Below are 49,502 nucleotides of genomic sequence, written 5' to 3' on the forward strand. Positions count from 1 at the left end.
CGACACGCGGGTTCCCGTTCTCCTCCATCGAAGCCCGCCCCCCTCCGGTCGACCGGAACCGGCCGACCTCCGTCATCAGTGACGGAGGTCGGCCCTTTGGCGCTGAGACGGACGGGACGCGGCGCGCGTCCCTCCCGTCTCATGTTCCTCTGGGGGGACTCCTTGACCACGACACCGTCCCGCGGCCGCCACAGACGCCGGATACGCATCGCCCTGCCCCTCGCCGCCGCCGGCGTCGCCGCGGCCGTCGCCGCCGCGGTGATGACCTCCTCCGCCGGCGCGGCCACCGCCGCGTCGGCCCCGACGGCCGAGCCGGCCATCGGCTCGCCCTCGCTCGCCACCCTGGAGAAGCGCATCGCGGGTGCCCTCGCCGCCGAGGACACCGCGGGCCGGAAGCCCGAGAAGTCGTCGCCGAGCTCCCCTTCGGACACGCCGAGCGTCGAACCGATGGTCATCGGTGGCAGCGATACCACCATCAGCACGGCCCCGTGGATGGCCCAGCTCTGGTACCACAACGACCGGGGCACCCCCGAGACCAGCGACGACGTGAACCTCTTCTGCGGCGGCGCGGTCGTGGCGCCGACGAAGATCCTCACCGCCGCACGCTGCCTCAGGAACGACAACCGGGACTACGACTGGCGGACCTACGGCGCCGTCGTCACGGGTACCGACCAGCTGCCCACCACCGACTCCACCGGCGCCACGGACCTGCACGGCGGGCAGGCCACGGCCGTGCAGCGCCAGTGGTGGCAGCCGGGATACGACCCGGTGGACAGGGAGGCGGGGAAGAACCAGGACGACCTCGGCCTGCTCACCCTGACCGTCCCGGTCAAGGCCACGCCGATCCGCATGGTCACCTCCGGCGACACCGCCTCGTACGCCGCCGGCACCCAGGCCAAGGTCTACGGCTGGGGCCGAACCAGCTCCACCAGCCAGGACGCCTCCCAGACGTTGCAGGCGGCCACGCTGACCGTGCAGTCCGACAGCACCTGCTCCAGCACCTACGACACGAGCTTCGTCGCGGGGCGCATGGTCTGCGCGGGCACCCAGACCGGGAGCGACACCGGCACCAGCGCGATCTGCGACGGCGACTGGGGCGGCCCGCTCGTGGTGGGCGGCAGGATCGCCGGCGTGGCCTCCTGGGGCTACTACACCGACTGCGCGAAGCAGGACAAGTACAGCGTCTTCACCAAGACCAGCTTCTACGTCGGCTCCGCATACCGCCAGATCGACGACACGAACCTGAGCACCTTCAACAACAAGATCGACGGCAAGGCCGACATCTTCGTCCGGGAGTCCTCCACGAAGACCGGCTACGAGAAGGACTCCAGCGGCAGCTCCTTCGGCGCCCGGGCCTCCTGGGGCAACTGGGGCGGCGTCAACCTGGTCCTCCAGACGGACCTCAACCGGGACGGCTTCCAGGACCTGGTCTACCGGGTCAGCTCCACCGGTGACGTGTACTGGAAGCACTTCGTGCTCAACAGCGCCCGTACGGGCGGCTCATGGGCCGACACGAAGATCTTCACCGGCTGGACGACCCGCACCCGGATCATCACGCCGGGCGACGTCACCGGCGACTACCTTCCCGACATCCTGTCGGTGGACTCCGGCGGGACCCTGTGGATCTACCCGGGCAAGGGCAACGGCACCTTCGGCTCCCGCTTCTCGGTCCGCACGGGCTGGAACCAGTACAACTCCGTGCGCGGCCACGGCGACTTCACCGGTGACGGCAGGGCCGACCTGCTCGCCCGCCAGTCCAGCACCGGCGACCTGTACCTGTACAAGGGCACCGGCAAGGCCGGCTCCGAGGCCTTCTCCTCCCGGATCAAGGTGCGCAGCGCCTGGACCGGCTACAACGCCTTCGACGCGGTCGGCGACATCAGCGGTGACGGCAATGCCGACTTCCTGGCCCGCACCTCCGGCGGCACGCTCTACCTCTACAAGGGCACCGGGAAGGCGACCACCGAGATCTTCGCGACACGCGTCTCGGTCGGCACGGGTTTCCAGCAGTACGACATCTGGGGCTGAAACCGCAGGTGAGCGAGGTTCACCCGCGGTTAGCGGTCACGCACGGTGCCCACGTCGCATGCGGTGGGCACCGTGCGCTGTGCAAGCCTTGGGCGAATTCGGCGTAGGCGCACTCGCGCTCGCCCAGGCGGAAACGGCTCAGAACCCTCGGGCCGCGGCGAGCCGGGCCGCGTGGGTCGGGGCGTCCGGCACGTGGTCCGGGCGGCCCTCGGCGAACTCCTTGCGCAGCACCGGTACGACCTCCTCGCCCAGCAGGTCGATCTGCTCCAGCACGGTCTTCAGCGGCAGCCCGGCGTGGTCGACCAGGAACAGCTGGCGCTGGTAGTCGTCGGCGTAGTCACGGAAGGCCAGCGTCTTCTCGATCACCTGCTGCGGGGAGCCGACGGTCAGCGGCGTCTGCGCCATGAAGTCCTCCAGCGACGGCCCGTGCCCGTACACCGGCGCGACGTCGAAGTACGGCCGGAACTCGCGGACGGCGTCCTGCGAGTTCCGCCGCATGAACACGTGCCCGCCGAGCCCGACGATCGCCTGCTCGGGCGTGCCGTGCCCGTGGTGCGCGTACCGCGTCCGGTACAGCTCGACCATGCGCCGGGTGTGCTCGGCCGGCCAGAAGATGTTGTTGTGGAAGAAGCCGTCGCCGTAGTACGCGGCCTGCTCGGCGATCTCCGGCGAGCGGATCGACCCGTGCCAGACGAACGGCGGTACGCCGTCCAGCGGGCGGGGCGTGGCGGTGAAGCCCTGCAACGGCGTACGGAACTTCCCCTCCCAGTCGACGGCCTCCTCGCGCCAGAGCCGGTGGAGGAGGGCGTAGTTCTCGATCGCGAGCGGGATGCCCTGCCGGATGTCCTGGCCGAACCAGGGGTAGACGGGGGCGGTGTTGCCGCGGCCCAGCATCAGATCCACCCGGCCGTCGGCCAGGTGCTGGAGCATCGCGAAGTCCTCGGCGATCTTCACCGGGTCGTTGGTGGTGATGAGGGTGGTGGCCGTGGAGAGGATCAGCCGCTCCGTGCGGGCGGCGATGTGGCCGAGCAGGGTGGTCGGGGACGACGGCACGAACGGCGGGTTGTGGTGCTCGCCGGTGGCGAAGACGTCGAGCCCGGCCTCCTCGGCCTTCAGTGCGATGGCGACCATGGCCTTGATGCGCTCGCGTTCGGTCGGCGTCCGGCCGGTGGTCGGGTCGGGCGTGACGTCGCCGACGCTGAAGATCCCGAACTGCATGGTCGCTCACCCTCCAGGTTGTTTACCCTTCAACCGTACCGTCGGCCCCGCACTCCCCCCATCCCGCCCGCTCCTCACACCGCCGGAACAACCACCACCGGGGCCCCCATGAATCCCACGCGGAGCCCCCCCCAGGCGCCCTCCAACAGGTGACACCTCAGCTCAGGAACCCCACCCCGCATGCAGATCGTGCGTTCCGCCGCCCTCTTCGTCCTCGCCGCCCTGCTGGAGATCGGCGGCGCGTGGCTGGTCTGGCAGGGCGTGCGCGAGAGCAGGGGCTGGCTGTGGGCGGCCGGCGGCGTCCTCGCGCTCGGCGCGTACGGCTTCGTCGCGACGTTCCAGCCCGACGCCCACTTCGGCCGCGTCCTCGCCGCGTACGGCGGGATCTTCGTCGCCGGTTCGATCCTGTGGGGCGTGGTCGCGGACGGCTACCGCCCGGACCGCTGGGACATCACGGGCGCACTCGTCTGCCTCGCCGGCATGGCAGTGATCATGTACGCCCCGCGAGGAAACTGACCGGTCCCGGGAAACCGACCGGTCCTGGGAAACCGACCGGCCGGAGACTCAGAACGGCTCGTCGGGCAGCAGCCCCAGCTGCCCCAGGAAGTCCATCTCGTCGAAGTACAGGCGGTAGTCGACGATCCGGCCGTCCTTCACCGTGGCGATGTCCACCCCGCGGATCCTGATCTCCTTCTGCGTCGGGGGCAGCGTCTCCCCGTTGGGCAGCTCCAGCGGCCCGGTGTTCCGCCCGCTGAAGATCCCCTCGTCGATGGCCGTGTCACCGACCTCGTAGGAGTGCAGCGACTGGAACGTCGCCTCGGGGACCGCCTCCGTCATCGCCCGCCAGTACTCGACGATGCTGTCGCGCCCGCGCAGCTCACCCTCGTCGGGCGTGAAGGCGACCGCGTCCTCGGCGTACAGCTCGCTGATGACCTTCAGATCGGCGTGCGTGGTGACCGCGTCGGTCAGCCGGTCCATGACCTCACGTGCCTCGCCCATGATCCACCTCCGGAAAGAGTCAGGGGATCACCCGCCCTCATTCTCCCACCGCGGGGTCCGCCTATCCTGGCCGGAAGCCTCAGGCCGACGCCGGGCCCGACACCGCACACCACGTCCGAGGAGCTCCCATGGCCACCGCCGCCCCGTCCGCAGCCTCCCGCATCGCCGTCGTCACCGGTGCGAGCAGCGGAATCGGCGCCGCCACGGCCAGGCAGCTCGCCGCCGCGGGGTACCGCGTCGTCCTCACCGCCCGCCGCAAGGACCGCATCGAGGCGCTGGCGGAGGAGATCACCAAGGCGGGCCACCAGGCCACGGCGTACGCCCTCGACGTCACCGACCGCGCCGCGGTCGACGAGTTCGCCACGGCCTTCAAGACGATCGGCGTGCTGGTCAACAACGCGGGCGGCGCGCTCGGCGCCGACCCGGTCGCGACCGGCGACCCGGCCGACTGGTGCCAGATGTACGAGACGAACGTCATCGGCACGCTCAACCTCACCCAGGCCCTGCTGCCCAAGCTGATCGCGAGCGGCGACGGCACGGTCGTGGTCGTCTCCTCCACCGCGGGCCACGGCACCTACGAGGGCGGCGCGGGCTACGTCGCCGCCAAGCACGGCGCGCACGTCCTCGCCGAGACGCTGCGCCTGGAGATCGTGGGCCAGCCGGTCCGCGTCATCGAGATCGCCCCCGGCATGGTCAAGACGGACGAGTTCGCCCTGACCCGCTTCGGCGGCGACGAGGACAAGGCGGCCAAGGTCTACGAGGGCGTCGCCGAGCCCCTCACGGCCGACGACGTCGCCGACACGATCACCTGGGCGGTCACCCGCCCCAGCCACGTCAACGTCGACCTCCTCGTCCTGCGCCCCCGCGCCCAGGCCTCCAACACGAAGGTCCACCGGGACCTGTGATGCCGGATGCCGGAGGAGACCCGGAACAGCAACGGGACCGGGAACAACAGCGCCTCACCCAGGAGACGAAGAACGAACGCCACATGTGGTGGTGGCTCGCCTACTTCCTCTTCGGCATCCACATCGTGGCGTTCGTCATGATCTACGCGGTGCTGCACGCGCCGACATAGGACCGGTCAACCCTTCACACAGACGACCTGCTTCAGCTTCGCCACGACCTCCACCAAGTCCCGCTGCTGGTCGATGACCTGCTCGATCGGCTTGTAGGCGCCCGGGATCTCGTCCACGACGCCGGAGTCCTTGCGGCACTCCACGCCCCGCGTCTGCTCCTCCAGGTCCTTCGTCGAGAACCGGCGCTTGGCCGCGTTGCGGCTCATGCGCCGGCCCGCGCCGTGCGAGGCCGAGTTGAAGGACTTGGCGTTGCCGAGGCCCTTCACGATGTAGGAACCCGTGCCCATGGAGCCGGGGATGATCCCGTACTCGCCGGAGCCGGCCCGGATCGCGCCCTTGCGGGTCACGAGCAGGTCCATCCCGTCGTAGCGCTCCTCGGCCACGTAGTTGTGGTGCGCGCTGATCTCCGGCTCGAAGACCGGCTTCGCCTTCTTGAACTCCTTGCGGATCACGTCCTTCAGGAGCGCCATCATGATCGAGCGGTTGTACTTCGCGTATTCCTGCGCCCAGAACAGATCGTTGCGGTACGCCGCCATCTGCGGGGTGTCCGCGACGAAGACGGCGAGGTCGCGGTCGACCAGGCCCTGGTTGTGCGGGAGTTTCTGGGCCACGCCGATGTGGTGCTCGGCCAGCTCCTTGCCGATGTTGCGGGAACCGGAGTGGAGCATCAACCAGACAGAACCGGTCGTGTCCGTGCAGATCTCGACGAAGTGATTACCCCCGCCGAGCGTTCCCATCTGCTTCGTGGCACGTTCCTGACGGAACTTGACCGCCTCCGCCACCCCGTCGAACCGCCCCCAGAAGTCCTCCCACCCGGCCGTGGCCAGACGGTGGAACCGCCCGGGGTCGACGGGCTCGTCATGCATCCCGCGCCCCACCGGGATCACCTGCTCGACCCGCGACCGCAGCCGCGACAGGTCCCCGGGCAGGTCGTTCGCCGTCAGGGACGTCTTCACCGCCGACATTCCGCAGCCGATGTCGACGCCCACCGCCGCCGGGCACACCGCGCCCTTCATGGCGATGACCGAGCCGACCGTCGCACCCTTGCCGTAGTGCACGTCGGGCATGACGGCCAGGCCCTTGATCCAGGGCAGCGTGGCGACGTTCTGGAGCTGCTGGAGAGCGGAGCCCTCGACCGTGGCCGGGTCGGTCCACATCCGGATCGGTACCTTCGCACCAGGTATCTCTACATACGACATAGCGTCCTCAATCCCCCGTAAAAGAACAGAAGTCCCCAACAGCAAATACCGGAGCCAAGGTCGACGAAAGGGAATCCGGACCGGCGTCCACGGCAGTGCGTGCGATACACATTGTGTTCATCGGCTGCCCCGAGGCGGCAAGCCAATATCCGCGTCGAGAGGAGCCACCACGTGCAACGGAAGGCGTACGCACCCGGTATCGCCGCGCTCCTCGCGGCCCTGCTGGCCGGCTGCACCGGCAGCTCGGGCGACGGCGGCGCGACGGACGACTCCGTCCCGGGCGACACGGGCACGGCCTCGGCCGCCGCCGAGCCGGGCAAGTACCGCACGCTGCCCGAGCCCTGCGGCGCCGTCGGCCAGAGCTCCCTCGACGAACTCCTGCCCGGGATCGGGCAGATCACCGACGAGGAGCAGCGCGAGAAGGCGTACGAGGGCGAGGCGACGGTCACGTACGACACCGACCGCAAGGTCGGCTGCCAGTGGAAGGTCGATGCGCAACAGGCCACCGACCATCTGCTCGTCGACTTCGAACGGGTCGTCTCCTACGACAACGCGGTCAGTGACGACAGCCTGGCCGAGCAGCTCTTCGCGGAGAAGGAGGCGGCGGCCCACCTGCCCGAGCCGACCGCCACCGAGTCGGCGGCCCCGGGCAGCACGCCGGCCGGGGGCGCCACCCCCGCTCCGAGCGGCTCCCCGTCCCCGTCCGGCAGCTCCTCACCCCCGGCATCGGCCTCCGTCGCCCCGACCGAGCTGCAGCCCCGCGTCCTGGAGGAGGTCGGCGAGGAGGCCTTCCTCGACGACGAGCTGAGCAGCTCCGGTTCGACGGCCAAGCAGCGGACGGTGACTGTGGCATTCCGCACGTCGAACGTCATCGTGACCATCGAGTACGCCGAGCAGCCGGCCACCGTCGGCGTCGTCCCGGACAGCAAGGAAATGCAGGACAGGGCCCGGAAACTGGCCTCGCAGCTGGCTGATTCGCTGAGCGACTGAGGCCCCTTCACGCCCCCTTCACGCGTACCCGCAAAGCTCCCGAAGGAAGAACACACCGCTGCCTCACCGCGTACCGTGACCACTCGGACCCGTTCCGACCGCAGGAACCACGAGCGTCATGAGTGAAGGAACCATGCAGCGACGAGCACAGCGAGAGCAGCGAGAACAGCGAGCGAAGCGAGTCAACCGCGTCCTTGTCTGCGCGGCCGCCGTCCCCGTGATGCTGGTCGCCGCCGGCTGCTCCTCGGACTCCGGCTCCGGCGACAGCACGGACAAGGCCGCGAAGGCCGCCGCCTCGGCGTCCGCGAGCCCCTCACCGACCGTGGAGGCGGCGGCGTACGGCAAGCTCCCGGAGCCCTGCAAGACGCTGTCGAAGAAGACGCTGAAGGACCTCGTGCCGGAGGGCAAGTCCGGCAAGGAGGGCAAGTCGGACGACATCTCGACCCGCGCCAACTGCTCCTGGAACAGCCTCGACAACAACGGCGTCAAGGGCTCGCAGTTCCGCTGGCTGAACGTGTCGCTGTTGCGCTTCGAGTCGGACGTCACCCGCGGCCCGGCCGACAAGCTGGCCCAGGAGTACTTCGAGAAGCAGGTCCAGGACGCCCAGGCCGTGGCGGGTGCCAAGAGCACCAAGTCGGAGCCGGTGCCCGGGACCGGCGACGAGGCGACGGCCGTGCGCTACGAGCTGAAGAAGAAGGAAGGCACCTTCAAGCAGCAGACGGTCGTGGCGCGCGTCGAGAACGTCGTCGTCACCCTCGACTACAACGGCGCGGGCCTGGCCGGCGACAAGAGCCCGAGCGCCGATGACCTGATGAAGGACGCCGAGAAGGCCGCCAAGGAGGCCGTGGCGGCGGTGTCCGAGGCGAACGGCGCGGGCGGCGGCAAGGCGAGCGGCGCCCCGTCCAAGACCCCCTCCAAGGCCCCGTCGAGCCCGGCGTCCAAGTCGCCGTCGAAGTCGGCCTCCGAGGGTGCGTCCGAGGAGCCCGCGAAGGACGCCTCGACGTCGCCGTCGAAGAAGCCCGCGGCGAAGAGCTGAGCAGCCCCGACCGGAACCGGCCACCCGTCCTCCGCACACATGTGCCACCCTGTTGCGCGCAACAACACGCAAGGGGAGGGGAGTACGGGTGGCCGCGCCACTACAGCTGACCCGGATGCACCGCGTTCTCATCGGTGTGGTCGTGGCCGGCGCCGTGATCATCGCCGGCATCGGCTTCGCCGGTTCGTACGCGGCCGTCCGCGAGTTGGCCCTGAAAAAGGGCTTCGGGAACTTCTCCTACGTCTTCCCGATCGGTATCGACGCGGGCATCTGCGTCCTGCTGGCCCTGGACCTGCTCCTCACCTGGATCAGGATTCCCTTCCCGCTGCTGCGCCAGACGGCCTGGCTCCTGACAGCGGCGACGATCGCCTTCAACGGCGCGGCGGCCTGGCCGGATCCGCTCGGTGTCGGCATGCACGCGGTGATCCCGATCCTGTTCGTGGTCTCGGTCGAGGCGGCCCGTCACGCGATCGGCCGGATCGCCGACATCACGGCCGACAAGCACATGGAGGGGGTCCGCCTCACCCGCTGGCTGCTCTCCCCCGTCCCGACGTTCCTCCTGTGGCGCCGCATGAAGCTCTGGGAACTCCGCTCCTACGAGCAGGTCATCAAGCTGGAGCAGGAACGTCTCGTCTACCAGGCCCGGCTGCGTTCCCGCTTCGGCCGGGCGTGGCGCAGGAAGGCCCCGGTGGAATCGCTGATGCCGCTGCGCCTGGCCCGCTACGGCGTCCCCCTGGCGGAAACGGCCCCGGCGGGCCTGGCAGCGGCAGGCATAGAGCCCGCCTTGATCCCCCCGCCGCCGCAGCCGGACACAGGCATGGCTGCGGGCGGTCGTGCCGCTGGGGCGGCGCCCGTCCCACAGCGAGCGGCACCTCCCGGCGAGCAGCGCCCGCAACTCGAGAGCAACCAAGACGCCGAGCAACCGGTCAACGCCCCGGAGCCAGACCAGAGCCCCTGGTTCAACACCCCCCGCGCGGTCGAATACCAGGGCGGCTACGACCCCGACTACGATCCGGCGGAGCAGTACGCCCAGTGGATCGCGGAACAACAAGAAGCCGAGCAGTACCAGACCCAGTACGAGCAGGAACCCGCCCCGGAGGACACCGGCAGCTTCCCCATCCCGGTGGGCCCCAACCGCACCCGGGAACTGGGCGACGGCGGCGGCACCCCGCCCGCTCCCGAGCCGGACGAGGAGTCGTACTACCAGGTGTTCCGTCAGTCGATCGACGGCAGCTACCCCACACCCCGTGCCCTCGGCGACAACATCCAGGCGACCTACGGGACGACGCTGAGTCCCAGCGTCCTGAAGACCCTGGTGGAACGCTTCCAGAAGCGCCACACGGCGGAACTGGAAGAGGACCACATCGCATGACGACATGAAGGCATGACGACATGAAGGAAGGGGCCCTGCGAACAGGGCCCCTTCCTTCGACACCGGCGGCTAGTCCCCGAGCAGGGCCCGCACCCGCTCCTGCCCGACCGCCAGCAGCAGCGTCGGCAGCCGCGGCCCCGTGTCCCGCCCGACCAGCAGGTGGTACAGCAGGGCGAAGAAGGACCGCTGCGCGGTCTTGATCTCCGGCGGCAGCTCCTTCGGCGTGGCGTCGGCCGGGAACCCGGCCTGCACCTTCGGCACGCCGTATACGAGGTGCGTCAGGCCGTCGAGCGACCAGTGGTCGGCCAGCCCGTCGAGCAGCAGCCGCAGCGACTCCCGCCCCTGCTCGTCGAGTGACTTCAGCAGCTCCGCGTCCGGCTCGTCGCGCACGATCGTCCGCTGTTCGGCCGGCACGTGCGTGTTGATCCAGGCCTCGGCCTTGTCGTACCGCGGCCGCGCCTCGTCGAGCGAGGTCAGCGGCTGCTCCGGGTCGAGCTCGCTGAGGATCCGCAGCGCCTGGTCCTCGTGCCCGGCGGTGATGTCCGCGACGGACGCCAGCGTCCGGTACGGCAGCGGCCGGGGTGTGCGCGGCAGCTCACCGGCGGCCGTGCGCACCGCACGCGAGTGCGCGGCGACGTCGGCCGGCAGGGCGCTGCCGTCGGCGACCTTGGCGTCGAGCCGGTCCCACTCGTCGTAGAGCCGCTGGATCTCCTGGTCGAAGGCGACCTTGAAGGACTGGTTGGGCCTGCGTCGGGCGTACAGCCAGCGCAGGAGCTGCGGCTCCATGATCTTCAGGGCGTCGGCCGGGGTGGGCACGCCGCCCTTCGAGGAGGACATCTTGGCCATGCCGGAGATGCCGACGAAGGCGTACATCGGGCCGATGGGCTGCTTGCCGCCGAAGATCCCGACGATCTGCCCGCCGACCTGGAAGGAGGACCCCGGGGAGGAGTGGTCGACGCCGGAGGGCTCGAACACGACGCCCTCGTACGCCCACCGCATCGGCCAGTCGACCTTCCAGACCAGCTTGCCGCGGTTGAACTCGTTCAGCCGGACCGTCTCGGAGAAGCCGCACGCGGTGCAGGCGTAGGTCAGCTCGGTGGAGTCGTCGTCGTAGGAGGTGACGGTGGTGAGGTCCTTCTCGCAGTTGCCGCAGTACGGCTTGTACGGGAAGTACCCGGCGGAACCGGAGCTGCCGTCGTCCTCGGCGGCCGCGCCGGAGCCCTCGGCGGCCTCCAGCTCGGCCTCGTCGAGGGGCTTCTGCCCCTGCTGCTTCTTGGCCGGGGCCTTCTTCGTGCGGTACTGGTCGAGGATCGCGTCGATGTCGCCGCGGTGCTTCATGGCGTGCAGGATCTGCTCGCGGTACACGCCGGAGGTGTACTGCGCGGTCTGGCTGATCCCGTCGAACTCCACGCCCAGCTCGGCCAGCGACTCGATCATCGCGGCCTTGAAGTGCTCGGCCCAGTTGGGGTGGGAGGAGCCCTTCGGGGCCGGGACGGACGTCAGCGGCTTGCCGATGTGCTCGGCCCACGACTCGTCGACGCCCGCGATCCCCGCCGGCACCTTGCGGTAGCGGTCGTAGTCGTCCCAGGAGATCAGGTGCCGCACCTGGTACCCCCGGCGGCGGATCTCGTCGGCGACGAGGTGCGGGGTCATGACCTCGCGCAGGTTCCCGAGGTGGATGGGGCCGGACGGCGAGAGGCCGGACGCGACGACGACGGGTTTGCCCGGGGCCCGACGCTCCGACTCCTCGATGACCTCATCCGCGAAACGGGAGACCCAGTCGGTGGTCTCGGTGCTCTGAGCCACGATCGGCACGTCCTTCTTTCTGCATCGGGCAGCCGGTACGGTCGCACGGCTGACCGCACCATTGTCCCAGACCCCTCGCGCCCGGAAAAACGGCTTTACCCCCATGGGATACTGGCCGTGTCTATCGATTCCCTCGAGGAGAACGGCACCCCTTCCTATGGCCTCGGTCACGTCCCTCAGCGACTCCGTCCACCAGCGCCTCGCGGCGGCCCTGTCGGCGGCCGTGCCGCAGGCCGGCTCCGCGGACCCGCTGCTGCGACGAAGCGACCGGGCGGACTTCCAGGCCAACGGGATCCTGGCCCTGGCGAAGAAGGAGAAGGCGAACCCGCGGGAGCTGGCGACGGAGGTCGTCTCCCGGGTCGAGTCGGGTGACGTGATCACGGAGGTCGAGGTCTCCGGCCCCGGCTTCCTGAACATCACGATCACGGACCGGGCGATCACCGAGACCCTCGCCGCGCGCTACGCGGACGACACCGGCCGCCTCGGCGTGCCGTACGCCGAGCAGCCGGGCACCACGGTCATCGACTACGCCCAGCCGAACGTGGCGAAGGAGATGCACGTCGGTCACCTGCGCTCCGCGGTGATCGGCGACTCGGTGGCGCAGCTGCTGGAGTTCACCGGCGAGAGCGTGGTCCGGCGTCACCACATCGGCGACTGGGGCACCCAGTTCGGCATGCTCATCCAGTACCTGGAGGAGCACCCGCACGAGCTGGACCACAAGGCCGGCGAGGTCTCCGGCGAGGAGGCGATGTCGAATCTCGACCGCCTCTACAAGGCCGCCCGCAAGGTCTTCGACGCGGACGAGGAGTTCAAGACGCGGGCCCGCCGCCGGGTGGTCGACCTCCAGGCGGGTGACCCGCAGACGCTGGCCATGTGGCAGAAGTTCGTGGACGAGTCGAAGATCTACTTCTTCTCCGTCTTCGAGAAGCTGGACATGGAGATCCGGGATGCGGACATCGTCGGCGAGTCCGGCTACAACGACATGCTCGCGGAGACCTGCCGCCTGCTGGAGGAGTCGGGCGTCGCGGTCCGCTCCGAGGGCGCGCTGTGTGTCTTCTTCGACGACATCAAGGGCCCGGACGGCAAGCCGGTCCCGCTGATCGTCCAGAAGTCGGACGGCGGCTACGGCTACGCGGCGACCGACCTGTCGGCGATCCGCGACCGCGTGTTCACCCTCAAGGCGGACACGCTGCTGTACGTGGTGGACGCCCGTCAGTCGCTGCACTTCAAGATGGTCTTCGAGACGGCCCGCCGGGCGGGCTGGCTGAACGAGGACGTCAAGGCGGTGCAGCTGGCCTTCGGCACGGTCCTCGGCAAGGACGGCAAGCCGTTCAAGACCCGTGAGGGCGAGACGGTCCGCCTGGTCGACCTGCTGGACGAGGCGATCGACCGTGCCTCGGCGGTGGTGCGGGAGAAGGCGCAGGACCTCTCCGAGGAGGAGATCGCCGAGCGGGGCACGCAGGTGGGCATCGGCGCGGTGAAGTACGCGGACCTGTCGACGTCGGCGAACCGCGACTACAAGTTCGACCTGGACCAGATGGTCTCGCTGAACGGCGACACGTCCGTCTACCTCCAGTACGCCTACGCCCGTATCCAGTCGATCCTGCGCAAGGCCGGCGAGGCCCGCCCGGTCGCGCACCCGGAGCTGGACCTGCACGAGGCGGAGCGCGCGCTGGGTCTGCACGCGGACTCGTTCGCGGCGACGGTGGCGGAGGCGGCGGCGGAGTACGCCCCGCACAAGCTGACGGCGTACCTGTACCAGCTGGCCTCGCTGTACACGACGTTCTACGACAAGTGCCCGGTCCTGAAGGCCGAGTCGCCCGAGCAGATCGAGAACCGCCTGTTCCTCTGCGACATCACGGCCCGCACGCTGCACCGGGGCATGTCCCTGCTGGGCATCCGGACGCCCGAGCGGCTGTGACGCCCGAGCGGTTCTGACCCCGTGGGGTGGCCGACGTCCGCGTCGCCACCCCACACCGGTGACAACTCCCTTTCACCCCAGTACAGTTGTATATTCCTCCAGCACCGCGGGCGGAGGACGCACCGGAGACGGAGCGGGTGATCGGGGGCACGGGGGAGTCATGATCATCTCCGAGGAGTCGCGGGCCGCCGGGGCTGCCGTCCTCGAGCGTGACCTGGCCGTACCGGGGCAGGGCATCGGCCGTTTCCGCCCGGGCGGCAATCCGCACACCGAAAAGCACACGACGGTGCTGCCGGACGCGGCGAAGGCCGCCGCCCTGACGATCGAGCCGCCCGCCCGGCTGGACAACCTGCCCGTGCTGCCGTCGGCGCCCTTCGTCGGCCGCATCGACGACCTGGACCGCTTACGCGCCTCCCTGTTGTCCGGCGGCGGAGTCGTCACGCAGACGGTCGCGACCGCGGTGAGCGGTCTCGGCGGGATCGGCAAGACCGCCCTGGCGCTGCGCTACGCCCACCAGAGCGACGAGTACCGGCTGGTGTGGTGGATCACCGCCGAGAGCGAGGAGCAGATCGCCTCCGGGTTCGGCGAGCTGGCCCTGCGCCTTCACCCGGACTGGGCCCGCGGGGCGACGGCCAAGGAGCGCACGGAGTGGGCGCTGACCTGGCTGGAGGCGCACTCCGGCTGGCTCCTGGTGTACGACAACGTGGAGCGGCCCGAGCATCTCACCCCGTTCCTTGGCCGGCTCCTCGACCGTGGCCACCAGTTGGTCACCAGCCGGTGCCGCACCGGCTGGCCCGAGGGGGCCCGCCTGGTCAGCCTGGACGTGCTGGACCACTGGGAGGCCGTCGACCTGCTGTGCGCGACGGCCGGCCGGGGCGACCGCTCCGCCGCCGAACGGGAGCAGGCCGCGCGGCTCGCCGAGAACCTGGGACATCTGCCCCTGGCGCTCACGCAGGCGGGCGCCTACCTGCGGGAGACCGGCCTCGGATTCGCCGACTACCAGGCGAAACTGGCCCGCGTCCCGGACGCCGTGCTCAACGACGGGGCGGGCCGCTCGGGCCGTACGATCGCCCAGATCTGGCGCACCAGCCTGGAGTCCCTCCGCTCCCGTCGCCCCATGGCCGTGCCGCTGCTTCACACGCTGGCCTGGTACGCCCCGGAGGCGACGCCGCGCGAGGTGCTGCGGCATCTGGGCCTGCCCGAGCGCGAGGTCGAGGAGGCGCTCGACGCGCTCCGGGACTACCACCTGATCACATCCGGACCCGAGGGCCTCACCCTGCACCGCCTCGTTCAGCAGACGCTGCGCCACGCCGAGCCGCCCGAGGTACCCGAGGCACGCGACCTGGCCGAGCGGGCGCTGGCCGCGGAGCTGTCCGGCGCCCCGGCCGAGCGCGTACGGCGGCTGCTGATCCACGTCCAGGCGCTCGCCGAGACGGGACCGGCCGCGGAACCCGCCGCCGAGGCGGTCGAGATGTACCGGCGGGGTGCCGACGAGCTGGTGGCGCGCGAGCAGCACGTCCTGGCGATCCCGCTGATGACACAGGCCGTAGAGGGCAGCGAGGCGCTGCTCGGCGTCGACGACGACGCGACGCTCGACCATCGGGACCGCCTGGCGGAGTTGCACGCGAAGGCCGGGGACCCGGCGCGGGCGGTCCGGCTGTGCCAGAACGTCTATCTCGACCGGCGCCAGCGGTGCGGCCCGGACGCGCAGGAGACCCTGGCCGCCCGGGAGCGGCTGGCGTACGCGCACCGCAAGGCGGGCGATGTGATGCGCGCGGTCGAGGAGCTCACGGCCGTCGTGGCGGACCGCCGCCGGACCCAGGGCGAGCAGCACCCGGACACGCTCGGCAGCCGCAACAACCTGGCCTACGCGCTCCAGACCGCGGGCCGGTACCAGGACGCCGTGGAGGAGTTCGCGGCGGTCGTGGCCGACCGGGAGCGTCTCCTCGGGACGGGGCACCGGGACACGCTCGCCAGCCGCACCAACCTCGCCTACGCCCACCGTGAGGCCGGTGACCACCGCACCGCGCTGGCCCTGTACGAGCAGGCGGTCGAGGACCGGCAGCGCGAGCACGGCCCCGACCATCCCGACACGCTCACCAGCCGCGGCTGGCTGGCCGCCGCGCATTCCGCCGCGGGCGATCCGCGCCGGGCGGTGGCCCTGTACCGGGAGGTGGTCGCCGCCCGGGAGCGCGTGCAGGGCCCGGACCATCCGGACACCCTGCGCAGCCGCAAGGACCTGGCGTACGAGCTGGCCGAGGCCCACGGACCGGAGGCGGCGCTGCCCGAGTTCGAGTCGCTGGCGGCGGACAGCGCCCGTATCCAGGGCCCGGACCACCCCTCGACCCTGGACTACCGCGACGACATCGCGCAGACCCACCGGGAGCGGGCCGACTACGCCCGGGCGGTCGCGGGCTACGAGGCGGTGATCGCCGACTACGCGCGGGTGCGGGGCCCGGACCACCCGGACACGCTGCGGGCACGGGAAGCGCTGGCTTTCACCCGGCAGCTCATGGGGGACCACGCCCGCTCGGTGCGAGAGCACCGGGCGCTCGTCGCGGACCGCACCCGCGAACAGGGCGGCGATCACCCGGCGACCCTCACCGCGCGCGCCCATCTGGCCTACGTCCTCCGCGAGGCCTCCGATCTCCCGGCCGCCATCGAGGTGTTCGATGAGCTGCTGCGGGACCGCACCCGGGTCCTCGGCCCGGAGCACCCCGATGTGTTCGCCACACGCGAGTCCCTGGCCCGCACCCGCCAGCGGGCGGGCGACCACCCGCGCGCGGTCGCGGAACTGGAGCACCTGCTCCGGGACATGGAACCGCTCCTGGGCCCGGACCATCCGCGCGTCCTCTCGATCCGCCACTCCCTCGCCCAGGTGTTCGCCGAGGAGGAGCGCTACGCGCGGGCGCTGGAGCTGTACGACGAGCTCGTGGAGGTCTACGAGCGGGTCTACGGCCCCGATCACCCCCTGACGCTCGGCATGCGACTGTGGCTGGGCGCTACTTACCACTCGGCCGGCGAGTACGACGGGGCGGGCGAGGTGTTCGACGCGCTCCTGGCCGACCGGACCCGCGTGCAGGGTGCGGACCATCCGGACACGCTGGAGACCAGCAGCTGGCGTGCCTGGGTCTTCCGTTCGGCGGAACAGCATCAGCGCGCGATCTCGGTCTACGAGGAACTGGTCGAGGCCCGGGCCCGGGTTCTGGGCGCGGAGGCGCAGGCGACGCTGAACGCCCGCAACGGCCTGGCGCTGGCCCGGCTGGCCGCCGACGACCACGAGGGCGCGATCGCGGGGTTCACCGAACTGCTCGCCGACCGCCGCCGGCTGCTGGGCGACCATGCCCCGGACACGCTGCTCACGCTGGAGAACCTGGCGGACGCCTGCTCGGCCGCCGAGCGGCATGACCGGGCCATCGCCCTGTACGAGGAAGCCGTCGAGGCGTGGGCCCGCATCTGGGGGGCCGATCATCCGCGCACGCTGCGCGCCCGGCGGGATCTGGGCCTGGTGCAGCAGGCGGCCGGGCGGCACCAGTTGTCGCTCGCCACGCTGGAGTTGGTGCTCGAGGAGCGCAGGCGTCTGCTCGGGGCCGACCACCCGCAGGTGCTCGCTGTCCGCCTCGATCTGGTCAGTGCGTACTGTGCGTCGGGCGACTACTGCCGCGCCGCCCGCCTCGCCGACCAGCTGGTCGCCGACTGTGCTCGGGTGCGAGGCCGTGACCACGTCACGACACTGAGCGCACGCACGTGGCTGGCGTACGCGTGGATGTCGTTCGGGGCGTATCGGCGGGCGATCGTCGCGTTCGAAGGGCTGGTGGAGGACCGGACTCGTTTGCAGGGAGCGGACCACGGCGAGACGCTGACGACCAGGTCCCTGCTGGTGGCCTCCTTCACCGAGCAGGGCGATCACGCACGGGCGGTCGTGCTCGGCCAGGACCTGGTGAACGATCTCGCTCGGTTCCACGGGGCCGACAGCCCGCGGGATTTCGACGACCGCACCATGCTGGCCCGCTGGCGGGAGTACACCGGGGACCGGGCGGGCGCGCTGCGGGACCTGGACGCACTGCTGCGGGACCACGAGCGGTTGCTCGGTCCCGATCATCCCGAGACCCTCGCCCTTCGGCGCTCCATCGCCTGGGTCTGGCTGGGGTCGTCCACCGCCGACCGGGCCGTCGCGACCGCCGCGAGCCTGGTCGCCGATTCCACCCGGGTCGTCGGCCCGGACCACCCGAATACGCTCACCGCCCGCGCCTTTCTCGCCGCCGCGCACAGCGAGGCGGGTGACGTCGCCCACGAGCTGCGGCTGCGGGCATCGCTCGTGGACGACTGCGCCCGAGTACACGGTCCCGACCACAGCGCGGTCCTGGACGCGCGCCGGGACCTGGTCTCGGCACGGCGCCGAGCCGGCCAGCGCGTGCTGAGCGTACGGGACGCCGTGGCGCTGGTCGACGACAGCACCCGCATACGGGGCCCGCAGCACCCCGAGACCCTCGGATGCCGCGATCTCCTGGGACGCGCCTGCTGGGAGGCGGGCGATCCGCATCGCGCGGCCGCGGTCTTCGAGGAGCTCCTGAAACAGTGCGAGGAGGTCCTCCCCGAGGAACACGAGACGACGTTCTCGGTGCGCGGCAACCTCGCGTGGCTGACGGCGGACACCGGTCCGGCGGACGATGCGGTGCGGTGGGCGCGGAGTCTGGTCGACGACGCCACCGAGCTGTTCGGTCCGGTCCACCGGCGCACCCTGGACGTGCTGCCGGTGCTGGCGCACGCCCTGGCCCAGGCGGACGAGCCGGAGCAGGCGCTTGAGGTGCTGCGGGACCTGCTGCGCCGCACCGCGCTCTTGCGGGCTCGACTGGACTATCCGGAGGCGGTCGACGACGTCGCCGGTGTCCATCACCAGGCAGCCGCGCGGGAGGGCGAGCCGGCCTCGACCGGCGGACCGGCGGAGGTGGAGGACGACGAGGTCCTCCGCCTGGGCGTGCTCGTCGAGAGGTTCGCCGTCCGGTTCGGCGACTTCCTCCCCACCCTCGCGACACAACTCGCCCACACTCTCTCCGACGCGGGTGATCCCGCTGCCGCGGTGGCCCTGCTGAAGGCCGTGCACGCCGGACGCGCCCGGATGTTCGGCCCGGACCATCCGGACACCCTGGAGAGCCTGGCCGAGCTGGCCTTCGCCTGTCTGGAGGCCGACGACCCGGACGCGGCGCCGTCGTACGAGGAGCTGCTGGCGCGCTGGGAGCGGACGTTCGGCCCGGACCACCCCGACACGGAGGAGCTGCGCTGGCGGTTGCGCACCGCACGGCCGGCCTGGCGGGCCCGGCTGACGCTGCTCACGGACGACGTGACCGCCGGCCGGCCCGTCACGATCGAGGTCGGGCTCGAGCGGGAGGACGGTACGGCGGCGGCCGTGCCGCCCCGGCTGCTGGTGGCCGTCAGCTGTCCCACGGCGACCACGGTCGACCCGGCCACGGCCGAGTACGACCCCGGCGGCGCGCCCACGCGTTTCACCCTGTCCGCCCCCGTGCCGGGCGCCCACGACGTCCGGTTCACGCTGTACGACCACGCCTCGGGGCTGGTGTTGCAGGAGCTGAAGACCGTTGTCCACGTGCAGGGTGCCAGGGAGGACTGACCCGGATGCCGCAGGATCTGGCCGTGGAGGTACTGAGGGACCCCTCCCACGGCTTCACGGGGGTGCCGCCGCAGCCCGGGAGCACACCGCGTCCGCCGGAGGGGGAACCGCCGGCGGAACTGCGGGTGAAGCTGTACCGCTCCAGCGAGAAGGTGCTGACGATCCTCGCCTGCGCCCCGGACGCGTCCCCGGCCCCGGCGTTCCCGCGCTGGCACGAGGCACCGCTGGAGGTCTCCCCCGACGACCTGCTGGAGCGGGCGGACCGCCTGCGCAACCGGTGGCACGACCTGGTGGTGTACTACCGGAGCGAGGGCGACGAGTCCGGGGCGCGGGTCGGCAGCCGGCCCTTCGCGGAGACCGCCGACCTCAGCGAACTCGCCGACCGGGCCGAGTCGGTGACGGCGAAGCTGGCCGACGAGGGGTACGACCTGCTCGACGTGATGCTCCACGGCAGCGGCTACGACCTCGGCCGCTTCCGCGAGTTCCTGCTGACCGCCCTCGCCGGCAAGGAGACGCTGCGGATCAGCTTCGACTCCCAGCTGTATCTGCCGTGGCCCATGCTCGCCGTGGATCCCGCGACGTGTGCCACGCCCTGGGAGGCGTTCCTGGGCCACCGGCACCAGGTCGAGCAGACCACCACCGGCTATCCCTGGGACCACGCCCCGCTCGGCCGGCGCGACCTGGCCACCACCAGCCTCAACAAGGACGACTCCCTGGACCGCGTCGGCCGCGCGCGTGAGGTGCACAAGCTTCTGGAGCAGCGCTCGCGGCTGATCGTGCGCTCCCGTGGCAGCGACCTGTTGCACGCTCTGGCGGGGCCGGTGCTCAACGAGGACGTCATGTACTTCTGGTGCCACGGCCGCATGGTGCAAAGCGGCCCGTCGACCCCGGGCCTGTCCATCCGGCTCTCCGACGACGAGCACATCGACGGGCCGGTGGTGTCGCGGAAACGGCGCCGGTTCCGTCATGACTCCCGGGCCAGGTTCAAGCCGTTCGTCCTGCTCAACGCCTGCGGCACGGCACGGGCGGCGGCTCCCGGCAGGCTGAAGCACCTCGGGCAGGAACTGATCGACATGGGTGCGGACGGCGTCCTGGCCCCGCAGATCGACATGCCCCAGGAGTTCGCGACCGAGTACGCGTACGCTTTCCTCGACCTGTATCTGACCGGCCGTTACACCGCCGGCGAGATAAGCCGGCTGCTGGTGCGGCGCTTCGCCTCGGAGTTCCGCAACCCGCTCGCCCTGGCCTACTCGCTGCACTGCGGCATCGACAGCCGGCTGAGGCTCGCCTCGTGACCGGCCCGCGGACCCGGTTGCCCGCGCCCGTCGAGATCGACCTGGACGACAAGGGCCGGCTGACACCACCGGGCAGCGCGGTGCCCGTGCCGGCCGGCCGCGTCGCCGAGCATCTGGCGCGGAGCCTGGCCGTCCCGCGCTGGGCGACCGACATCCACGTGTACGTGCACGGCTGGCAGACCGCGCCGAGCAGCGCCACCCGGACCGCCCAGCGCCTGCTGCGGCAGTCCCTGGACCTGTACGAGGCGGCGCCGGACCGCTATCCGGGACTGAAGGAGGGCTACCGCCCCTGGTGCGTGGTGGTGCGCTGGCCGTCCTCCAGCCTGCCCACGCTCAGGGGTTACCGCCGCATCCGCGACCGGGCCCACGCGATGAGCGCCGACGGCACCGGGCACGCCCCGTACGTCCTCGGCCACCTGCTCGGCTATCTCGACACCGAACGCACCGATCCGACGGGACCCTCGGTCCTCGCCAACCAGCACGGACAGTTCCTGCATCTCGTCGGGCACTCCTTCGGCGGCCGGTTCCTGTGCGAGGCGGTGCAGCGGGCCGCCGAGAAGCCTCCCGTGCTCGGCTGGAGCACACCGCACGATCCCCGCCGCCCGTTCACCGTGGACAGCGCCCTGGTCTTCCAGATGGCCGCCCCGCGTGACGCCTTCGTCCGGTACTTCGGCACGCTGTTCCCGCGCGACGGGCACCCCGGCGCACCGCTGCGCGGGCCGCTCGTCCTGACGCACTCGCGCTGGGACCGGGCCACGGGCTTCTGGCATCTGCGCGCCGAAAAGGCACCCGGAATCGGCCACTCGGGCGCCGGTGCGGCACCGGTCGCGCAGTTCACGACCAAGCTGCTGCCGACGTCCGAGGTCTACGGGCACACCGACCTGGATCACCGGCTGGTCAACGTGGACGCCGACTGGCTCTACCGCGGCAGCCGCCGTACCCGGCTGCATCCCTCGGGCGCCCACTCCGACTTCCTGCGGCCGGAGTCCGCGCACCTGCTGCTGACCCTGGCGGAACGCTCGCGCTGACGGGTGCGGCCCATGCCCCGCCCCCGCGTACGGGTGCGGCCCGTCCTCTCCCCCGCGGGGAGGACGGGCCGCGGTCCGTTGACGGAACCGGCGGTGCCGGATCAGCAGTTGGGGCAGGCGTTCGCCATGCGCTTGAACGCGGCCCGGGTCCCCGCGCCGGGGTCGCCGTCGATCTTGCCCTTGTACCCCCACTTGGCCTTCAGCCAGCGCTGAAGCGCCTTCACCGTGTTCGGGCCGACCTTCCCGTCGATCTTGTCCTTGTAGGCGTAGTTCTTCTTGAGGAAGCGCTGCAAGGCCTTCCAGCTGTCGGTGCCGAGCTTCCCGTCGATCTTGCCCTTGTACTGCCAGTGCTCCTTCAGGACACGCTGGACCTTCTTGGCCTCCCCGGTCGTCAGGCCGAGGTTGACGACCGCGAGCGGGCTGACCTCGGCGCTCGCCGCCGGCCGCGTCTCCGCCGCGGCACCGGGACCGGCGGTCGCCAGGCCCCCGACGGCGATCCCGATGGCGGTGGTGGCACAGACGAGTGTCTTCGTGAGTGCTCGCATGAATTCCCCTCCGATGGTTGCGAGTGCTCTGGGTGCTGCGTGGCAACGAGACTGCGGCCCGGGGACCCGGAGCCGCCACAGTCGCCGCGGAAGTGACGTCCTGACGGGACGTCCCACGCCCTGACCTGCGGCGACACCGTCCGCCGGGACGACGTGGCGGGACGGTCGCCGCGGGGTGTGGCCGAATCGGTAGGGGGCGGCGGGGAGAGCGGGAACCGATGTATGGGGCACCGCGTGGATGCTGATGCAGAATGCGGCGGTGACGGGACCACTGACCACGGTCCACGAACGCGAGTGGGGGGAACATGTCGCGTTGGAAAGGGCTGCCCGAAGAACTCGACCCGTGCGTACGGCAGTTGGTGGTGCGATTACGCCGGGTGAAGGATCACAGCGGACTGAGCCTGCGCCAGCTCGCGGCCAAGACGGGGTACAGCACGTCGTCCTGGGAGCGCTACCTGGCCGGCAGGTCGCTCCCGCCCAGGGAGGCCGTCGAGGCGATGGCCCGGCTCGGCGGCGACGACCCGACCCGCCTCCTCGCCCTGCATGAGGTCGCCACCGAGGCGTGGGGCAAGGGGACGGACCCGGCAGAGCGGGGGGACGAGGCCGACCGGGCGGGCCTGGCCGGCAGACAGGGCGAGACAGCCGGAACCGAGCCGGGAACCGAGCCCGGAACAGAACCCGCAGCCGGCGCACCCGGCCCCCACGGCCGGGCGCTGCGCATCACGCTCACCGCCGGATCGGTGGCCCTGGTGCTGGCCGTGGTCGCCTCGGTCCTGCTGGCCGTACGGCTCACGGACGGCGAGGACAGAGCGGCGACGGCCGGCCTCACCGCCTCCGCCACGACGGCACCGGGGTCGCCCGAGGAGTCGGACCGGCCCCGGTACACCTGCCGGGCGGAGCGGATCGAGGGCCGCTGGTACGCGGGCAACAGCCGCACCATGAAGGCCGTCCTGGCCGAGGGCCACGCCGGACCGGAGGTGGCCGAGGCACAGTGCCTGCTGCGCGAGGCGGGCCTCTCGCCGGGCGCCGTGGACGGCATCTTCGGCCCGCACACGAAAGGCGCGGTCAGGGACCTGCAGAAGCGGGCGCACCTGGTCGTGGACGGCATCATCGGCCCGCACACCTGGAAGGCCCTGCGGGAATGACGCGGACACCGCCCGGCCCGCTGCCTCCCGAACGCGCCCGGCTCGCCTCCGCGCTGCGGGAGCTGAGGACGGGCACGGGCCTGAGCCTGGCGGCCCTCGCGGCGAAGACCACCTTCAGCAAGTCCTCCTGGGAGCGCTACCTCAACGGCAGGACGCTCCCGCCGCGCGAGGCGGTCCAGGAACTGTGCCGCCTCGCGGGGGAACCGGAGGGCCGGTGTCTGGCGCTGTGGGAACTGGCGGAGTCGGAGTGGAGCGGCCGGGCGGCACCGACGACACCCACGGCGACGGCACCCACGGACCCGCCCGCGCCCCCGGAGGCGGACGCCCGAAGGCCTGCCCCCGGCGGCAGGGGCGTACTCCTGGCCATCCTCGCGTCGGTGTGCGCGACAGCGGCCGGCGGCCTGTCCGTGGCCCTGGTCCTCCTCGCGGGCCAGTCCGGCGACACCCGGCCGTCCCCGCCGCCCCCGTCCGCCCCGGCACCCCGCTGCAGTGGAGCCACCTGCGAGGGCAAGAGCCCGATGCGGATGAGATGCGGCGACGCCCCGCTCACCCTCGCCTCGCACCGCACGTCCACCGGAGCCCAGCTCGAACTGCGCTACAGCGACAAGTGCGAGGCCGGCTGGGCCCGGATGTGGAGCACGCGGATCGGCGACCGGCTGGAGCTGAACAGGACCGACGCAGGCCGCCGTCCGCACGCCGCCGAGATCACGGACGGCATGGCCGCCCAGTCCTACGTCTACACGCCCATGACCGAAGCCCGCCCCGGCACGACCGTGCGGGCCTGCTTCCGCCCGGTGACGGGAGGCAGCCGCGAGTGCTTCGACGCCCGCGTCTGACGGGCCGCCCGTTCAGCGCTGGGCGGTGGTGCTGGCGCCGTCGAGCGTCTCCCGGACGATGTCCGCGTGCCCGGCGTGCTGGGCCGTCTCCCTGATCAGGTGCAGCAGGATCCGGCGCGCCGACCAGTGCTGGGGCTCCGGCGGCGACCACGGAGTCGTCGGCAGCAGCACCCTGTGCCCCAGGTCCGGCAGTCCGGCCACGGCCTCGTCGGTCGCCCGGGCAGCCGCCTCGTACCGCTCCACCAGCCCGGCGATCGTGTCGCCCTCGGCCATCCGGTACTGCCCCAGGTCCAGCATGCCGTCGGGCAGTTCACCGTCCCCCTCGACCATGATCCGCGTCCACGCCTCCTCGCCCTGGGCGAGATGCTTCACGATCCCGCCCAGGGTCAGCTCACTGACGGTCGTACGCTGCGCGGCCTGCGCGTCGGTGAGTCCGCGCACGGTGATCAGCAGCAACTCCCGCTGCTCCGCGAGTGCCTGCGACAGGTCCGTCTTCTCCGGGGAAGTGGTCATGGGAGAACCGTAGAGAGAGATTAGGCCAGCCCCTGTCCTCTAAGGCAGCGTCATCCCCTCCGGCGCTGTGATGCCGAACTCCTCCTCCAGGAGCCGCCGTACCTCCGCCTCACCGGTCACCTCCCGCTCGGTGACCGTCCCGTCGCAGCCGGTCCGCGTGAGGAGCCGGCCGTCGAGCAGGAGGTGTCGGGTCGCGCTGAGGTGCTGCACGTAGAGGCGCTGGCTGAACGGCGAGCGCGGGTTGGTCGCGATGTGCCAGTTGATGACGTCGTAGTCGGGCTTCTCGAAGGGCTCCAGGGTGAAGGCGTACTGGCTGCTCCAGTCGCCCTTCCCCGGGTCGTGGGCCTGAAGCAGCCACATCTCCAGTGGTCCGTCGTGCGGCATGTGCACCAGGCGGTGCCGCCGCCCGGCCCCGGCGAACTCCACGTCCGCGACCAGGGGCACCGGCTCCAGCAGTGCGCCGATCGCCCCGAAGCCGACGTCCGCGAGGTACGGCCGCGGTTCGCCGGGGACCTCGGCCAGCAACGCCATGTGGGTGCGTGGCCGGCTCGCGATGCTGTCGGCGCCGACGCCGACGACCACCCGCGCGGCCAGCAGGGTCACGCGGAAGCCCAGTACCTCCAAGGCGCAGGCGAACAAGGTGTTGTGCTCGTAGCAGTAGCCGCCGCGCCGACTGTGGACCAGCTTGGCCATCAGGTCGGCCGGATCGAGGGAGGGGGCCCTGCCGCGCAGCGCGTCGAGGTTCTCGAACGGAATGGCCCGCATGTGCGCCAGATGCACTCCGCGCAGGGTGGCGGCGTCGGCCCGCCGCTCCCTCTCCCATCCGATCCGCCGGAGATACACGTCAAGGTCGAACGGTATGGACTCGGGCATGACGTCACCGTAATCACACCCGACCCGCCCCGTCGGCGGCCCACAGCCCGAACTGCCGCTCCGCCGTTGGTCCTAGGTCGCGTCGCGGGGCAGGCGGGACTTTGCGGACACGGCCTAGGCCGGAGCCCCCGTCGTGCCGGCCCGCAGCCCCTTGCCCAGCCTCCGCAGCCCTTCCTGGATCTCCTCCGGCGTCTGCGTCACGAAGCACAGCCGCAGGGCCGTGCGATCGGGCGTGCCGGCGTAGAAGGGAGCGCCGGGGACGTAGGCCACGTCGTGCCGCACGACCTGTGGCAGCAGGGCCGTCGTGTCGTACGGCTCCGGCAGGCGCGCCCAGAGGAACATGCCGCCCTCGGGCCGGTTCCAGACCGACCCCTCGGGCAGCGCACCGGGCAGCGCCGCGAGCATGGCGTCCCGGCGTTCGCGGTACACGCCGGCGACACGCGTGACGTGGGCGTCCAGGTCGTGGTCGGCGAGGTACCGGGCCGCGGCGAGCTGGTTGACGGTCGGCGTGTGCAGGTCGGCGGCCTGCTTGGCGACGGCACAGGCGCGCCGCAGCTCGCCGGGCGCGCGCAGCCAGCCCAGCCGCAGACCGGGCGCCATCACCTTGGAGAAGCTGCCGAGCAGGACCGTACGGTCCTCGGCGCCCGGGTGGGAGGCGATCCACGGCACGCGCTCACCGTCGTAGCGCAACTCCCCGTAGGGGTCGTCCTCGACGATCCACAGCCCGCGCCGGGCGGCGACCGCGGCCACGGCGGCGCGCCGCTCGGCGGGCAGCGTGCGGCCGGTGGGGTTCTGGAAGGTGGGCACGGTGTAGAGCAGCTTGGGCCGCTCGCGCACCACGAGTTCCTCCAGCGCCTCGGGATCGACGCCCCGCTCGTCGCCGGGCACGGGCACGACCCGCGCTCCGGCGAAGCCGAACGCCTGCAGGGCCGCCAGATAGCAGGGGTTCTCGACGAGGACGGTGTCGCCGGGTTCGAGCAGCGCGGTGGCGAGGAGCGAGAGGGCCTGCTGGGAGCCGGTGGTGACGAGCAGGTCGTCGGCAGCGGTGGGCAGTCCGCGTGCCGTGGTGCGCTCGGCGAGCGCGGCCCGCAGCGTGGGCTCGCCCTCGGTCGTGGAGTACTGCAACGCCCGCGCGGGTTCCTCGGCGAGCACGGCCCGGTACGTGGCCGCGATGCCCTCCGCGTCGAACAGCTCCGGCGCCGGCAGCCCGCCCGCGAAGTTGATCACCTCGGGGCGGGCGGTAACGGCGAGGATGTCCCGCACGGGAGAGCCGCCGACCGACCGCGCCCGCGCGGCGAGCGGCGGCACGGGAGAGTGAGCGGGCGCGGGCTCGATGACGGTCATGGCAGGGCTCCTTCGACTGCGGGGACGGCTTGTGCGCCGCAGCCTAGGGAAGTGCGTGCCGCCTACAAGCACCTTTCCGCGATCCGGACGCCGGAGGGGGACGGTCCGGTAAGACGCGGGAGTCGCGGCTCAGCCCTTGGCACCCAGCCCCGCGTACACGTTGATGTCCGCGTCCGTGACGTCGTTGATGTCGCGGTAGCGGACCTTCTCGATGTCGTCGAGACCGGCGAGGTACGACTCCTCCGGCTGCTCGGGGACGGGAGCCGCGCCATCGGGCCGCCAGCGGTGCGCCGGAACGACCCCCGGGTCGGCGATCTCCAGGGCGTTGTCCGTGAAGAACCGCTCCACCTCCGCCCGGGAGCGCAGCACGAAGGTGAACCCCCGCTCGGTGTACGTCCGCTGGACCGCGCGGATGTTCTCGGGGTTGAGGTCCTCGGTGAGGTGACTGAGCACCAGCCGGCTGCCGACGGGCAGCGCGTCCAGCAGCTCGCGCACCAGCGGATACGCCTCCTCGTCCGCGACGAAGTGCAGGATGGCGACCAGGCAGAGCACGACCGGCCGGTCGAAGTCCAGGGTCTTGGCGGCCTGTTCCAGGATGCGGCCCGGATCCCGCAGATCGGCGTCGATGTAGTCCGTACGCCCCTCGGGCCCGCTCGTCAGCAGGGCCCGCGCGTGCGCGAGCACGACCGGGTCGTTGTCGACGTACACGACCCGTGCGTCGGGCGCGATGCGCTGCGCGATCTGGTGCACGTTCTCGGCGGTCGGCAGTCCCGTGCCGATGTCGAGGAACTGCCGGATGCCGTCCTGCTCCACCAGTGTGGTGACCGCACGGCGCAGGAAGTCGCGGTTGTGCCGTACGTCGAGGTACCCGCGCGGGTTGGCGGCGAGCGCGGCGGCGGCCGCGTCCCGGTCGGCCGGGTAGTGGTCCTTGCCGCCGAGGAAGACGTCGTAGACCCGGGCCGGGTGCGCCTTGCTGCTGTCGATCCTCCTCTGCAGCTCGGCGGGATCCTGACTGAGGGCGTCACCGGTCATGGACGTCTCCCTGGGAAGAGTAGGTGGTTCAATCAGCAACCACTCCGACGGTCAACAACCTAACGGTTCAGGCGATTTGATGGTGCCCGTGCGCGTTCCACCGAGTCAGTCGGTGGTCCCGGCCGGGACCCACTTGTCGCCGCCCAGCGGGAACTCGTACGCCGGACGCCCGTTGTTCCCGCTCGTGCGGAAGGGCCGGCCCCGGTCGTCCACCGTCAGCGTGCCGCTCCGGCCGCCGCTGGACCATCTCAGCTCCAGGTACCAGCTGACGTCGTACGCGGAGGCGTCGGCCCGGATGTAGTAGACCTCCGGGTCGGACTCGCTCACCTTGAAGGGGAAGTCGTCGTGCCCGGCCTCCGGGACGACGGCGGGACGCGCGGCGTCGAGAGCGACCGTGAAGGTACGGGTCGGCACCTTGCCGCCGCAGCCGACGCCCGGATAGCCCATGGCGTAGTCGTTCCACGCGAGCGGCGCACGCTTGCCCGCCATCCGGACCGTCAGCCCGTCGACGACCACCGTCTCCTTCCCCGTGCCCTGCACGGTGACCTTCACATACTGCTCCCCCGACGGCACGGCACTCATCGCCCCCACCCAGGCGGGCGCGTCCTGCTCCGGCGGCGGCGGCCCCACGCGCCCCGGCGGCCGGTTCACCAGGTAGCGCTGGGAGCAGGGGCCCTCCCAGGCGTGCGGCTGGGTGCGCACGGCGAGGGGGGCGGGGCCCGCGGGGGCGGTGGCGTCCCGGCCCGGACGGTCCGCCCCGGCACCGCTGCCGCTACCGGTGGCGGAGACTGCGGCGGAGGGGGCGGGCGTCGCGGAGGCGGCCTCCTTTCCGCCGCCCTTCTTCCCGCCGCTGCCGGAGGAGGAACTGCCCGAGGGCGACACCGATGCGGCCGGGCCGCCGTCCGACTGCTGCCGGGGCCCGTCGGCGACCGCCGCCGAGCCACGACGCCCGTCGTCGTCCACCCCGTCGGAGGGGAGGGCCACGGCGAGCCCGACCCCGCCCAGGACGACGGCGACGGCAGCGGCGAGCAGGGCGGGACGGGGACGGCGTGGACGACGCGGCCGGCGGTCCACCGGCCCCCCTGACACGGCGTCGCCCGGCTCCTGGGAACCACCTCCGGCCCGCTCCTCGGCGACGCGTTCGCCCGGCTCCTCCGCAACGCTCTCGCCCGGCTCCTCGACAACGCGCCCGGCCGGAGGGGCGCCAGTCCCTTTACGCCCTCGGCCGGCATCCGCCAGCACCCACCGCCGATGCAGCTCGACGAGCTCCTCCGGCGACGCCTTGCACAGCCGGGCGAGCCTCTCCACAGGCGCGTAGTCCGTGGGTACGGCATCCCCGTTGCAGTACCGGTGCAGCGTCGACGTACTCATGTGGAGCCGCTTGGCGAGCACCCCGTAGCTCAGCCCGGACCGCTCCTTCAACTCCCCCAGTAACGCGGCGAAATCCGCCGCGGCCGTGCCTTCCGACACCGTTCCTCCATCCCCCATGTCCCGTTCCCCCGTTCCCCCGTTCCAGGGGAGGGTCGATTCCCCTGGTCAAGGCCGGTGCGGGCGTTCCAGCGTCCCTGATCGTCCGCCAGCTGTGGCGACCGGGACGGATCGCCGCACAAGCTCTGGTCATCCAAGCACGCCGCTCCCGGCCGACCGGTAGAGCGGCTCGCTCAGGACTTCTTGCCGACGACGTTTGTCCGAAAGGGAACCACCATGCGCAAGTACCACGCTCTCCCCGCCGCCCTCCTCGCCGCCCTCGCCCTCACGGCGTGCCAGGACGGCACGGGCACGCAGGACGAGGGCGCAGCAAAGCCGCAGCTGACGGCGACGGCGACCACGACCACCGCGCCCACGAAGGGGGCCGCCGACAAGGCGAGCGCCACGGCGGGCAACACGGCCGCCGGCAAGGCGAGCACCACGACTGCCGGCAAGGGCACGAACGCGAAGGCCACGAAGCCCGGAACGGCCGCCGCCCCCGCCGCCCGCGTCTCCTGCAACGGCACCAACACCACCGTCACGGCCAAGCCGGTCCGCCGCCCCGTCAACCACATGCTGATCACGGTCAAGAACACCGGCTCGAGGACGTGCGACCTCACCTACTACCCGGTGCTGCGCTTCGACGAGATGCAGTGGGCCCCGCAGCCGATGGCGGAGTCCAAGCCGCAGGCGGTGACGACCCTGGCTCCCGGCGAGTCCGGCTACGCGGGCGTGCTGCTGTCGGCTGCCGACGGCAGCGGCGCGGGCGGCACCACCGGCCGCAAGCTCACGGTCGGCTTCCAGGGCCCCACGCCGAACAGCAGCGGCGGCCCCTCGGCGATCCCGCAGCTGCCCGCCGAGGGCGTGTACTACGACAGCTCGCTGAGCGTCACATACTGGCTGACGGACATGGAGCAGGCCCTGTCCTACTGATTCCTGCCCTACTCAGCCCTGTCCTACTGCTCCCTGAGCCGCTGGGCCACTTCGGTGGCCCAGTAGGTGAGGATGTTCCGGGCGCCCGCCCGCCGGATACCGGTCAGGGTCTCCATGATCGCGCGCTCCCGGTCGATCCAGCCCTTCTCGGCGGCGGCCTCGATCATCGAGTACTCGCCGGAGATCTGGTAGGCGGCGACCGGCACGTCCACGGCGTCGGCGACCCGGGCGAGGATGTCCAGGTAGGGACCGGCGGGCTTGACCATGACCATGTCGGCGCCCTCCTCGACATCGAGGGCGAGCTCACGCAGGGACTCACGCACGTTCGCCGGATCCTGCTGATAGGTCTTCCGGTCCCCCTGCAAGGACGACCCGACGGCCTCCCGGAACGGCCCGTAGAACGCGGAGGCGTACTTCGCGGTGTAGGCGAGGATGGCGACGTCCTCCCGCCCGATCTGGTCGAGGGCGTCACGGACGACGCCGATCTGCCCGTCCATCATCCCGCTGGGCCCGACCACATGGGCGCCGGCATCCGCCTGCACCTGGGCCATCTCGGCGTACCGCTCCAGGGTCGCGTCGTTGTCGACCCGCCCCTGGGCGTCCAGCACCCCGCAGTGCCCGTGATCGGTGGTCTCGTCGAGACACAGATCGGACATGACGAGCAGATCGTCACCGACCTCGGCCCGCACGTCCCGCAGGGCGACCTGGAGAATCCCGTCCGGATCGGTCCCCGCCGTCCCGAGGGCGTCCTTCTTCGACTCCTCCGGCACACCGAACAGCATGATCCCGGAGATCCCCGCCGCGACGGCCTCGGCGGCGGCCTTCTTCAGGGTGTCCCGGGTGTGCTGCACGACCCCCGGCATGGCCGCGATCGGCACCGGCTCGCTGACGCCCTCCCGCACGAAGGCCGGAAGGATGAGATCGGCAGGGTGCAACCGGGTCTCGGCGACCATCCGACGCATGACGGGAGTGCTCCGCAAACGCCGCGGCCGCGTACCGGGAAAAGATCCGTACGTCGTCATACCACCTACGCTACGCCCGCCCCCTAGCCCCCGATGCCGACGCGATGTCGGTGCGGTTCGGCGACTCGGCTGCGGGCAAACCGAAGCCCACCGCCCCCACATGCGCCCCGCAGCCCTCAGGTCCATCCTGAAAACACAAGACCACGGACCCCGACGGCCAGCTGTCACCCCGCTGCCGCCGTCCCTCCGTACGCCCCCACGGAGGACGCGATGACCGCCCGCCACGACACACCCGACCTCTTCGCCCTCTCGGAAATCCACGGCCCGGTCCTACGCCCCGGCGACCCCGCCTACGCCGACGAGGTCACCGGCTTCAACCTGGCCGCCCTCCACACCCCCGACGTGGTCATCGGAGCGACCTCCGCCGACGACATCGTCACCGCCATGCGCTGGGCGAAAGCCACCGACACCCCCGTCGCCGTCCAGGCCACCGGCCACGGCGCCAACTTCCCCATCGAGAAGGGCCTGTTGATCAGCACGGCCCGCATGACCGACGTACGGGTGGATCCCGCCACCCGCACGGCCACCATCGCCGCGGGCGCGAAGTGGAGCCACGTCATGGCCGCGGCCGCCCCGCACGGCCTCGCCGGCCTCAGCGGCACCTCCACGGACGCGGGCGTCATCGGCTACATCCTGGGCGGCGGACTCCCCGTCCTCGGCCGTGCCTACGGCTACGCCGCCGACCTGGTCCGCTCCTTCCAGGTCGTCACCCCGGACGGCCACCTGCGCGAAACGGACCCCCAGCACGAACCGGAACTGTTCTGGGCCCTGCGCGGCGGCAAGGGCAACGTAGGCGTCGTCACCTCGCTCGTCACCGAACTGCTCCCCCTCCCCCGCATCTACGGCGGCGGCATCTACTGCCGGGGTGAGCACGCCGAGACCCTGCTCCAGGCCTGGGCGGACTGGACCCGCACCGTCCCGGACCAGATGGGCAGCGCGTTCACCATCCTGCGCCTGCCGCCCATCCCTCAGATCCCGGAGCCACTGCGCGGCGGCTTCTGGGCCCGGGTCGCGATCGCCTGGCCGGGCCTCCCGGCCGAGGGCGAGGCACTGATCGCACCTCTGCGCGAAGCCGCCCCCGTGGCCGTCGACACGGTCGAGGTGATGGACCACGCGGCCCTGGACCGCATCCACATGGAACCCCAGGATCCGCTCCCCGCAAGGGAGTCGTGCCTGCTCCTGCGCGACCTGACCCCCGCCGCCATCAGTACGTTCCTGGAACAGGCCGGCCCCGCGGCCGGCGCCGACCTCCCCCTGCTGATGGCCGAGATACGCCACATGGGCGGCGCGATGTCCCGCCCGTCCGCCGTCGAGGACGCCGTCTGCGCCCGCGACGCCCTGTACTTCGTCGACTCGGTCGGCATCATGGCCGCGCCGCCCGCCGCCGAGGCCGTCGAACAGGCGACGCAGCGGCTGTACACGGCCATGGCCCCCTACGGCACGGGCCGCACCATGGTCAACATCCACGGCACCCCGGGTGACGAACAGGACCGCGCCCGCGCCTGGACCCCGGAGGTCTACGAACGCCTGCGCCACGACAAGGCCGTCTACGACCCGGCCAACCTGCTCCGCTACGGCCACGCGGTGACTCCCGCGTAGCCGCAGCGAACACAGGCGATCCGCTTACGTCGTCGACCGCCGCCGCCGAGCCCCCGGCCGCCGCTCGCTCGGCCGCGTCACCGGATCCCCGGCCTCCACGGCGGCGGCTCTGCGCTTCGCGCCGAAGTCGGCCAGTGCCTCCGCCAGCTTGTGCACGGACGGCTCCGGAGCCATGACGTCCACCCGGAGCCCGTGCTCCTCGGCCGTCTTGGCGGTGGCGGGGCCGATACAGGCGATCACGGTCACGTTGTGCGGCTTGCCGGCGATGCCTACCAGGTTCCGCACGGTCGACGACGACGTGAACAGCACGGCGTCGAACCCGCCGCCCTTGATCGCCTCACGCGTCTCCGCCGGCGGCGGCGAGGCCCGCACGGTCCGGTAGGCCGTGACGTCGTCGACCTCCCAGCCCAGCTCGATCAGCCCGGCGACCAGCGTCTCCGTGGCGATGTCGGCCCGCGGCAGGAACACCCGGTCGATCGGGTCGAAGACCGGGTCGTAGGGCGGCCAGTCCTCCAGCAGCCCGGCGGCCGACTGCTCGCCGCTCGGCACCAGGTCCGGCTTCACACCGAAGGCGATCAGCGCCTTGGCCGTCTGCTCGCCGACGGCCGCGACCTTGATGCCCGCGAAGGCACGCGCGTCGAGCCCGTACTCCTCGAACTTCTCCCGCACGGCCTTGACCGCGTTCACCGAGGTGAAGGCGATCCACTCGTAGCGGCCCGTGACCAGGCCCTTGACCGCGCGCTCCATCTGCTGGGGCGTGCGCGGCGGCTCGACGGCGATGGTCGGCACCTCGTGCGGCACGGCCCCGTACGACCGCAGTTGGTCGGAGAGCGACGCCGCCTGCTCCTTGGTGCGCGGCACGAGCACCTTCCAGCCGAACAGCGGCTTGGACTCGAACCACGCGAGCTGGTCGCGCTGGGCGGCGGCGGAACGCTCACCGACCACGGCTATCACGGGCCGGCCGCCCTCGGGCGAGGGCAGCACCTTGGCCTGCTTCAGCGTCTGCGCGATCGTGCCGAGCGTGGCGGTCCAGGTGCGCTGCCGGGTGGTCGTACCGGCGACGGTGACCGTCATCGGGGTGTCCGGCTTGCGGCCCGCGGAGACGAGTTCGCCGGCCGCCGCGGAGACGGAGTCCAGCGTCGTGGACACGACGACCGTGCCGTCCGACGCCCCGACCTCCGTCCAGCACCGGTCCGACGCCGTGCGCGCGTCGACGAACCGCACGTCCGCGCCCTGCGCGTCCCGCAGCGGCACACCGGCGTACGCGGGCACACCGACGGCGCTCGCGATACCGGGGACGACCTCGAAGGGCACCCCGGCGGCGGCACACGCCAGCATCTCCTCGGCGGCGTACGTGTCGAGTCCGGGGTCCCCGGACACCGCACGCACGACCCGCCTGCCGCCCCGCGCGGCCTCCATGACAAGATGTGCGGCATCCCGCACTGCGGGGGTGGCTGCGGCGGTTGACGTACCGTCAACAACCGTCAGCTGGGGCGTTCCTGTGCCCGGAGCCGGATCCTGGGAAGGATCCGAGTCCGTGTGCACTTCGGAGACGCCCTGCCTGGCGTGCTGACGTACGACGTCGAGCACCTCGTGCTCGGCGACGAGGACGTCCGCGTTGGCCAGCGCCTCGACGGCGCGCAGAGTCAGTAGTCCCGGATCTCCGGGTCCGGCACCCAGGAAGGTGACGTGCCCGTGTTCAGGACCGGCGGAAAGGGTGGTGGGGCTCAATGTGCTCGCTCCCCCATCAGACCGGCCGCGCCCTGGGCGAGCATCTCGGCCGCGAGTTCGCGACCGAGCGCCGTTGCCCGGTCGTGCGTCTCGGGCACGGGACCGGTGGTGGACAGCTGCACCATGCGCGTGCCGTCGGTGGTGCCGACGACGCCGCGCAGGCGCATTTCCTTGACAATCTGCCGGTCGGCCTGGGGGTCCCCCCGCTCGAGCGGAGCCGAGAGTGGGGGAAGGTCGGCCAGCGCGCCCACAGGGGCGCTGCAACCGGCCTCCAGGGCGGCGAGCAGTGACCGCTCGGCCGTGACGGCGATCCGCGTGAACGGGTCGTCGAGTTCGGCGAGCGCGGCGACGAGGTCCGCGTTGCCCGCGGCACACTCGATCGCCAGTGCCCCCTGGCCGGGGGCGGGCAAAACCGTGTCGACCGACAGGAAGTCGGTCACTTCGTCACCGCGGCCGATCCGGTTCAGTCCGGCGGCGGCCAGCACGACCGCGTCGAGCTCACCGGAGCGTACGTATCCGATCCGGGTGTCGACGTTGCCGCGGATCGGGACGGTCGCTATGTCCAGGCCGTGGCTGCGCGCGTACGCGTTGAGCTGGGCCATGCGGCGCGGCGAACCGGTACCGATGCGGGCTCCGCTCGGCAGATCGGTGAACTTCAGCGCGTCCCGGGCGACGATCACGTCCCGCGGGTCCTCCCGCGCGGGCACGGCCGCCACGACCAGCTCGTCGGGCTGCGTGGTCGGCAGGTCCTTCAGCGAGTGCACCGCGAAGTCGACCTCGCCCTTGAGCAGCGCGTCGCGCAGGGCGGTCACGAACACACCCGTGCCGCCGATCTGGGCGAGCTGCTCACGCGAGACATCGCCGTACGTGGTGATCTCGACGAGCTCCACGGGCCGCCCGGTCACCCGGCCCACGGCCTCGGCCACCTGCCCGGACTGGGCCATGGCGAGCCTGCTCCGCCGGGTACCGAGCCTCAGCGCGTTGTCGTTCATGCCGGCCCTCGGTCTTTCTCTGTGCTGTCCTCGGCCCGGGAGACGGCGGCTACCGCCTCGGGGTCGAGGTCGAACAGGGTCCGCAGCGCGTCCGCGTACCCGGCGCCGCCGGGCTCGGCCGCGAGTTGCTTGACCCGTACGGTCGGCGCGTGCAGCAGCTTGTCCACCACGCGCCGCACGGTCTGGGTGATCTCCGCGCGGTGCTTGTCGTCGAGGCCGGGAAGCCGTCCGTCCAGGCGGGCGATCTCGCTGGCCACGACATCGGCGGCCATGGTGCGCAGGGCGACCACGGTCGGCGTGATGTGCGCGGCCCGCAGTGCTGCCCCGAAGGCCGCGACCTCGTCGGAGACGATACGCCGGACCTGGTCCACATCGGCAGCCATCGGAGCGCCCGCGGAGGCCTCCGCCAGCGACTCGATGTCCACCAGCCGCACTCCGGTCAGCCGGTGTGCGGCCGCGTCTATGTCGCGCGGCATCGCCAGGTCGAGCAGGAAGAGCACGGGCTCGGGCCGCGGCGGCTCGTCGGCCGGTTCGGGCCTGCGCCGCTCGGGGATGCGGCCGACGGTGGCCACGGTCGCGGCGAGCGCGGCGATGGCGTCGGCGTCCGACGTGGGGTCGAGCGGGCCGGCCGTTCCCGGCCTGGCCGCGCGCTGGGCGCCGCCCGCCGTGCCGTTGTCCACCCACGCCGCGTGCTGCTCCAGGTCGGCGGCGGCCATACCGGCCACGGCCGCCTCGCCCAGCACGGAGAATCCGGCGGTGCCCTGCACCGCGGGCAGGTCCAGCGGACAGCCGTCCTCGCCGCCGAGTCCGGTGGCCGCCGGGTTGCCCCGCTCGGCGCCCGCGGCCGCCGTCCGGCCGGGCTCACCGTCCGGCGCGGGCGTTTCGTCGGCCACGGCCGTCGGCGCGGCCGTACGGCCCTCCACCGCGGCGGCGACCGACTCGGCCGTCAGGACCAGGCCCGTCGCACCGGTGCAGGAGACGGCGACATCGGCACGTGTCAGCTCGTACGGCACCGACTCCATCGGGACCGCGCGGGCCAGCACGTCCGTGTCGTCGCCCTCGGTGAGGATCTGAGCGAGGCGCTCGGCGCGGTCGAAGGTGCGGTTGGCGACGACGACCTCGGCGACCCCGGCCCGGGCGAGCGTCGCGGCGGCCAGGGAGGACATCGACCCGGCGCCGATGACCAGGGCCTTCTTGCCCCGGGCCCAGGTCTGCACCTCGCCGCCCGCGGCCAGCTGCTCCAGGCCGAAGGTGACCAGGGACTGGCCGGCGCGGTCGATGCCGGTCTCGGAGTGGGCGCGCTTGCCGACTCGCAGGGCCTGCTGGAACAGGTCGTTCAGCAGCCGGCCCGCGGAGTTCAGCTCCTGCGCGCGGGCCAGGGAGTCCTTGATCTGGCCGAGGATCTGTCCCTCGCCGACGACCATCGAGTCCAGCCCGCAGGCCACCGAGAACAGGTGGTGGACGGCCCGGTCCTCGTAGTGCACGTAGAGATAGGGAGTGAGCTCGTCGAGGCCCACCCCGCTGTGCTGGGCGAGCAGCGTGGACAGCTCGGCGACACCGGCGTGGAACTTGTCCACGTCGGCGTAGAGCTCGATGCGGTTGCAGGTGGCGAGCAGAGCGGCCTCGGCGGCCGGTTCGGCGGCGACCGTGTCCTGGAGCAGCTTGACCTGCGCGTCCGCGCCCAGCGAGGCCCGCTCCAGCACGCTGACCGGGGCGCTGCGGTGGCTGAGTCCGACGACGAGGAGGCTCATGCCGGCATCACGGCGGGCATGTCCCCGTCGGGTCCCTGGTCGGCGGAGTCGCTGCGCGCGGCGGCGGCCGGGCCACCGCCGTCGGAGGCGGCGGCCTCCTCGCCGGCCTTGCGCTGCTCGTGGAAGGCGAGGATCTGCAGCTCGATGGAGAGGTCGACCTTGCGCACGTCGACGCCGTCCGGGACGGACAGCACGGTCGGCGCGAAGTTCAGGATGGAGGTGACACCGGCGGCCACGAGCCGGTCGCAGACCTGCTGGGCGGCACCGGCGGGGGTGGCGATGACACCGATCGACACGCCGTTGTCCTGGATGATCTTCTCCAGGTCGTCCGAGTGCTGCACGGGGATGCCGGCGACGGGCTTGCCCGCCATGGCCGGGTCGGCGTCGATCAGCGCGGCGACCCGGAAGCCGCGGGAGGCGAACCCGCCGTAGTTGGCGAGGGCGGCGCCGAGGTTGCCGATACCGACGATCACGACGGGCCAGTCCTGGGTGAGGCCCAGCTCGCGGGAGATCTGGTAGACGAGATACTCGACGTCGTAGCCGACGCCCCGGGTCCCGTAGGAGCCGAGGTAGGAGAAGTCCTTGCGCAGCTTCGCGGAGTTGACCCCCGCCGCGGCCGCGAGCTCCTCGGAGGAGACCGTGGGCACCGAGCGCTCCGACAGTGCGGTCAGCGCGCGGAGGTACAGCGGAAGCCGGGCGACGGTGGCCTCGGGAATCCCTCGGCTGCGGGTCGCCGGTCGGTGAGTTCGGCCAGTTGCCACGGTGCTCCTGCGGGTAGAGCGGGGCTGTAGGCGGTCATACGTCCCTACATGACCGCCCCGTCGAAAGCAGGCTATGTCTTTGTGAACGCGTGCACAAAGATGGTGTCCGATTTGCCCGGCCAACGTGACCGGGGTCACGCGCCCCCGGCGCACTCGTGCGGAACCGGCGCATACGCGCCACCGTTCCTTTGCTTCTGGGGGCAAAACAGCACACTCTCCTCTGTGTATCCCGCCCCCGAGACCAGCCACCGACGATCCTAAGCGACCTGGCGGGCCCTTTGGACTGCTCGGTCAGTTCCGGGACCGGACGGGATCAGTCGGTCAGCGCCTTGCGCAGGCGGTCCTCGTTCACGCGCCAGAACGTGTGCTGCCTGCCGTCGACCAGCACAACGGGGATCTGCTCCCAGTACTGGTCGTGCAGTTCCCGGTCCTCGGTGATGTCCTTCTGCTCCCAGGGGACTCCCAGATCACCGCACACCTTCTCCACAACGACCTGTGCGTCATCACACAGATGACAGCCGGGCTTGCGGATCAGGGTGACGAGCCGGTCCCGAGGGGGCCTGCGACGAAAGAGGGGACTCATGTCGGCCATTGTCGCGCGCCCCGACGCGAGGGAACCCCGCCCCGAACGCCCTCTTTAACGACACGCTTGCCGAGAGTTCACAGGCTCCGAACCTCTCGGCTCCGGAACCCCCGAACAAACTGGCTATGCTCACGCCATGGCCGCTCTCGGATGGCTCACTCCCCGTAGGCGCTCCGCCACGGCGCGGAGCGTTTTGGCAGGCGAGGCCTCGGCGGAGGCTGCGCGCAAGTCCTCACAGGAGGCCGCCGGCACGACCGAGGAACCGCAGTTCCCGGTCCACGGCGACGATCGGGCCGCCGCCTTCTTCGACCTGGACAACACCGTCATGCAGGGCGCCGCCCTCTTCCACTTCGGACGGGGCCTGTACAAGCGGAAGTTCTTCGAGACACGTGAGCTCGCCCGGTTCGCCTGGCAGCAGGCCTGGTTCCGGCTGGCCGGGGTCGAGGACCCCGAACACATGCAGGAGGCCCGCGACTCGGCCCTGTCCATCGTCAAGGGCCACCGCGTCGCCGAGCTCCAGTCGATCGGCGAGGAGATCTACGACGAGTACATGGCCGAGCGCATCTGGCCCGGCACCCGCGCCCTGGCCCAGGCCCACCTGGACGCCGGCCAGAAGGTCTGGCTCGTCACGGCGGCCCCCGTAGAGATCGCCCAGGTCATCGCCCGCCGCCTGGGTCTGACCGGCGCCCTGGGCACGGTCGCCGAGTCGGTCGACGGCGTCTACACCGGCAAGCTCGTCGGCGAACCGCTGCACGGACCCGCGAAGGCCGAGGCGGTCCGCGCGCTGGCCGCGGCCGAGGGCCTGGACCTGAGCCGCTGCGCCGCCTACAGCGACTCGCACAACGACATCCCGATGCTCTCCCTGGTCGGCCACCCCTACGCCATCAACCCGGACTCCAAGCTGCGCAAGCACGCCCGTGACCTGGACTGGCGCCTGCGCGACTACCGCACCGGCCGCAAGGCGGCCAAGGTCGGCATCCCGGCCGCGGCCGGCGTGGGCGCGGTGGCCGGCGGCACGGCGGCGGCGATCGCCCTGCACCGCCGCCGCCGCTGACGACCGATCAGGCCGACGACCGATCAATCCGGGACACCTTCGTTTACGGGATGACAAGCCCCGTAAATCCAACTGGCGTACCCCCACAACCTCGTGTCCAGTCCTCTTGGCTGGACACGGCCACAACACGCCCTGGACTCAGCCCCAATCCGAGCCCTTCCGATCAACAACCGTTCAGGCTCTGGCACTTGATGCGGCCTCAATCGGTTACGGAAGCGACGTAACCGATGATTTGAGCAACTCGGTGTAGCAGGGCCTACACGAAGCGTTATTCTCCTCAGACGCAAACCGGTACCCCTCCGTCGCTACGACGGGTGAAAGGTCCCGCACTGCACGTGATGGAAGCTCTGCCTCTGGGAGTCCCGTGTACCCACACGTCGGGGTTGACGCCTCGGGCCTGGCTACGCTGCGCGCAACGGTCCTCGACCTGTTGCGCGGCTTCGTCCCCACCGCGTACGCCGGCCCCGCATTCGCCACCGCCGCGCCCGTAGGCCCGTGCTATGCACTGGCCGACGGCAGCGCCGCTGTCGGCAGACGAGGGCGCCCGTCCGGCGCGGCCACCGCCCGACGGCCGGCGGCGGACAGCGACAGCGCCCGCATGATGGACCTCGTGGAGCGCGCCCAGGCCGGCGAGGCCGACGCCTTCGGCCGTCTCTACGACCAATACAGCGACACCGTCTACCGATACATCTACTACCGGGTCGGAGGGAAGGCGACTGCCGAGGACCTCACCAGCGAGACCTTTCTGCGTGCCCTGCGCCGCATCGGCACGTTCACCTGGCAGGGCCGCGACTTCGGCGCCTGGCTGGTCACCATCGCCCGCAACCTCGTCGCGGACCACTTCAAGTCCAGCCGCTTCCGCCTCGAGGTCACCACCGGAGAGATGCTCGACGCCAACGAGGTCGAGCGCTCCCCCGAGGACTCCGTCCTGGAGTCCCTCTCCAACGCCGCCCTGCTCGACGCCGTGCGGCGGCTCAACCCCCAGCAGCAGGAGTGCGTGACACTCCGCTTCCTCCAGGGCCTCTCCGTAGCGGAGACCGCCCGTGTCATGGGCAAGAACGAGGGCGCCATCAAGACCCTCCAGTACCGGGCCGTCCGCACCCTCGCCCGGCTCCTCCCGGAAGACGCCCGCTGACCGGTCCGTACGCTCGGTGACAGTCAACTCACCTTCCGTGAAAGTCCGTTGGGTTCGGCATCCGATCATCCGGCGTCCGTAACCCAAGTGCCGCGCCACTCGTTGTGCGGGATGCAGGCTCCCTGTGGTCACCCCTGACCGGCTTCGATCACTCGATCGTGTGGTCGCGCTCAGGGTGTGTGACCCTCAGGACCCCCTGGGGAGTCGACCGTCATGACGAGAGGAGGTGCCGCCAGTGATCGCGAACGTATCGGCGCACCGGCGGGCGAACGCCTTCGCCCAGGCCCTTCAGGAGCAGTCCGAGCAGGGCACGGCGGCCGAGCAGACCGAAGGATCGGCACCGGCCCCGGCCGCTGTGGAGCCGACCGAACAGGCACGCCTGCTGGCGTTCGCCTCCGGTCTCGGCGCGCTGCCCAAACCGGAGCTCGACCCGGAGGTCAAGGTCGTCCAGCGGGCCCAGCTGGTGGCCGCGTTCGAGGCCATGCTCCAGGAGGGCACCGCGGGAGGCGGGGCGACGGACGGCGCGGTCCCCGAGCAGCGCTCCCCCCGGGCCCGTGGCGCCCACCGGGCGGGCCCGCTGAAGAAGTTCCGGCCCCGTTCCCGCCTCGCCAAGGGCCTCACCGCGGGCGGGCTCAGCGTGGGCGTGGCCGCGAGCGCCTTCGGCGGAGTCGCCGCCGCCAGCTCGGACGCCCTGCCCGGCGACTCGCTCTACGGGCTCAAGCGCGGCATCGAGGACGTCAAACTCGGCCTCGCCGACAGCGCCGACGAGCGCGGCCGGGTCTATCTCGACCACGCCTCCACCCGGCTCAGCGAAGCCCGCCGCCTGATGGAGCGGGGCCGCAGCGGCCCGCTGGACCACGAATCCCTGGGCGAGATCCGGCGCGCCCTGTCCGGCATGCGGCACGACGCGTCGGAAGGCCACCGGCTGCTGAGCGAGGCGTACGCGCACGACCCGGACTCCCTGGACCCCATCCAGGCCCTGTCCGCGTTCTCCCGCTCCCACCGCGATGCCTGGGGCGAACTGCGTGCGAAGCTTCCCGCCCAGCTCGGGGATGTCAGCGACCAGGTGTCGTCGGTATTCGACGCCATAGAGGAGGACGTCGCCCCGCTGCAGTCCCTGCTCCCCGAGCCCCCGTCCCGAAGCGGCGGCGAAGGCAACCGGCAGGGCGCCTCCGAGTCGGCCTCCAGCGGCTCCTCGGCCACCGACCGGTCGGCCCGGCCCAGTGACAGCGGCCGCGGACAGTCCGACAAGGGCAGCACCGGCAGCGGCAGCCCCAGCCACTCGGCCGGCAGCGACAGCGACGGCCTGCTCGGCGGCAACACGGGCGGCCTGCTCGACCCGCCGCAGCAGGACAGCGACGCGAGCGCCTCGCCCACGGCGGAGGACAACCCGCCCGTCCCCGAGCCGGACGTGACGCTCCCGCCGCTCCTGCCCGATCTCCTGCCCGGGCTGGGCATCGACGGCAAGGACGCCGACTAGCCGGCGGTACGACAGTGGGGGCGCTCCCCGGAAGGGAGCGCCCCCGTCGTCGTAAGTCCTGCTTCAGAAGAAGACCGACCGGCGCTGCACCAACAGCTTGTACAGGGTGTGCTGGATCTGCTCCCTGACCTGGTCGGTCAGGTTGAACATCAGCATCGGGTCCTCGGCGGCCTCCGGCGGATAGCCGTCGGTGAGGATCGGCTCGCCGAACTGGATCGTCCACTTCGTGGGCAGCGGAACCGCCCCGAGCGGCCCGAGCCACGGGAACGTCGGCGTGATCGGGAAGTACGGGAAGCCCAGCAGCCGCGCGACGGTCTTGGCGTTGCCGATCATCGGGTAGATCTCCTCCGCCCCGACGATCGAGCAGGGAATGATCGGCGTCCCGGCACGCAGGGCGGTCGAGACGAAGCCGCCGCGGCCGAAGCGCTGGAGCTTGTAGCGGTCCGCGAAGGGCTTGCCGAGGCCCTTGAAGCCCTCCGGCATCACCCCGACCAGTTCTCCCTGCTCCAGCAGCCGGGACGCGTCCTCGGCGCAGGCCAGGGTGTGACCGAGCTTGCGGGCCAGCTCGTTGACCACCGGCAGCATGAAGACCAGGTCGGCGGCGAGCAGCCGCAGATGCCGGCCCGCCGGGTGGTTGTCGTGCACGGCGACCTGCATCATCAGGCCGTCCATCGGCAGCGTCCCGGAGTGGTTGGCGACGATCAGGGCGCCACCCTCGGACGGGATGTTCTCGACGCCCTTCACCTCGACCCGGAAGTACTTCTCGTACAGCGGGCGCAGCAGGGACATCAGGACCTGGTCGGTCAGTTCCTCGTCGTAGCCGAAGTCGTCGACCTCGTAGTCCCCGGTGAGGCGGCGGCGCAGGAAGGCCAGGCCGCCCGCGATACGCCGCTCCAGGCCGCCCTCGCCGCCCTGGGGCCCTTCCTGGGGTTGTTCCTCAGGTGTCACAGGAACATCATCCTGCGGAACAGCCCTGGTGGGCAGGGGCTGCACCTCACGGACCGGCACGGATTCCGTGCCCGTGCGACGGTTGCCCGCGCTCCGGCGCCGCTGCGGACGCTGCGCGGCGCCCCCGCGGGACCGGTCGTCGTCGAACGGAATGACCTTGGCATCCGCCATCGTTGATGCGCTCCTCAGTTGGCGCTCTGCGTCGGGGGGTGGCCGCCGCCCGCGAGGGGCAGCGCGGCGATCCGGTCGACGGCCCCCGCAAGGGCCTCCGGCGGAAGAAGTCCGGGACCTTGACTGCGTGCGAAGTCCGCGAACGTCTCCGCGGTCGTGTACTTGGGCTGGAATCCCAGCGTCTCGCGCATCTGGCCCGTGGCCACGACCCGGCCGTGGGTGAGCAGCCTGATCTGCTCGGGCGAGAAGTCCGTCATGCCCAGCGTACGCACCAGCGAGCCCGCCCAGGTGACGGCCGGGAGCAGCAGGGGCACGGTAGGGCGCCCGAGGCGCCGGGAGCACTGGGAGAGCAGCAGCACGCCGTCACCGGCGATGTTGAAGGTGCCGCTGTTGAGCGTGCCCCGCCGCGGCTCGTGCGAGGCGATGCGCAGCACCTCGATCACGTCGTCCTCGTGCACGAACTGCAGCCGCGGGTCGTAGCCGAACACGGTCGGCAGGACCGGCAGCGCGAAGTACGAGGCGAGCGGGGTGTCCGCGGTCGGGCCCAGGATGTTGGCGAACCGCAGCACGCACACGGCCACATCGGGCCGGCGCCGAGCGAAGCCGCGGACATAGCCCTCGACCTCCACCGTGTCCTTGGCGAAGCCGCCGCTGGGCAGGGACTTGGGCGGGGTCGTCTCGGTGAAGACGGCCGGATCGCGGGGTGCGGACCCGTAGACGTTGGTGCTGGACTTCACGACCAGCCGCCGCACGTTCGGGGACTTCTGGCAGGCACCGAGCAGCTGCATGGTGCCGATGACGTTGGTCTCCTTCAGGGAGGCCCGGTTGCCGCTGCCCAGCGGTGTGCCCGTCACGTCCAGGTGGACGACCGTGTCGGCGCCCGTCTCCGCGAGCACCCGCGCGATTCCGGGCTGCCGGATGTCGGCCTGGACGAAGTCCGCGCCGCCCAGATGGTGCTCCGGCGGCACCGCGTCCACGGCGACGACCCTGTCCACGTCGGGGTCACGCTGGATCCGCCGTACGAAGCGGCCCCCCAACGGGCGGGCCACACCGGTCACGAGCACGACCTTGCCCAAGATCAGCGCCTTCCTTCCAGAGAACCTCTTGCCCCGCCGCGTTCCCCCGTGGGGCCAACTTAGCGGGTCGGTGTTGCGCTGTGATGACCGCCCGATGCGCGAAGTGACGACAAGCAGCCGGACGCAGGAGCCGGAACGCGTGTGGCCCCCCACCGGTGGGTGGGGGGCCACAGCAACGCTCTCGCGGCGTCCGCGTCGCGAACTTACTTCTTGTTGCGACGCTGGACGCGCGTGCGCTTGAGCAGCTTGCGGTGCTTCTTCTTGGCCATCCGCTTGCGCCGCTTCTTGATAACAGAGCCCACGACTACCCTCGCTCACTTCTCATCACTCGGTTGTTTGGGCGCCATGGGCCCACACGACCTACGAGGGGCTAGCCTACCCGCCCGAGCGCTGAGGTCGTAATCGAGGAGGCCAGGGTGATCCCGAGTGCCCTGTGAGGGATCACCCCGCCCCAGCCGTCAGGCGGTTTCCACCCCCACGTAGCTCTCGCGGAGGTACTCGTGAACCGCTTGCTCCGGGACGCGGAAGGACCGCCCCACACGGATCGCGGGCAGATGACCGCTGTGCACCAACCGGTACACGGTCATCTTCGACACTCGCATCACCGAGGCGACTTCCGCCACGGTAAGGAACTGAACCTCGTTCAGAGGCCTCTCGCCAGCTGCAGCCATGACACACCTGAACCTTCCGCACTCGACGGCCACCGGCTTCCCCTTCCGGTGACTCTTCGTCGCTGCGTGCTCACTCCCCAATGTAGGGGCGGGTGATGCGAGTGGGGAAGAGGTGCACCCATCGGCGGCCTACTGTGACAGACACGCCCGATTGAGTACGTAGCGGGTAAGCGGCAGGTAGTAATCAGACCGCACGCCGTCATCAAGTGGAACGACGACAGAGACGGACCCCTCCGCCTCACCGACGAACGGCGCGGGGTCGTCCGTATCGGCCGCCCCGATGACCTCGAACCCCAGCTGACCTGCTCCGCAGACCCACCCGTGGTCCCCGATGACCAGCTCGGGAAGGGGGCCGCCGGCCTCCGCGGCAGCGGCCAACACGGTACGAACCGGGAGAGGTGAGTGCGTATGTGCGCCGGGCTCACAACCGGGGCGTTCCACGCCGGATCTCCGTACCAGCGCGACTCCTCGTACGTAGTCGAGGTTGTACGTACGTAGGCCGAACCGGGTCGTTATGTCGACACAGCGACCCTGCGCCGGGGTGAGGACGGCACACCCCGCCGCCGACAGCGCGTCTGCGACAGCGGCGTAGAAACCGAGCAGCCGATGGGGATGCCCGGTGCCGAGGAGCACGGGTGCGCTGCGCCGGGCGGCCCCGGCGAGGCGCTCCGCGAAGGCGTCCAGGGCGGCCAGGGTGCGCTCCGGAGCGATCACGTCCTGGCCGGAAGTGCGCCGGGGGTCGGCCGAGACCCCGCACCGGTCCGCCATCAGCTCGAGCACCTCCCGTCGGCTCCAGGCGCCTTCGGGATCGAGCCCGAGCAGCACGCGGGGGTCCCGGGCGGCGAACAGCCGGTAACTCCGCAGGCTCTCCTCGCGGGGCGTGGCCACGGTCCCGGCGAGGCGCGCGCCCACCAGGTGCGCACGAAGGGCTTCGGGGGTCAGCACGAGGAGATCGTGCGCGACACGGGCCCCACGTGTCCCGGGAACGGGCGAACACCGCACGGTCGGCCTACCAGCCCCTCGGCGGCCACCGGTCAGGCCAGCAGCCCCCGCAGCGGGAACACCGCCCGCCGGGCCGCCAGCACCGCCTGGTCCAGCCGGTCCGCGGGGTCGTAGCCCTCCTCCCAACCGGCGAAGGCCACGGGCCAGCGCCCGTCCGTCATCCGCGCCGGGGCCAACTGCCGCGTCCGGGCGAACACTTCCTGCCGCCAGCCCTCGGGAATCACCGCCTCGGGCTCCACCGCCCGGCCCGCCGCGATCCCGACCAGATGCGTCCATGACCGCGGCACGACGTCCACCACGGCATAGCCACCCCCGCCCAGCGCCACCCACCGCCCGTCGGCGTACTCGTGCGCCAGGTCGTGACAGGCCACCTGCACCGCCCGCTGCGCGTCCAGCGACACCGCCAGATGCGCCAGCGGATCCTCGAAGTGCGTGTCGGCCCCGTGCTGCGTCACCAGCATCTGCGGCCGGAAGTCCGCGATCAGCTCCGGCACGACCGCGTGGAACGCACGCAGCCAGCCCGCGTCCCCCGTCCCGGCCGGCAGCGCCACGTTCACCGCCGACCCCTCCGCGCTGTCGGCGCCCGTCTCCTCCGGCCACCCGGTCTGCGGGAACAGCGTCCGGGGGTGCTCGTGCAGCGAGATCGTCAGCACCCGCGGGTCCTCCCAGAACGCCGCCTGCACCCCGTCCCCGTGATGCACGTCCACGTCGACGTACGCCACCCGCTCCGCCCCCAGCTCCAGCAGCCGGGCGATGGCGAGCGACGCGTCGTTGTAGATGCAGAACCCGGACGCACCGCCGGGCATCGCGTGGTGCAGCCCGCCCGCGAAGTTCACCGCGTGCTGCGCCTCACCGCGCCACACCGCCTCCGCGGCCGCCACCGACTGCCCCGCGATCAGCGCCGACACCTCGTGCATCCCGGCGAACGCCGGGTCGTCCATCGTCCCCAACCCGTACGACTGGTCCGCCGCCCCCGGCTCCACCGACGCGGCCTTCACGGCCTCGATGTAGTCCTCCCGGTGGACGAGCCGCAACGTCGACTCCCCGGCCGCCTTGGCGGCGACCACGTCCACCTCCCGGTTCAGTCCGAAGGCATCGACCAGCCTCCGGGTCAGGGCCAGCCGGACCGGGTCCATCGGATGCCCCGGACCGAAGTCATAGCCCGTTACTGCCTCGTCCCACATCAGCTGTGCGCGGCCGCTCATGTCCGCCACCGTATCGGTCCGGTTGAGCGGCGAACGACCGGGCGTACACGAGCGTCACCAGCACCAACACCATCGGCACGAGCATGGCCCCGCGATAGCTCCACAGGTCCCCGAGCGCACCGACCAACGGCGAACCGATCAAAAACCCCACATAGTTGAAGACATTCAGCCGCGCGACGGCAGCGTCCGAAGCCCCCGGGAACAACCGGCCGGCCGCCGCGAACGTCTGGGGCACCAGCACACACAACCCCACCCCCAGCAGCGTGAACCCCAGCATCCCCACCCAGGCCCCCGGCGCCCCCGCCACCACGGCGAACCCGCCCGCCGCCACCAGCGCCCCCGCCCGCACCACGGCGACGGCCCCGAACCGCCGCACCCCGAGATCCCCGATCGCCCGCCCCAGCAGCGTGGTCACCATGTACACGTTGTACGGCACCGTCGCCATCTGCTCCGAGCTCCCCAGCACGTCCTGGAGGTACTTCGCGCTCCAGTTGGAGACCGTGGAGTCCCCGATGTACGCGACGGTCATCACCAGACACAACGGCAGCAGCCACTTGAACACGACGACCTGGCCCTCGCCCGCCGCCCTCTCCTCCGCAGCCTTCTCCCCCACCGCCGGCGCCGCATCCCCGTCGTCGACGTACCACCGGCTCCCCACCAGCACAGCCGGCAGCAGCACCGCCACGACCGGCAGATACGACACCCACAGCGCCAGCTCCCAGTGCGCCCCCACCCACGCCAGCGAGGCCCCCAGGATCCCGCCCAGGCTGTAGGCCGCGTGGAAACTGAGCATGATGCTGCGTCCGTACGACCGCTGCAGGCTCACCCCGAGCATGTTCATCGACGCGTCCAGCACCCCGACGGCGAGCCCGAACGCCGCGAGCGCGACGCCCAGTTCCACCATCCGCTCCCCGGCCCCGACCCCGAGCAGTGCCAGCAGCACCACGGGCTGGGACCATCGCAACAGCCGGCTCGGCGGCACCCGCTTCACCAGCCGCTCGGTGCTCACGCTTCCGACCCCGGCGAGGATCGGCACAGCCGCCAGGAAGGCGGGCAGCAGCGCGTCGGAGACGCCGTACCGGTCCTGGATGGCCGGAATCCGCGTCACGAGCAGAGCGAAGGCGACCCCCTGCACCAAGAAGCTGAACGCCAACGAGGCCCTGCCGCGCCGCAGCACATCAGTCATGGCCGCGAGCGTAGGGCCCAGGCCTACTCATGGGTAGATCCAGCCAAAGATGAATTTGGCTCAGCTTCCACGGCCTCACAGGAGCAGTTCCGTCAGCTCCCTCATGTCGGAGAAGAGCCGCCCTGTCCCGGCGAGCCGCTCCGCCGGCGTCATGGCGGTGAACCCGTACACGTCCATTCCCGCCGCGACCGCCGCCTGGACCCCCAGCGGACTGTCCTCGACGACGACACACCGCTCCGGCGCGACCCCCATCCGCTCGGCCGCGTACAGGAACAGATCGGGAGCCGGCTTCCCCCTGCCCACATCCTCCGAGCTGAAGATCCGCCCTTCGTCGAACCAGCGGTCGAGCCCGGTCGTCCGGTGCCCCACCCGGATCCGCTCATGGCTCCCGGACGACGCCACGCAGTACGGCACGGAGTCGGCGGCGAGCTTCTGCAGCACCTCCTCGACGCCGGCCACCGGCTTCAAGTCCCGCTCGAAGGCCGCGAAGACCCGCGCGTGGAACACCTCGTCGAAGTCGACCGGCAGCCGCTGCCCGGTCTGCGCCTCCACCAGGTCGTGTACGCGGTGCATGGCGGAGCCCATGTAGTCCCGGATGGAGTCCTCGTAGGACGTCGGGTGGCCCAGCTCGGTCAGATAGGCGGCCAGGAGCCGGTTGGAAATGGGCTCACTGTCGACGAGAACACCGTCGTTGTCGAAGATCACTAGGTCATAGCGCATGGCTCGAGCCTAAACGCAGAAAACCCCCGCATCCCAAGATGCGGGGGTTTTCCCAATAATTGTTCGGCGGCGTCCTACTCTCCCACAGGGTCCCCCCTGCAGTACCATCGGCGCTGTAAGGCTTAGCTTC

At 71.4% G+C, this 49,502-nt stretch carries 42 protein-coding genes and 1 rRNA gene; 18 read left to right on the forward strand and 25 right to left on the reverse strand.

Features of this window, described 5'->3' with window-relative positions; genetic code table 11:
• Nucleotides 1-141: 141 nt before the first annotated feature.
• A complete protein-coding gene (locus AC07F0_RS35210) occupies nucleotides 142-2,028 on the forward strand; it encodes a trypsin-like serine protease (protein WP_478983988.1) in 1,887 nt (628 codons plus the stop codon).
• 138 nt (nucleotides 2,029-2,166) lie between these two features.
• On the opposite strand, the gene AC07F0_RS35215 is transcribed toward AC07F0_RS35210, so the two are convergent.
• On the reverse strand, nucleotides 2,167-3,246 hold the full coding sequence (locus AC07F0_RS35215) for an LLM class flavin-dependent oxidoreductase (protein WP_478983989.1): 1,080 nt from the start codon (nucleotides 3,244-3,246) through the stop codon (nucleotides 2,167-2,169).
• Nucleotides 3,247-3,426: 180 nt separating this feature from the next.
• Here AC07F0_RS35215 and AC07F0_RS35220 point away from each other — a divergent pair, with 180 nt between their 5' ends.
• Entirely contained in the window at nucleotides 3,427-3,762 is a 336-nt protein-coding gene (locus tag AC07F0_RS35220) for a YnfA family protein (RefSeq protein ID WP_355845452.1), read from the forward strand.
• Between the two features lie 48 nt (nucleotides 3,763-3,810).
• Here AC07F0_RS35220 and AC07F0_RS35225 read toward each other — a convergent pair whose 3' ends face one another.
• Complete coding sequence (locus AC07F0_RS35225; protein WP_436730042.1) at nucleotides 3,811-4,245, reverse strand: ester cyclase; 435 nt, start codon at nucleotides 4,243-4,245, stop codon at nucleotides 3,811-3,813.
• Between the two features lie 128 nt (nucleotides 4,246-4,373).
• Between AC07F0_RS35225 and AC07F0_RS35230 the strand changes: the two genes are divergently transcribed.
• Together AC07F0_RS35230 and AC07F0_RS35235 are read left to right on the forward strand one after the other, a co-directional pair.
• A complete protein-coding gene (locus tag AC07F0_RS35230; protein WP_478983990.1) occupies nucleotides 4,374-5,150 on the forward strand; it encodes an SDR family NAD(P)-dependent oxidoreductase in 777 nt (258 codons plus the stop codon).
• Complete coding sequence (locus AC07F0_RS35235) at nucleotides 5,150-5,320, forward strand: hypothetical protein (protein ID WP_478983991.1); 171 nt, start codon at nucleotides 5,150-5,152, stop codon at nucleotides 5,318-5,320. The genes AC07F0_RS35230 and AC07F0_RS35235 overlap by 1 nt, the downstream gene beginning before the upstream one ends.
• Before the next feature lie 6 nt (nucleotides 5,321-5,326).
• Here AC07F0_RS35235 and AC07F0_RS35240 read toward each other — a convergent pair whose 3' ends face one another.
• On the reverse strand, nucleotides 5,327-6,520 hold the full coding sequence (locus AC07F0_RS35240; RefSeq protein WP_478983992.1) for an RtcB family protein: 1,194 nt from the start codon (nucleotides 6,518-6,520) through the stop codon (nucleotides 5,327-5,329).
• 171 nt (nucleotides 6,521-6,691) lie between these two features.
• On the opposite strand from AC07F0_RS35240, the gene AC07F0_RS35245 reads away from it, so the two are divergent.
• The 3 genes from AC07F0_RS35245 (at nucleotide 6,692) to AC07F0_RS35255 (ending at nucleotide 9,918) form a co-directional block, all read left to right on the forward strand.
• Complete coding sequence (locus tag AC07F0_RS35245; protein WP_478983993.1) at nucleotides 6,692-7,510, forward strand: DUF3558 domain-containing protein; 819 nt, start codon at nucleotides 6,692-6,694, stop codon at nucleotides 7,508-7,510.
• A 118-nt stretch (nucleotides 7,511-7,628) separates the two neighbouring features.
• Complete coding sequence (locus AC07F0_RS35250) at nucleotides 7,629-8,546, forward strand: DUF3558 family protein (RefSeq protein ID WP_478983995.1); 918 nt, start codon at nucleotides 7,629-7,631, stop codon at nucleotides 8,544-8,546.
• Nucleotides 8,547-8,634: 88 nt separating this feature from the next.
• A complete protein-coding gene (locus AC07F0_RS35255) occupies nucleotides 8,635-9,918 on the forward strand; it encodes a DUF2637 domain-containing protein (RefSeq protein WP_478983996.1) in 1,284 nt (427 codons plus the stop codon).
• 69 nt (nucleotides 9,919-9,987) lie between these two features.
• Here the strand turns inward: AC07F0_RS35255 and lysS are convergent, their stop codons facing one another.
• Nucleotides 9,988-11,733, reverse strand: coding sequence for a lysine--tRNA ligase (gene lysS / locus AC07F0_RS35260; protein ID WP_478983997.1), 1,746 nt, complete (start codon nucleotides 11,731-11,733; stop codon nucleotides 9,988-9,990).
• A 148-nt stretch (nucleotides 11,734-11,881) separates the two neighbouring features.
• Between lysS and argS the strand changes: the two genes are divergently transcribed.
• From argS to AC07F0_RS35280, 4 genes are all read left to right on the forward strand, one after another.
• Nucleotides 11,882-13,645 carry an arginine--tRNA ligase gene (gene argS / locus AC07F0_RS35265; RefSeq protein ID WP_478983998.1) on the forward strand — a complete coding sequence of 588 codons (1,764 nt, stop codon included), beginning with the start codon at nucleotides 11,882-11,884 and terminating at the stop codon, nucleotides 13,643-13,645.
• A gap of 160 nt (nucleotides 13,646-13,805) precedes the next feature.
• Nucleotides 13,806-19,274 (forward strand): FxSxx-COOH system tetratricopeptide repeat protein, encoded by a 5,469-nt coding sequence (fxsT, locus tag AC07F0_RS35270; protein WP_478983999.1) that lies wholly within the window; start codon nucleotides 13,806-13,808, stop codon nucleotides 19,272-19,274.
• Nucleotides 19,275-19,279: 5 nt separating this feature from the next.
• Nucleotides 19,280-20,569, forward strand: a complete 1,290-nt coding sequence (locus AC07F0_RS35275; protein WP_478984000.1) for a CHAT domain-containing protein — start codon at nucleotides 19,280-19,282, stop codon at nucleotides 20,567-20,569.
• The gene (locus AC07F0_RS35280) at nucleotides 20,566-21,597 is read left to right on the forward strand and encodes a hypothetical protein (RefSeq protein ID WP_478984001.1); all 1,032 of its coding nucleotides are present in this window, start codon (nucleotides 20,566-20,568) and stop codon (nucleotides 21,595-21,597) included. Before AC07F0_RS35275 ends, AC07F0_RS35280 begins: the two co-directional genes overlap by 4 nt.
• A gap of 101 nt (nucleotides 21,598-21,698) precedes the next feature.
• On the opposite strand, the gene AC07F0_RS35285 is transcribed toward AC07F0_RS35280, so the two are convergent.
• Nucleotides 21,699-22,142 carry a peptidoglycan-binding domain-containing protein gene (locus AC07F0_RS35285; protein WP_478984002.1) on the reverse strand — a complete coding sequence of 148 codons (444 nt, stop codon included), beginning with the start codon at nucleotides 22,140-22,142 and terminating at the stop codon, nucleotides 21,699-21,701.
• Between the two features lie 305 nt (nucleotides 22,143-22,447).
• Here AC07F0_RS35285 and AC07F0_RS35290 point away from each other — a divergent pair, with 305 nt between their 5' ends.
• Nucleotides 22,448-23,287, forward strand: coding sequence for a peptidoglycan-binding protein (locus AC07F0_RS35290; protein WP_478984003.1), 840 nt, complete (start codon nucleotides 22,448-22,450; stop codon nucleotides 23,285-23,287).
• Entirely contained in the window at nucleotides 23,284-24,123 is an 840-nt protein-coding gene (locus AC07F0_RS35295; RefSeq protein WP_478984004.1) for a helix-turn-helix domain-containing protein, read from the forward strand. The genes AC07F0_RS35290 and AC07F0_RS35295 overlap by 4 nt, the downstream gene beginning before the upstream one ends.
• Before the next feature lie 12 nt (nucleotides 24,124-24,135).
• On the opposite strand, the gene AC07F0_RS35300 is transcribed toward AC07F0_RS35295, so the two are convergent.
• The 5 genes from AC07F0_RS35300 to AC07F0_RS35320 all read right to left on the reverse strand — a co-directional run bounded on the left by AC07F0_RS35300 (nucleotide 24,136) and on the right by AC07F0_RS35320 (nucleotide 29,355).
• Nucleotides 24,136-24,636 carry a DinB family protein gene (locus AC07F0_RS35300; protein ID WP_478984005.1) on the reverse strand — a complete coding sequence of 167 codons (501 nt, stop codon included), beginning with the start codon at nucleotides 24,634-24,636 and terminating at the stop codon, nucleotides 24,136-24,138.
• A gap of 39 nt (nucleotides 24,637-24,675) precedes the next feature.
• Nucleotides 24,676-25,509 carry an arylamine N-acetyltransferase family protein gene (locus AC07F0_RS35305; protein WP_478984006.1) on the reverse strand — a complete coding sequence of 278 codons (834 nt, stop codon included), beginning with the start codon at nucleotides 25,507-25,509 and terminating at the stop codon, nucleotides 24,676-24,678.
• 114 nt (nucleotides 25,510-25,623) lie between these two features.
• On the reverse strand, nucleotides 25,624-26,853 hold the full coding sequence (locus AC07F0_RS35310) for an aminotransferase-like domain-containing protein (protein ID WP_478984007.1): 1,230 nt from the start codon (nucleotides 26,851-26,853) through the stop codon (nucleotides 25,624-25,626).
• A 129-nt stretch (nucleotides 26,854-26,982) separates the two neighbouring features.
• Entirely contained in the window at nucleotides 26,983-27,885 is a 903-nt protein-coding gene (locus AC07F0_RS35315) for an SAM-dependent methyltransferase (RefSeq protein WP_478984008.1), read from the reverse strand.
• Between the two features lie 105 nt (nucleotides 27,886-27,990).
• Nucleotides 27,991-29,355 carry a helix-turn-helix domain-containing protein gene (locus tag AC07F0_RS35320; protein WP_478984009.1) on the reverse strand — a complete coding sequence of 455 codons (1,365 nt, stop codon included), beginning with the start codon at nucleotides 29,353-29,355 and terminating at the stop codon, nucleotides 27,991-27,993.
• Between the two features lie 234 nt (nucleotides 29,356-29,589).
• Here AC07F0_RS35320 and AC07F0_RS35325 point away from each other — a divergent pair, with 234 nt between their 5' ends.
• Nucleotides 29,590-30,285, forward strand: a complete 696-nt coding sequence (locus AC07F0_RS35325; RefSeq protein ID WP_478984010.1) for a DUF4232 domain-containing protein — start codon at nucleotides 29,590-29,592, stop codon at nucleotides 30,283-30,285.
• A gap of 23 nt (nucleotides 30,286-30,308) precedes the next feature.
• Here AC07F0_RS35325 and hemB read toward each other — a convergent pair whose 3' ends face one another.
• Nucleotides 30,309-31,307 (reverse strand): porphobilinogen synthase, encoded by a 999-nt coding sequence (gene hemB, locus AC07F0_RS35330; RefSeq protein ID WP_478984011.1) that lies wholly within the window; start codon nucleotides 31,305-31,307, stop codon nucleotides 30,309-30,311.
• A gap of 210 nt (nucleotides 31,308-31,517) precedes the next feature.
• Here hemB and AC07F0_RS35335 point away from each other — a divergent pair, with 210 nt between their 5' ends.
• Entirely contained in the window at nucleotides 31,518-32,906 is a 1,389-nt protein-coding gene (locus AC07F0_RS35335) for an FAD-binding oxidoreductase (RefSeq protein WP_478984012.1), read from the forward strand.
• A 24-nt stretch (nucleotides 32,907-32,930) separates the two neighbouring features.
• Here the strand turns inward: AC07F0_RS35335 and AC07F0_RS35340 are convergent, their stop codons facing one another.
• The 5 genes from AC07F0_RS35340 to AC07F0_RS35360 all read right to left on the reverse strand — a co-directional run bounded on the left by AC07F0_RS35340 (nucleotide 32,931) and on the right by AC07F0_RS35360 (nucleotide 38,733).
• Nucleotides 32,931-34,637 (reverse strand): bifunctional uroporphyrinogen-III C-methyltransferase/uroporphyrinogen-III synthase, encoded by a 1,707-nt coding sequence (locus AC07F0_RS35340; protein WP_436730728.1) that lies wholly within the window; start codon nucleotides 34,635-34,637, stop codon nucleotides 32,931-32,933.
• The gene (gene hemC / locus AC07F0_RS35345; RefSeq protein WP_478984013.1) at nucleotides 34,634-35,629 is read right to left on the reverse strand and encodes a hydroxymethylbilane synthase; all 996 of its coding nucleotides are present in this window, start codon (nucleotides 35,627-35,629) and stop codon (nucleotides 34,634-34,636) included. The genes AC07F0_RS35340 and hemC overlap by 4 nt, the downstream gene beginning before the upstream one ends.
• Nucleotides 35,626-37,380, reverse strand: coding sequence for a glutamyl-tRNA reductase (locus tag AC07F0_RS35350; protein ID WP_478984014.1), 1,755 nt, complete (start codon nucleotides 37,378-37,380; stop codon nucleotides 35,626-35,628). The genes hemC and AC07F0_RS35350 overlap by 4 nt, the downstream gene beginning before the upstream one ends.
• A complete protein-coding gene (locus AC07F0_RS35355) occupies nucleotides 37,377-38,141 on the reverse strand; it encodes a redox-sensing transcriptional repressor Rex (RefSeq protein WP_478984015.1) in 765 nt (254 codons plus the stop codon). The genes AC07F0_RS35350 and AC07F0_RS35355 overlap by 4 nt, the downstream gene beginning before the upstream one ends.
• A 313-nt stretch (nucleotides 38,142-38,454) precedes the next feature.
• Complete coding sequence (locus tag AC07F0_RS35360; protein ID WP_086603661.1) at nucleotides 38,455-38,733, reverse strand: glutaredoxin family protein; 279 nt, start codon at nucleotides 38,731-38,733, stop codon at nucleotides 38,455-38,457.
• Between the two features lie 127 nt (nucleotides 38,734-38,860).
• On the opposite strand from AC07F0_RS35360, the gene AC07F0_RS35365 reads away from it, so the two are divergent.
• The 3 genes from AC07F0_RS35365 to AC07F0_RS35375 all read left to right on the forward strand — a co-directional run bounded on the left by AC07F0_RS35365 (nucleotide 38,861) and on the right by AC07F0_RS35375 (nucleotide 42,393).
• The gene (locus tag AC07F0_RS35365; RefSeq protein WP_082320012.1) at nucleotides 38,861-39,778 is read left to right on the forward strand and encodes an HAD family hydrolase; all 918 of its coding nucleotides are present in this window, start codon (nucleotides 38,861-38,863) and stop codon (nucleotides 39,776-39,778) included.
• A 364-nt stretch (nucleotides 39,779-40,142) separates the two neighbouring features.
• Nucleotides 40,143-40,913, forward strand: coding sequence for an ECF subfamily RNA polymerase sigma factor, BldN family (locus tag AC07F0_RS35370; RefSeq protein WP_037671603.1), 771 nt, complete (start codon nucleotides 40,143-40,145; stop codon nucleotides 40,911-40,913).
• A 235-nt stretch (nucleotides 40,914-41,148) separates the two neighbouring features.
• Nucleotides 41,149-42,393, forward strand: a complete 1,245-nt coding sequence (locus AC07F0_RS35375; RefSeq protein WP_478984016.1) for a DUF5667 domain-containing protein — start codon at nucleotides 41,149-41,151, stop codon at nucleotides 42,391-42,393.
• A gap of 63 nt (nucleotides 42,394-42,456) precedes the next feature.
• On the opposite strand, the gene AC07F0_RS35380 is transcribed toward AC07F0_RS35375, so the two are convergent.
• From AC07F0_RS35380 to rrf, 9 genes are all read right to left on the reverse strand, one after another.
• On the reverse strand, nucleotides 42,457-43,512 hold the full coding sequence (locus AC07F0_RS35380) for a lysophospholipid acyltransferase family protein (protein WP_478984017.1): 1,056 nt from the start codon (nucleotides 43,510-43,512) through the stop codon (nucleotides 42,457-42,459).
• 14 nt (nucleotides 43,513-43,526) lie between these two features.
• Nucleotides 43,527-44,588, reverse strand: coding sequence for an NAD-dependent epimerase/dehydratase family protein (locus AC07F0_RS35385; RefSeq protein WP_478984018.1), 1,062 nt, complete (start codon nucleotides 44,586-44,588; stop codon nucleotides 43,527-43,529).
• 203 nt (nucleotides 44,589-44,791) lie between these two features.
• Entirely contained in the window at nucleotides 44,792-44,890 is a 99-nt protein-coding gene (locus tag AC07F0_RS35390; RefSeq protein WP_003948845.1) for a 30S ribosomal protein bS22, read from the reverse strand.
• Nucleotides 44,891-45,046: 156 nt separating this feature from the next.
• The gene (locus AC07F0_RS35395; RefSeq protein ID WP_004984898.1) at nucleotides 45,047-45,259 is read right to left on the reverse strand and encodes a helix-turn-helix domain-containing protein; all 213 of its coding nucleotides are present in this window, start codon (nucleotides 45,257-45,259) and stop codon (nucleotides 45,047-45,049) included.
• 129 nt (nucleotides 45,260-45,388) lie between these two features.
• Nucleotides 45,389-46,204: a phosphatase gene (locus AC07F0_RS35400; protein WP_478984019.1), complete on the reverse strand. Its 816-nt coding sequence runs from the start codon at nucleotides 46,202-46,204 to the stop codon at nucleotides 45,389-45,391.
• Between the two features lie 89 nt (nucleotides 46,205-46,293).
• On the reverse strand, nucleotides 46,294-47,466 hold the full coding sequence (locus tag AC07F0_RS35405; RefSeq protein WP_478984020.1) for an acetoin utilization protein AcuC: 1,173 nt from the start codon (nucleotides 47,464-47,466) through the stop codon (nucleotides 46,294-46,296).
• Nucleotides 47,417-48,652 (reverse strand): MFS transporter, encoded by a 1,236-nt coding sequence (locus AC07F0_RS35410; protein ID WP_478984021.1) that lies wholly within the window; start codon nucleotides 48,650-48,652, stop codon nucleotides 47,417-47,419. The genes AC07F0_RS35405 and AC07F0_RS35410 overlap by 50 nt, the downstream gene beginning before the upstream one ends.
• Before the next feature lie 75 nt (nucleotides 48,653-48,727).
• The gene (locus AC07F0_RS35415) at nucleotides 48,728-49,372 is read right to left on the reverse strand and encodes an HAD family hydrolase (RefSeq protein WP_478984022.1); all 645 of its coding nucleotides are present in this window, start codon (nucleotides 49,370-49,372) and stop codon (nucleotides 48,728-48,730) included.
• A 61-nt stretch (nucleotides 49,373-49,433) separates the two neighbouring features.
• Nucleotides 49,434-49,502: ribosomal RNA gene (gene rrf, locus AC07F0_RS35420) — 5S ribosomal RNA — on the reverse strand; the annotation flags it as partial.

The sequence above is a fragment of the Streptomyces sp. NPDC045955 genome (assembly GCF_056430805.1).

Bases quoted from the DNA above. Each gene is read 5' to 3' on its own strand.
- AC07F0_RS35210 (WP_478983988.1), top strand. From the start codon at position 142: ATGTTCCTCTGGGGGGACTCCTTGACCACGACACCGTCCCGCGGCCGC.
- AC07F0_RS35215 (WP_478983989.1), bottom strand. From the start codon at position 3,246: ATGCAGTTCGGGATCTTCAGCGTCGGCGACGTCACGCCCGACCCGACC.
- AC07F0_RS35220 (WP_355845452.1), top strand. From the start codon at position 3,427: ATGCAGATCGTGCGTTCCGCCGCCCTCTTCGTCCTCGCCGCCCTGCTG.
- AC07F0_RS35225 (WP_436730042.1), bottom strand. From the start codon at position 4,245: ATGGGCGAGGCACGTGAGGTCATGGACCGGCTGACCGACGCGGTCACC.
- AC07F0_RS35230 (WP_478983990.1), top strand. From the start codon at position 4,374: ATGGCCACCGCCGCCCCGTCCGCAGCCTCCCGCATCGCCGTCGTCACC.
- AC07F0_RS35235 (WP_478983991.1), top strand. From the start codon at position 5,150: ATGCCGGATGCCGGAGGAGACCCGGAACAGCAACGGGACCGGGAACAA.
- AC07F0_RS35240 (WP_478983992.1), bottom strand. From the start codon at position 6,520: ATGTCGTATGTAGAGATACCTGGTGCGAAGGTACCGATCCGGATGTGG.
- AC07F0_RS35250 (WP_478983995.1), top strand. From the start codon at position 7,629: ATGAGTGAAGGAACCATGCAGCGACGAGCACAGCGAGAGCAGCGAGAA.
- argS (WP_478983998.1), top strand. From the start codon at position 11,882: ATGGCCTCGGTCACGTCCCTCAGCGACTCCGTCCACCAGCGCCTCGCG.
- fxsT (WP_478983999.1), top strand. From the start codon at position 13,806: ATGATCATCTCCGAGGAGTCGCGGGCCGCCGGGGCTGCCGTCCTCGAG.
- AC07F0_RS35275 (WP_478984000.1), top strand. From the start codon at position 19,280: ATGCCGCAGGATCTGGCCGTGGAGGTACTGAGGGACCCCTCCCACGGC.
- AC07F0_RS35285 (WP_478984002.1), bottom strand. From the start codon at position 22,142: ATGCGAGCACTCACGAAGACACTCGTCTGTGCCACCACCGCCATCGGG.
- AC07F0_RS35290 (WP_478984003.1), top strand. From the start codon at position 22,448: ATGTCGCGTTGGAAAGGGCTGCCCGAAGAACTCGACCCGTGCGTACGG.
- AC07F0_RS35295 (WP_478984004.1), top strand. From the start codon at position 23,284: ATGACGCGGACACCGCCCGGCCCGCTGCCTCCCGAACGCGCCCGGCTC.
- AC07F0_RS35300 (WP_478984005.1), bottom strand. From the start codon at position 24,636: ATGACCACTTCCCCGGAGAAGACGGACCTGTCGCAGGCACTCGCGGAG.
- AC07F0_RS35305 (WP_478984006.1), bottom strand. From the start codon at position 25,509: ATGCCCGAGTCCATACCGTTCGACCTTGACGTGTATCTCCGGCGGATC.
- AC07F0_RS35310 (WP_478984007.1), bottom strand. From the start codon at position 26,853: ATGACCGTCATCGAGCCCGCGCCCGCTCACTCTCCCGTGCCGCCGCTC.
- AC07F0_RS35315 (WP_478984008.1), bottom strand. From the start codon at position 27,885: ATGACCGGTGACGCCCTCAGTCAGGATCCCGCCGAGCTGCAGAGGAGG.
- AC07F0_RS35325 (WP_478984010.1), top strand. From the start codon at position 29,590: ATGCGCAAGTACCACGCTCTCCCCGCCGCCCTCCTCGCCGCCCTCGCC.
- hemB (WP_478984011.1), bottom strand. From the start codon at position 31,307: ATGACGACGTACGGATCTTTTCCCGGTACGCGGCCGCGGCGTTTGCGG.
- AC07F0_RS35335 (WP_478984012.1), top strand. From the start codon at position 31,518: ATGACCGCCCGCCACGACACACCCGACCTCTTCGCCCTCTCGGAAATC.
- hemC (WP_478984013.1), bottom strand. From the start codon at position 35,629: ATGAACGACAACGCGCTGAGGCTCGGTACCCGGCGGAGCAGGCTCGCC.
- AC07F0_RS35350 (WP_478984014.1), bottom strand. From the start codon at position 37,380: ATGAGCCTCCTCGTCGTCGGACTCAGCCACCGCAGCGCCCCGGTCAGC.
- AC07F0_RS35360 (WP_086603661.1), bottom strand. From the start codon at position 38,733: ATGGCCGACATGAGTCCCCTCTTTCGTCGCAGGCCCCCTCGGGACCGG.
- AC07F0_RS35365 (WP_082320012.1), top strand. From the start codon at position 38,861: ATGGCCGCTCTCGGATGGCTCACTCCCCGTAGGCGCTCCGCCACGGCG.
- AC07F0_RS35380 (WP_478984017.1), bottom strand. From the start codon at position 43,512: ATGGCGGATGCCAAGGTCATTCCGTTCGACGACGACCGGTCCCGCGGG.
- AC07F0_RS35395 (WP_004984898.1), bottom strand. From the start codon at position 45,259: ATGGCTGCAGCTGGCGAGAGGCCTCTGAACGAGGTTCAGTTCCTTACC.
- AC07F0_RS35405 (WP_478984020.1), bottom strand. From the start codon at position 47,466: ATGAGCGGCCGCGCACAGCTGATGTGGGACGAGGCAGTAACGGGCTAT.
- AC07F0_RS35410 (WP_478984021.1), bottom strand. From the start codon at position 48,652: ATGACTGATGTGCTGCGGCGCGGCAGGGCCTCGTTGGCGTTCAGCTTC.
- AC07F0_RS35415 (WP_478984022.1), bottom strand. From the start codon at position 49,372: ATGCGCTATGACCTAGTGATCTTCGACAACGACGGTGTTCTCGTCGAC.